At 39.1% G+C, this 57,671-nt stretch carries 56 protein-coding genes and 1 pseudogene (1 of these 57 running past the window's edge); 28 read left to right on the top strand and 29 right to left on the bottom strand.

Features of this window, described 5'->3' with window-relative positions:
• Nucleotides 1-193: the beginning of a D-alanyl-D-alanine endopeptidase PBP7/8 gene (gene pbpG / locus ABFY81_RS18180; protein ID WP_134263468.1), read on the bottom strand. 854 nt of this gene lie to the left of the window's left edge; only the first 193 of its 1,047 coding nucleotides appear in the window; it begins with the start codon at nucleotides 191-193; its stop codon lies beyond the left edge, outside the window.
• 211 nt (nucleotides 194-404) lie between these two features.
• Between pbpG and ABFY81_RS18175 the strand changes: the two genes are divergently transcribed.
• Genes ABFY81_RS18175 through ABFY81_RS18165 form a run of 3 tightly spaced genes read left to right on the top strand, consistent with a single transcriptional unit; the run spans nucleotide 405 to nucleotide 4,065 of the window.
• On the top strand, nucleotides 405-1,040 hold the full coding sequence (locus ABFY81_RS18175; RefSeq protein ID WP_019457005.1) for a response regulator: 636 nt from the start codon (nucleotides 405-407) through the stop codon (nucleotides 1,038-1,040).
• A gap of 10 nt (nucleotides 1,041-1,050) precedes the next feature.
• Nucleotides 1,051-2,619 (top strand): PAS domain-containing sensor histidine kinase, encoded by a 1,569-nt coding sequence (locus ABFY81_RS18170; RefSeq protein ID WP_347914344.1) that lies wholly within the window; start codon nucleotides 1,051-1,053, stop codon nucleotides 2,617-2,619.
• Nucleotides 2,620-2,643: 24 nt separating this feature from the next.
• Nucleotides 2,644-4,065 carry a sigma-54 dependent transcriptional regulator gene (locus ABFY81_RS18165; RefSeq protein ID WP_347914343.1) on the top strand — a complete coding sequence of 474 codons (1,422 nt, stop codon included), beginning with the start codon at nucleotides 2,644-2,646 and terminating at the stop codon, nucleotides 4,063-4,065.
• A 3-nt stretch (nucleotides 4,066-4,068) separates the two neighbouring features.
• Here ABFY81_RS18165 and ABFY81_RS18160 read toward each other — a convergent pair whose 3' ends face one another.
• The 4 genes from ABFY81_RS18160 to lptF form a co-directional block, all read right to left on the bottom strand.
• Complete coding sequence (locus ABFY81_RS18160; RefSeq protein WP_347914342.1) at nucleotides 4,069-5,253, bottom strand: S41 family peptidase; 1,185 nt, start codon at nucleotides 5,251-5,253, stop codon at nucleotides 4,069-4,071.
• Nucleotides 5,254-5,268: 15 nt separating this feature from the next.
• Entirely contained in the window at nucleotides 5,269-6,816 is a 1,548-nt protein-coding gene (gene gpmI / locus ABFY81_RS18155; protein WP_107973115.1) for a 2,3-bisphosphoglycerate-independent phosphoglycerate mutase, read from the bottom strand.
• A 125-nt stretch (nucleotides 6,817-6,941) separates the two neighbouring features.
• The gene (gene lptG / locus ABFY81_RS18150; protein ID WP_039254238.1) at nucleotides 6,942-8,012 is read right to left on the bottom strand and encodes an LPS export ABC transporter permease LptG; all 1,071 of its coding nucleotides are present in this window, start codon (nucleotides 8,010-8,012) and stop codon (nucleotides 6,942-6,944) included.
• Nucleotides 8,012-9,112 carry an LPS export ABC transporter permease LptF gene (gene lptF, locus ABFY81_RS18145; RefSeq protein ID WP_004699267.1) on the bottom strand — a complete coding sequence of 367 codons (1,101 nt, stop codon included), beginning with the start codon at nucleotides 9,110-9,112 and terminating at the stop codon, nucleotides 8,012-8,014. Before lptF ends, lptG begins: the two co-directional genes overlap by 1 nt.
• A 143-nt stretch (nucleotides 9,113-9,255) precedes the next feature.
• Between lptF and ABFY81_RS18140 the strand changes: the two genes are divergently transcribed.
• The 4 genes from ABFY81_RS18140 (at nucleotide 9,256) to ABFY81_RS18125 (ending at nucleotide 12,130) form a co-directional block, all read left to right on the top strand.
• Complete coding sequence (locus tag ABFY81_RS18140; RefSeq protein ID WP_347914341.1) at nucleotides 9,256-10,704, top strand: leucyl aminopeptidase; 1,449 nt, start codon at nucleotides 9,256-9,258, stop codon at nucleotides 10,702-10,704.
• On the top strand, nucleotides 10,697-11,104 hold the full coding sequence (locus ABFY81_RS18135; protein ID WP_004699269.1) for a DNA polymerase III subunit chi: 408 nt from the start codon (nucleotides 10,697-10,699) through the stop codon (nucleotides 11,102-11,104). Before ABFY81_RS18140 ends, ABFY81_RS18135 begins: the two co-directional genes overlap by 8 nt.
• Before the next feature lie 38 nt (nucleotides 11,105-11,142).
• Nucleotides 11,143-11,781 (top strand): hypothetical protein, encoded by a 639-nt coding sequence (locus ABFY81_RS18130; RefSeq protein ID WP_077164310.1) that lies wholly within the window; start codon nucleotides 11,143-11,145, stop codon nucleotides 11,779-11,781.
• Nucleotides 11,782-11,911: 130 nt separating this feature from the next.
• Complete coding sequence (locus ABFY81_RS18125; RefSeq protein WP_347914340.1) at nucleotides 11,912-12,130, top strand: hypothetical protein; 219 nt, start codon at nucleotides 11,912-11,914, stop codon at nucleotides 12,128-12,130.
• Nucleotides 12,131-12,188: 58 nt separating this feature from the next.
• On the opposite strand, the gene ABFY81_RS18120 is transcribed toward ABFY81_RS18125, so the two are convergent.
• The 6 genes from ABFY81_RS18120 to glnK form a co-directional block, all read right to left on the bottom strand.
• A complete protein-coding gene (locus ABFY81_RS18120; RefSeq protein ID WP_004699272.1) occupies nucleotides 12,189-12,848 on the bottom strand; it encodes a riboflavin synthase in 660 nt (219 codons plus the stop codon).
• Between the two features lie 42 nt (nucleotides 12,849-12,890).
• On the bottom strand, nucleotides 12,891-14,183 hold the full coding sequence (locus ABFY81_RS18115) for a DNA adenine methylase (protein ID WP_347914339.1): 1,293 nt from the start codon (nucleotides 14,181-14,183) through the stop codon (nucleotides 12,891-12,893).
• On the bottom strand, nucleotides 14,180-15,265 hold the full coding sequence (gene ribD / locus ABFY81_RS18110; RefSeq protein WP_347914338.1) for a bifunctional diaminohydroxyphosphoribosylaminopyrimidine deaminase/5-amino-6-(5-phosphoribosylamino)uracil reductase RibD: 1,086 nt from the start codon (nucleotides 15,263-15,265) through the stop codon (nucleotides 14,180-14,182). Before ribD ends, ABFY81_RS18115 begins: the two co-directional genes overlap by 4 nt.
• 15 nt (nucleotides 15,266-15,280) lie before the next feature.
• Entirely contained in the window at nucleotides 15,281-15,739 is a 459-nt protein-coding gene (gene nrdR / locus ABFY81_RS18105; protein ID WP_004699275.1) for a transcriptional regulator NrdR, read from the bottom strand.
• Nucleotides 15,740-15,899: 160 nt separating this feature from the next.
• Complete coding sequence (locus ABFY81_RS18100; protein WP_100192221.1) at nucleotides 15,900-17,297, bottom strand: ammonium transporter; 1,398 nt, start codon at nucleotides 17,295-17,297, stop codon at nucleotides 15,900-15,902.
• A 57-nt stretch (nucleotides 17,298-17,354) separates the two neighbouring features.
• Nucleotides 17,355-17,693 carry a P-II family nitrogen regulator gene (gene glnK / locus ABFY81_RS18095; RefSeq protein ID WP_000780326.1) on the bottom strand — a complete coding sequence of 113 codons (339 nt, stop codon included), beginning with the start codon at nucleotides 17,691-17,693 and terminating at the stop codon, nucleotides 17,355-17,357.
• A 278-nt stretch (nucleotides 17,694-17,971) separates the two neighbouring features.
• Here glnK and ABFY81_RS18090 point away from each other — a divergent pair, with 278 nt between their 5' ends.
• The 4 genes from ABFY81_RS18090 (at nucleotide 17,972) to ABFY81_RS18075 (ending at nucleotide 21,913) form a co-directional block, all read left to right on the top strand.
• Nucleotides 17,972-18,199 carry an accessory factor UbiK family protein gene (locus ABFY81_RS18090; protein WP_002048939.1) on the top strand — a complete coding sequence of 76 codons (228 nt, stop codon included), beginning with the start codon at nucleotides 17,972-17,974 and terminating at the stop codon, nucleotides 18,197-18,199.
• Between the two features lie 65 nt (nucleotides 18,200-18,264).
• Nucleotides 18,265-19,752, top strand: coding sequence for a YifB family Mg chelatase-like AAA ATPase (locus ABFY81_RS18085; protein ID WP_347914337.1), 1,488 nt, complete (start codon nucleotides 18,265-18,267; stop codon nucleotides 19,750-19,752).
• 101 nt (nucleotides 19,753-19,853) lie between these two features.
• Nucleotides 19,854-20,399 carry an NADPH-dependent FMN reductase gene (locus ABFY81_RS18080; protein WP_347914336.1) on the top strand — a complete coding sequence of 182 codons (546 nt, stop codon included), beginning with the start codon at nucleotides 19,854-19,856 and terminating at the stop codon, nucleotides 20,397-20,399.
• 158 nt (nucleotides 20,400-20,557) lie between these two features.
• Nucleotides 20,558-21,913: a hypothetical protein gene (locus tag ABFY81_RS18075; protein ID WP_347914335.1), complete on the top strand. Its 1,356-nt coding sequence runs from the start codon at nucleotides 20,558-20,560 to the stop codon at nucleotides 21,911-21,913.
• Between the two features lie 307 nt (nucleotides 21,914-22,220).
• Here ABFY81_RS18075 and ABFY81_RS18070 read toward each other — a convergent pair whose 3' ends face one another.
• Entirely contained in the window at nucleotides 22,221-23,651 is a 1,431-nt protein-coding gene (locus ABFY81_RS18070; RefSeq protein WP_347914334.1) for a PLP-dependent aminotransferase family protein, read from the bottom strand.
• Nucleotides 23,652-23,762: 111 nt separating this feature from the next.
• Here ABFY81_RS18070 and ABFY81_RS18065 point away from each other — a divergent pair, with 111 nt between their 5' ends.
• Entirely contained in the window at nucleotides 23,763-24,539 is a 777-nt protein-coding gene (locus tag ABFY81_RS18065; protein WP_347914333.1) for an aldolase, read from the top strand.
• Between the two features lie 15 nt (nucleotides 24,540-24,554).
• Nucleotides 24,555-25,433, top strand: coding sequence for a dihydrodipicolinate synthase family protein (locus ABFY81_RS18060; protein ID WP_347914332.1), 879 nt, complete (start codon nucleotides 24,555-24,557; stop codon nucleotides 25,431-25,433).
• Between the two features lie 42 nt (nucleotides 25,434-25,475).
• Here the strand turns inward: ABFY81_RS18060 and ABFY81_RS18055 are convergent, their stop codons facing one another.
• Nucleotides 25,476-26,300, bottom strand: a complete 825-nt coding sequence (locus tag ABFY81_RS18055) for a TorF family putative porin (protein WP_004699283.1) — start codon at nucleotides 26,298-26,300, stop codon at nucleotides 25,476-25,478.
• A gap of 56 nt (nucleotides 26,301-26,356) precedes the next feature.
• A complete protein-coding gene (locus ABFY81_RS18050) occupies nucleotides 26,357-26,527 on the bottom strand; it encodes a hypothetical protein (protein ID WP_347914331.1) in 171 nt (56 codons plus the stop codon).
• 734 nt (nucleotides 26,528-27,261) lie between these two features.
• Between ABFY81_RS18050 and ABFY81_RS18045 the strand changes: the two genes are divergently transcribed.
• Nucleotides 27,262-28,578: an OprD family outer membrane porin gene (locus ABFY81_RS18045; protein ID WP_347914330.1), complete on the top strand. Its 1,317-nt coding sequence runs from the start codon at nucleotides 27,262-27,264 to the stop codon at nucleotides 28,576-28,578.
• 107 nt (nucleotides 28,579-28,685) lie between these two features.
• Here ABFY81_RS18045 and ppa read toward each other — a convergent pair whose 3' ends face one another.
• Both ppa and ABFY81_RS18035 read right to left on the bottom strand, forming a co-directional pair.
• A complete protein-coding gene (ppa, locus tag ABFY81_RS18040; protein ID WP_002121243.1) occupies nucleotides 28,686-29,210 on the bottom strand; it encodes an inorganic diphosphatase in 525 nt (174 codons plus the stop codon).
• Nucleotides 29,211-29,337: 127 nt separating this feature from the next.
• Nucleotides 29,338-29,736: an MAPEG family protein gene (locus ABFY81_RS18035; RefSeq protein WP_004699287.1), complete on the bottom strand. Its 399-nt coding sequence runs from the start codon at nucleotides 29,734-29,736 to the stop codon at nucleotides 29,338-29,340.
• A gap of 106 nt (nucleotides 29,737-29,842) precedes the next feature.
• Here ABFY81_RS18035 and ABFY81_RS18030 point away from each other — a divergent pair, with 106 nt between their 5' ends.
• The gene (locus tag ABFY81_RS18030) at nucleotides 29,843-30,226 is read left to right on the top strand and encodes a hypothetical protein (protein WP_288420919.1); all 384 of its coding nucleotides are present in this window, start codon (nucleotides 29,843-29,845) and stop codon (nucleotides 30,224-30,226) included.
• 42 nt (nucleotides 30,227-30,268) lie between these two features.
• Here ABFY81_RS18030 and ABFY81_RS18025 read toward each other — a convergent pair whose 3' ends face one another.
• From ABFY81_RS18025 to ABFY81_RS18000, 6 genes are all read right to left on the bottom strand, one after another.
• Nucleotides 30,269-31,948 (bottom strand): long-chain-fatty-acid--CoA ligase, encoded by a 1,680-nt coding sequence (locus tag ABFY81_RS18025; protein WP_004699291.1) that lies wholly within the window; start codon nucleotides 31,946-31,948, stop codon nucleotides 30,269-30,271.
• 297 nt (nucleotides 31,949-32,245) lie between these two features.
• Nucleotides 32,246-34,465 carry a DNA topoisomerase IV subunit A gene (parC, locus tag ABFY81_RS18020; protein WP_049066816.1) on the bottom strand — a complete coding sequence of 740 codons (2,220 nt, stop codon included), beginning with the start codon at nucleotides 34,463-34,465 and terminating at the stop codon, nucleotides 32,246-32,248.
• A 152-nt stretch (nucleotides 34,466-34,617) separates the two neighbouring features.
• Nucleotides 34,618-35,937 (bottom strand): MFS transporter, encoded by a 1,320-nt coding sequence (locus tag ABFY81_RS18015; protein ID WP_347914329.1) that lies wholly within the window; start codon nucleotides 35,935-35,937, stop codon nucleotides 34,618-34,620.
• Nucleotides 35,938-36,019: 82 nt separating this feature from the next.
• A complete protein-coding gene (locus ABFY81_RS18010) occupies nucleotides 36,020-36,664 on the bottom strand; it encodes a trimeric intracellular cation channel family protein (protein WP_004699296.1) in 645 nt (214 codons plus the stop codon).
• Between the two features lie 45 nt (nucleotides 36,665-36,709).
• Nucleotides 36,710-37,177 (bottom strand): YchJ family protein, encoded by a 468-nt coding sequence (locus ABFY81_RS18005; protein WP_347914328.1) that lies wholly within the window; start codon nucleotides 37,175-37,177, stop codon nucleotides 36,710-36,712.
• 221 nt (nucleotides 37,178-37,398) lie between these two features.
• On the bottom strand, nucleotides 37,399-38,991 hold the full coding sequence (locus ABFY81_RS18000) for a TerC family protein (protein ID WP_039254279.1): 1,593 nt from the start codon (nucleotides 38,989-38,991) through the stop codon (nucleotides 37,399-37,401).
• A gap of 326 nt (nucleotides 38,992-39,317) precedes the next feature.
• On the opposite strand from ABFY81_RS18000, the gene ABFY81_RS17995 reads away from it, so the two are divergent.
• The 4 genes from ABFY81_RS17995 to dinB all read left to right on the top strand — a co-directional run bounded on the left by ABFY81_RS17995 (nucleotide 39,318) and on the right by dinB (nucleotide 43,394).
• On the top strand, nucleotides 39,318-39,941 hold the full coding sequence (locus tag ABFY81_RS17995) for a TIGR00730 family Rossman fold protein (protein ID WP_068932707.1): 624 nt from the start codon (nucleotides 39,318-39,320) through the stop codon (nucleotides 39,939-39,941).
• Between the two features lie 168 nt (nucleotides 39,942-40,109).
• Nucleotides 40,110-41,501, top strand: coding sequence for a multidrug transporter subunit MdtD (gene mdtD / locus ABFY81_RS17990; protein WP_347914327.1), 1,392 nt, complete (start codon nucleotides 40,110-40,112; stop codon nucleotides 41,499-41,501).
• 77 nt (nucleotides 41,502-41,578) lie between these two features.
• Nucleotides 41,579-42,337: a GH25 family lysozyme gene (locus tag ABFY81_RS17985; protein ID WP_347914326.1), complete on the top strand. Its 759-nt coding sequence runs from the start codon at nucleotides 41,579-41,581 to the stop codon at nucleotides 42,335-42,337.
• 1 nt (nucleotide 42,338) lies between these two features.
• Nucleotides 42,339-43,394: a DNA polymerase IV gene (gene dinB, locus ABFY81_RS17980; protein WP_019456983.1), complete on the top strand. Its 1,056-nt coding sequence runs from the start codon at nucleotides 42,339-42,341 to the stop codon at nucleotides 43,392-43,394.
• A gap of 58 nt (nucleotides 43,395-43,452) precedes the next feature.
• On the opposite strand, the pseudogene ABFY81_RS17975 reads toward dinB, so the two are convergent.
• Nucleotides 43,453-43,515 (bottom strand): annotated as a pseudogene (locus ABFY81_RS17975) (hypothetical protein); the annotation flags it as partial.
• Between the two features lie 176 nt (nucleotides 43,516-43,691).
• Between ABFY81_RS17975 and creB the strand changes: the two are divergent.
• From creB to ABFY81_RS17950, 5 genes are all read left to right on the top strand, one after another.
• A complete protein-coding gene (gene creB / locus ABFY81_RS17970; RefSeq protein WP_134263485.1) occupies nucleotides 43,692-44,414 on the top strand; it encodes a two-component system response regulator CreB in 723 nt (240 codons plus the stop codon).
• A gap of 3 nt (nucleotides 44,415-44,417) precedes the next feature.
• On the top strand, nucleotides 44,418-45,884 hold the full coding sequence (gene creC, locus ABFY81_RS17965) for a two-component system sensor histidine kinase CreC (protein WP_134263486.1): 1,467 nt from the start codon (nucleotides 44,418-44,420) through the stop codon (nucleotides 45,882-45,884).
• 75 nt (nucleotides 45,885-45,959) lie between these two features.
• Nucleotides 45,960-47,360, top strand: a complete 1,401-nt coding sequence (creD, locus tag ABFY81_RS17960; RefSeq protein WP_134263487.1) for a cell envelope integrity protein CreD — start codon at nucleotides 45,960-45,962, stop codon at nucleotides 47,358-47,360.
• Between the two features lie 58 nt (nucleotides 47,361-47,418).
• Nucleotides 47,419-47,622 (top strand): hypothetical protein, encoded by a 204-nt coding sequence (locus tag ABFY81_RS17955; RefSeq protein WP_077165265.1) that lies wholly within the window; start codon nucleotides 47,419-47,421, stop codon nucleotides 47,620-47,622.
• A 75-nt stretch (nucleotides 47,623-47,697) separates the two neighbouring features.
• Nucleotides 47,698-48,051 carry a RidA family protein gene (locus ABFY81_RS17950; RefSeq protein ID WP_077165266.1) on the top strand — a complete coding sequence of 118 codons (354 nt, stop codon included), beginning with the start codon at nucleotides 47,698-47,700 and terminating at the stop codon, nucleotides 48,049-48,051.
• A gap of 146 nt (nucleotides 48,052-48,197) precedes the next feature.
• On the opposite strand, the gene ABFY81_RS17945 is transcribed toward ABFY81_RS17950, so the two are convergent.
• The 4 genes from ABFY81_RS17945 to ABFY81_RS17930 all read right to left on the bottom strand — a co-directional run bounded on the left by ABFY81_RS17945 (nucleotide 48,198) and on the right by ABFY81_RS17930 (nucleotide 53,419).
• Nucleotides 48,198-48,698, bottom strand: coding sequence for a DUF2726 domain-containing protein (locus ABFY81_RS17945; protein WP_004699315.1), 501 nt, complete (start codon nucleotides 48,696-48,698; stop codon nucleotides 48,198-48,200).
• A 315-nt stretch (nucleotides 48,699-49,013) separates the two neighbouring features.
• Nucleotides 49,014-51,392 carry a YgiQ family radical SAM protein gene (locus tag ABFY81_RS17940; protein WP_068932715.1) on the bottom strand — a complete coding sequence of 793 codons (2,379 nt, stop codon included), beginning with the start codon at nucleotides 51,390-51,392 and terminating at the stop codon, nucleotides 49,014-49,016.
• 216 nt (nucleotides 51,393-51,608) lie between these two features.
• The gene (locus tag ABFY81_RS17935) at nucleotides 51,609-52,868 is read right to left on the bottom strand and encodes an esterase-like activity of phytase family protein (protein WP_347914325.1); all 1,260 of its coding nucleotides are present in this window, start codon (nucleotides 52,866-52,868) and stop codon (nucleotides 51,609-51,611) included.
• A gap of 146 nt (nucleotides 52,869-53,014) precedes the next feature.
• Nucleotides 53,015-53,419 carry a helix-turn-helix domain-containing protein gene (locus ABFY81_RS17930; RefSeq protein WP_347914323.1) on the bottom strand — a complete coding sequence of 135 codons (405 nt, stop codon included), beginning with the start codon at nucleotides 53,417-53,419 and terminating at the stop codon, nucleotides 53,015-53,017.
• 81 nt (nucleotides 53,420-53,500) lie between these two features.
• On the opposite strand from ABFY81_RS17930, the gene ABFY81_RS17925 reads away from it, so the two are divergent.
• From ABFY81_RS17925 to ABFY81_RS17910, 4 genes are all read left to right on the top strand, one after another.
• Entirely contained in the window at nucleotides 53,501-53,986 is a 486-nt protein-coding gene (locus tag ABFY81_RS17925; protein ID WP_347914322.1) for a DUF2938 domain-containing protein, read from the top strand.
• Nucleotides 53,987-54,004: 18 nt separating this feature from the next.
• Nucleotides 54,005-54,571 (top strand): flavodoxin family protein, encoded by a 567-nt coding sequence (locus tag ABFY81_RS17920; protein ID WP_347914321.1) that lies wholly within the window; start codon nucleotides 54,005-54,007, stop codon nucleotides 54,569-54,571.
• 4 nt (nucleotides 54,572-54,575) lie between these two features.
• Nucleotides 54,576-54,800 carry a DUF2798 domain-containing protein gene (locus ABFY81_RS17915; protein WP_151741292.1) on the top strand — a complete coding sequence of 75 codons (225 nt, stop codon included), beginning with the start codon at nucleotides 54,576-54,578 and terminating at the stop codon, nucleotides 54,798-54,800.
• A 280-nt stretch (nucleotides 54,801-55,080) separates the two neighbouring features.
• A complete protein-coding gene (locus tag ABFY81_RS17910) occupies nucleotides 55,081-55,689 on the top strand; it encodes a transglycosylase SLT domain-containing protein (RefSeq protein WP_347914320.1) in 609 nt (202 codons plus the stop codon).
• A 76-nt stretch (nucleotides 55,690-55,765) separates the two neighbouring features.
• On the opposite strand, the gene cysK is transcribed toward ABFY81_RS17910, so the two are convergent.
• On the bottom strand, nucleotides 55,766-56,764 hold the full coding sequence (gene cysK, locus ABFY81_RS17905) for a cysteine synthase A (protein WP_347914319.1): 999 nt from the start codon (nucleotides 56,762-56,764) through the stop codon (nucleotides 55,766-55,768).
• Between the two features lie 149 nt (nucleotides 56,765-56,913).
• Complete coding sequence (locus ABFY81_RS17900; protein ID WP_347914318.1) at nucleotides 56,914-57,456, bottom strand: GNAT family N-acetyltransferase; 543 nt, start codon at nucleotides 57,454-57,456, stop codon at nucleotides 56,914-56,916.
• Nucleotides 57,457-57,671 lie beyond the last annotated feature (215 nt).

The raw sequence follows: 57,671 nt of genomic DNA, 5'->3' as shown, positions 1-57,671 counted from the left end.
AACCTTGCGGAGTTGGTTCATCATCTTCATCATTTAAAAGTTGACTAGCATCCGCTGCCGACCAATTTAAACTTGCAGTACCAGTACTCCCTGAGGACGGGTTATTGACGAGTTCTGCAAAGCTTGTTGAACTCAAACTAAGCAAAATAGACATGCTTAGCACATGCATTAAAGACTTTTTAGAATTTTTCACGGCACAATACTCGACTCAGGGTGACACACATTTGCGCTTACTATCATTATGCCTTACATTTGAGATATAAGGTATAAAGGTTTACCGACACAATTGTGCACAACTATTCGCTCACTATAGAAGAATAGGATTGCTAATTTTGTCATTCCATTGCAAGCTTATTTTGCTTTATGTAACAAAAAACTTGTTTTTTGAAAGAAAGGAGGTCTTCTTGATTACAGTTTTAGTTGTCGATGACCATGAACTGGTACGTACGGGTATTTGCCGTATGTTAGAAGATCATGCAGATGTTGAGGTAATTGGACAAGCCGAATCTGGGGAAGAAGCAATTGCTATCGTTCGCCAACAACATCCGCAAGTCGTACTACTTGATGTCAACATGCCGGGCATCGGTGGCGTAGAAACAACTCGTCGTTTATTACAAACAGCTCCAGAGACGAAAGTCATTGCTGTGAGCGGCCTTGCCGAAGAACCCTACCCGTCTTTATTGCTAAAAGCCGGTGCAAAAGGTTATATCACCAAGGGTGCACCAATTGCCGAGATGGTTCGTGCAATTAATAAAGTGATGCAAGGTGGTAAATATTTTAGTGCTGATATTGCCGAACAACTAGCAAGCTCATATTTATCCGACACCCAACAATCCCCTTTTGATTCGTTATCGGAACGTGAAATGCAAGTTGCCATGATGGTTGTCAACTGCATTAGCGCACAAGAAATTGCCGATAAACTTTTTGTGAGCGTGAAAACTGTAAATACTTACCGTTATCGTATTTTTGAAAAGTTAGCAATTGATAGCGATGTAAAACTTACACATCTTGCGATTCGCTACGGTCTGATTAAACCATAATCAGACTTACATGCACTCTCCTTTAAATTCATCCCTGTCCCATACGATTTTTCGTTTGGGCACTTGGTATGGTTTATACCGTCTTATTATTGCGGTTAGCCTGACTATTATTTTAGTTTCAACCAATGCTCAAGCCGACAATAGTTTGCAGCAACCATCTTTATATTTTTATACGCTGCTAGGCTACTCAATTGTCAGTCTTGTTCAATTGTTAGGCTTTAAATTTATCGCAACTCAGGCAACACGTCAGCTTGCTTTATTTTTTATTGTCGATGTTATTTGTTTGAGTTTACTGACTTTTTCTGTTGGTGAACCAAATTTACAGCTTAGTCTACTTTATGTAATTGCAATCTTTACCTCGGCAATTTTGCTCAGCGCAAGAATGTCTTTAATCATTACCTTGCTTGCGATCATTGCAGTTATTTACCAACGCTTCGTGGGTAGTTTGTTCGACTACAACAATCTAAACACGATCGGGAATAGTGCCCTACTCGCTTTCTTATTTTTTGTCGTTCATGGTATTGGTCAAATTGCGGTACAGCGCTTTAAATTACTTGAAGCTTTGACCTTTCACCAGTCGGTGGAGCTTTATCAACTTCAAAATATTAACCGTTATATTTTAGAACAAATTGAAGAAGGCTATTTAGTCTTAGATGAAGACTACAATATTGTGCTCAGCAATCCAGCTGCTTGCTCACTGCTCGGTATTCCACCCCAATTTGCCAACGAAAAATATCCTTTAGCCAAGTGGCATACCGACTTATATGAGATTCTTAAGTTTGGTGACTTACAAGAAGGTGACCGATTTATTTTTGAGTCTCGCCTATCGACTTATTCCATTAATATTAAAGTGCAGCACCTTTTGGTCCCACAACAAGCACTGACACTGCTCATTTTACAAGATGCTCAGCAAATTAATCAGCAAGCACAACAGCTCAAACTTGCTGCTTTAGGACAACTTTCAGCAAGTATTGCACATGAAATCCGCAATCCTTTGGCTGCAATTGTACAAGCAAATGAGCTACTTAAAGATAGCGATCCAGAACAACAAAATACTTTGCGACATATGATTGGTAAACAAGCCAAACGTATTGATAGTATTGTTCAAGATACTTTGGGGCTTGCACGTAGTGAAAGAACTCATCCTATTCAGATTGACTTAAGTCATTTTATAACAAGTTTATTCGAAGAAGATTTATCAGACGTTAAGCACTCTATCAGACTCGAAATATCTGATAATTATCTAAAATTTTTATTTGACGAAAAACAATTACGACAAGTTATGATCAATTTGGTGCGAAATGCTTTACGGCATAATGCACCTGATTCACCTAATGTCACGATCAATATTCATTCACAAGCAAATAAAATTTATATTGATGTGATCGATTACGGCGAAGGTGTCTCAAAACGTGATATATCTCAACTATTTAAACCATTTTTTAGTACCGAAATTAATGGAACTGGTTTAGGATTATACTTGTCTCATAGTTTCTGTGAGGCAAACCATGCAAAGCTCACTTATGTAGAGCAAAAACAAGGGGCATGCTTCAGAATAGAGTGCCCAATAATATATTGATTTTTTTATTAGGTTTTTGGGGAAATGGCAGAACAGCAACCACTGGTTTTGCTTGTAGACGATGAAGAAGATTTGTGCCTTTTAATGCAAATGACACTTGCACGAATGGGGATTAAAACACATCTTGCTTATCGGGTTGAACAGGCCAAACAACTCTTCACTCAGTTTCATTACGACGCATGCTTAACCGATTTAAATCTACCTGATGGTAGCGGGTTAGACTTAGTCAAACATGTCTCTCAAAACTACCCCAACACCCCAATTGCAGTTTTAACTGCATACGGCAATATGGATATTGCAATTGCTGCATTAAAAGCAGGTGCTTTTGATTTTGTGAATAAACCTATTAACCAAGTCCATTTAGATCAGTTATTGCAAAAGGCGCTCAATCGGCAACAAACAGATCAAGACTTTGCAGAAGCAGCGCTAGAAAATAAATTATTAATCGGCCGTTCTCTACCTATTCAACAATTACGCATTGCAATTAAAAAAATTGCTCGCTCTCAAGCACCTGTATTTGTTACAGGTGAGTCAGGAACAGGTAAAGAAGTAGTTGCCAACCTAGTTCATCGGTTAAGTAACCGTAGTGAAGGTCCTTTTATTGCAATTAACTGCGGTGCCATTCCAACTGAACTCATGGAAAGTGAGCTGTTTGGACATAAAAAAGGCAGTTTTACTGGGGCAACTCAAGATAAACAGGGTCTGATTTTATCGGCTCACGGCGGTAGTTTATTTTTAGATGAAATTGCCGAATTACCACTCAGTATGCAAGTCAAACTACTGCGTGCGGTACAGGAAAAAAAGATCCGTCCTCTCGGTTCCGATCAGGAAATTGATGTTGATTTCCGTGTCATTAGTGCGAGTCATCAAGACTTGGATTTATTGGTTAGACAAGGCAAATTCCGTCAGGATTTGTTTTTCCGTATCCATGTTATGGATTTGATGTTACCACCGCTACGAGAACGTGGCGAAGATGTCCTTTTACTTGCAAATCACTTTATTCAGAAAATTTGTATGGAGTGGGAAACACCACCCAAACAATTAAGCGATGCAGCCGAGACTTATCTCTTACAGCAACACTTTCCTGGCAATGTTCGTGAATTAAGAAACATGATTGAGCGAGCAATCACCCTAAGTGATGATGCTCAAATTGATGTACCACACTTACATCCAGCACCATTAAGAGCAAATATTTCTAACTCAGTATCATTGGTATCTCAGACTATACAAAATAACGTGACAGCGCCTCAAGTTGTAAAAAAATTACCAACTGAAGGATTGGAGCGTTATTTAGAGAACATTGAAAAAGATATTCTGCTCAATGCACTCAATATGACCCATTGGAACAGAACTTTAGCAGCAAAAAAACTAGGAATGACGTTTCGTTCTTTACGTTATCGTTTAAAAAAATTTGGCTTAGACACCGAGACTGAACAGGAAGTATAAAGGTTACTTGCTTTTTAGAAGTAAATCGGCAACACGCTCCAAATAAACATCTTCTTTCATTTCTGGCGGTAAGGGATAGGTCTGATTAGGTTGAATACCTTGCCCTTCAATCATATTACCATTTGGTGTGTAGTAATGTGAGACCGTCATTTGCAAGGCTGCCCCACTAGGCAGAGGGAAAAGCTTTTGTACAACACCTTTTCCATAACTTTTTTCGCCAATAACCCAAGCACGCTGATGCTCTTTCATTGCAGCAGTAAAAACTTCTGCTGCTGACGCAGATCGGTGATTAATTAAAATACCGACCTTTATATTTTGAAAATCATTGCCCGGTAAAGCCTGAAATTGCTGATTACCTTCTGAACGACTTTTTGTAGAAACAATAATGCCATGATTTAAAAATAAATCGGCTGACTCAACAGCAGCAGATAGCAACCCGCCTGGGTTATTTCGTAAATCAATTAATACCGCTTTTAAACGCGAAGAACTATTTTCTTCAATCAAACGCTTAATTTCATTAGCAGTATCTTGCTGGAACACTCTAATTTTTAGTACCAATACCTGATTGTGTAACATGACAGGTTCGATGTCAGTTTCAATCTTTTTATTACGAACTAAACTGATTGGAGTATTTGACTCCTCGGTCTGTACTTGAAGTGTTGATCCTATTGAACCATACAGCAAACCAGATATTTGATCTTGCGTCAGGTTCTTAAGTTCTTGATTATCAATTTTTAGAATTGTCTGGCCATTTCTTAAGCCTAGTTTATATGAATCTGAACCTGTCTTAAGGTCGCGAATCATCCATTTATGGATATGTGCTTCTGGACTTAATGCAAAATCAACCGAGGCTAGATCACCTTCGGTATATTGAATGAGTTGACGGTATTCTTCAGGAGACAAATAGCGTGAATAACGATCTAAACCGCTGACTAATCCTTTAATTGCTTGTAAAAATAAAGCATCGTCCGACTTTTCATCGACATAGTTATCCCGAACAATCCCATAAATTTGTACAAACTGCTGAATCGATTCAATAGGGACTTCTGCATAACTTTCTTCTGATTCTGCCGGATCAGCATGCTGCGGCGATAATTTTTCTTTTACAACAGGAGCAGCAAGAGCGAGGTAGCTGCAACACATCAATACACTACCCAAAAAAGCTTTATATATTTTGTGTTGCAGCATTTAGTCACCTATCGCTTATGCAGATAATGTAATCAGATTACGACCTTGCATTTCAGCAGGAACTGGAATCTGCATTAGATTAAGGATGGTCGGTGCAACATCTGCAAGTACACCACCTTCTGCAATTGTCGCTTGAGTTGGACCAACATAAATAAATGGTACAAGCTCTGTTGTATGTTGAGTATGAACCTGACCACTTTCATAGTCCTGCATTTGCTCGACATTGCCATGGTCAGCAGTAATCAGCATGTGGCCTTTTTTAGCCATCACAGCTTCGTATACACGACCTAAACATGTATCAACCGCTTCAACAGCTTTAACCGCAGCATCAAATACGCCTGTATGCCCTACCATATCACCATTGGCAAAGTTCACAACCAATAAATCGTACTCACCTGAGTTAATTGCCTTAACGAGCTCATCAGTTACTTCATAAGCACTCATTTCAGGCTTTAGGTCATATGTTGCAACGTTTGGTGATGGAATGAGAATACGCTTCTCACCTGGATATTCATCTTCACGGCCACCACTAAAGAAGAACGTCACATGAGCATATTTTTCAGTTTCAGCAATACGTAATTGCGTTTTACCAAGTGAAGATAAATATTCACCTAATGAGTTCTTTAGTGCTTCTGGCATATATGCCACAGGCGCATCAATGCTGGCTTGATAACGCGTCAACATGACAAATTTAGAAAGGTTCGGCACAACTTTACGCTCAAAACCAGCGAAGTCTTTTTCAACAAACGCACGAGTAATTTCACGAGCACGGTCAGCACGGAAGTTCATGAAAACAACGCTATCGCCATCTTGAACTTTAGCCACATCACCAATACGAGTTGCTTTTACAAACTCGTCATTTTCATTTGCAGCATACGCAAGCTCTAAACCTTCTACTGCCGTTTGTGCAGTACGAAGTGCTTCACCTTCAGTCAATAAACGGTAAGCCTGTTCTACACGGTCCCAACGGTTGTCACGGTCCATAGCAAAGTAGCGACCAATCATAGTTGCTATACGACCTTGACCCGGATATTGAGCAAATAGAGCATCTAATTTTTCTAATGAAGGTTGAGCACTACGTGGAGGAGTATCACGACCATCAAGGAATGCATGAAGATAAACTTTTGCACCACGTTTTAATGCAAGCTCACACATCGCCACAATATGATCTTCGTGTGAATGAACACCACCTTCAGAAAGTAAGCCCATAATATGAACTGCGCCACCAGCAGCTTTGGCTTTTTCAACAGCGTCAATCAATACTTCATGTTTGAAAAAATCGCCAGTACGAATGTCTTTAGTAATACGGGTAAAATCTTGATACAACACACGGCCAGCACCAAGGTTCATATGGCCAACTTCAGAGTTACCCATTTGTCCATCAGGCAAACCTACATCTTCACCAGAACCAGAAATGAGACTATTTGGATGCTTTGCTTTCATTGCAGTTAAATTCGGGGTTTTTGCTGCAAGAAAAGCATTATCTTCAATCGCTTCACGGTGTCCAACACCATCCATAATGACCAGAACGTGAGGGATCTTGCCAGCAGTTGCATCCGTCATAATCAATTTCTCTTTTGTCTACAATTTCATCGCAATATCTTACCGAATTTTCGGTGAAGACTCTAATTTTTCCTATAGCTTTCACCAATGCCTATCATTGAGAAAGCCATTCATATTCTTTTGAATTAACGGGCGCGGTAAAGTAAATAACTACCTGCACCGAATAACAAAGCAATAGGTACAAGTACAAACCAAGCAGGTGAAGGTGCGTATACCAAACTTGCGTAACCCAAGAAATCTTGTAAGTAATAGAAACCCAAACCAATAAAGAGTGCGATCACCAATCTGAAACCCATTGACTGTTGACGTAGTGGCCCAAAAATAAAAGAACAAGCGACTAACACCAAGGTAATGAGAGAAAATGGAGAGGCAACTTTTTGCCAAAAAGCTAATTGGTAAGTTTTAGGGACTTGGCTATATTCATCCATATAACGCATGAAGCTAACCAACTGACTTGGAGATAAGTCTTCAGGATCTAAAGTCACCATGTGTACGTATTTAGGTTGTAAAGCCAATCCTAAAGACTGCTGTTCATGATTGTTTTGTATTGAATTACCATCTGTAAGAATGTCGGTCTGGCTAGCTTTCTGTAAAGACCATTGACCATCTTTGATAAACTTACCTTGCTCTGCATTAATTAGAGATTGCAAACGGTAATCTTTGTCAAAGTCTACAACTTGAATGTCTCTTAAATTTCCTTGCGAGTTTGCATAGTCAATATAGATAAAACGCTGCCCTTCTCGTGACCAATAACCTTTCACCTCACCTAAAGCTGCTGCTGAACGGTGACTTTTGACACTTTGTGCTTGTTCATTTGTATAAGGAACAACCCACTCACTGAGCGCAAAAGATAAAACAATAAGGAGCAAAGCTGAGCGCATCACCCAACCTACAATACGCCACAAGCTAATACCAACTGACCGCATTACAATCAGCTCGCTGTTGGATGCTAAAGCCCCTAATCCAATCACAGCCCCAATTAAGGCCGAAATAGGTAAAATCTCATATAGATAGCGAGGGGCACCCCATAACACATAGATGAAAGCTTGCCACGCATTATAGTCAGGTTTTAACTCACCCAATTCACCCAAATAAGTAAACAAGACCTGTAAAACAGATAAAACAATGGTGGTACCAAACATTGCAAGCGCAGTGGTTTTCGTCACATATTTGGCGACTATTCGACGTGCTAACATTATAATTTCACCCGCTTGATCTGTTTCTTGATTTTCGGCCCTAATTTCTGTTTACGTGAAAATAAGGCAGCTGCAATTGCATAAACCAATAAAGCTGCTGGATAAGCCCAAATGTCCAGCTCTCCTCTACTGATACGAGTCTTAATCGCAATCATAAGTACAATCAGACTCGCGAAAATAAAAATAGATGGAATAAGACGATAATAACGACCCTGTCGTGGATTTACCTCAGACAATGCAACTGACATCATGAGAGCAACAATGATGGTAAACGGACCAAATAAACGCCAACCCAACTCACTTCTAATGACAGGATCATTACTTTTATCCAATAGTTTAGAGGTTGGAAGTGCTCCTACATCACTACTTTCAAACTTAACATCCTTATCATTTTCTAAGCGCAGACGATAAGACTGGAACTCTGCTTGCGTATATTTCGGTTGTCCCGGATATATTTCATAACGGCGACCTTGAACCAGATCGACAACATTGGCTGTATCATTAGCCATCTCAACACGTGTTGCCTCTTTTGCCAAAATCATGACATCTGGCTTATCTTCTTTAGTAGCGCGTTGATAAAAGAAAATATCCTTGAGGTTTTTACGGTCTTCCGACAGTGAGCCTGCATAAATCGTATAAGGCCCTGAAGAAATAAACTCTCTTGGCCGAACCAAATCAAAACCCGTCCGTACAGCTTGGGTTGTCGTTAGTTTCTCAAATTCACGCAGTCCCCACGGTGTCATCCACAACATGAGCACAGACTGACAAACCATGTAAACCAGTGTCATTGGAATGAGTAAGCGTGCTAACTGATGACGACTTACTCCACTACCATTGAGTACAGCCATTTCATGGTCAACATATAAGCGACCGAACACCAGCATTAAGCCAATAAAAAAACCTAGTGGTAAAATAAGGGTAAGGAATTCGGGTAAACGATATCCTACGATGCTAAATAAAATACTAGCATCTAAACGCCCCTGCGCCGCCACACCAAAGTATTTGATCAGACGACCACCCATCATGATTAAGGTCAATAATGCAATGACCACCAATGAGGTAGAGACAACTTGCTTGACGAGATAACGCCGAATAATCAAATTAATACTTCCAAAAGGCTAAACGGGACGAACGCTAGTTTACCCGAATGTTAAAAATATAAAACCGCACATTGCAACGCTATGCTTGAAAGTGTTTCAATGTTTTAATCCAACATAACTTTCTATAGGCAATCACGGCAGCCATGAAATTTACAACTTATACAACTTTCCCTGAACAAACATCTAATGAATCTTTGTGGGTTTTAGTTGATTCAGAACAGCTACAAACCAACCTCAACACATATCAAATCAATAACATAGAAAATATTCTTACAGCGACTCAATTTAAAGCTAACTTCAACGAAACGTTGCCATTGTTTGGTCAGCTTACTCATCAAGCTCATACCCAATTACTTGGTTTAGGAAAAGCAGCTGAACTTCAAGCAGTTAAGTTAGCAAAATTGGCACAAACCATTATCAAATCGACACAAAATAAATTTAAGCATATCGCAATTGATATTGCTGCGTTACCTGTCGAATACCATTATTTATTTGCATTAAGCTTAACTCAAGCAGCTTATGGTTATGATGAGTTTAAATCGAAAAAAAATGAATTTGTGTTACAACAAGTTGATTTAATTAGTTCACAAACCAATCTTGATGAAAACCAACTTGCCTTGGTGCATGCCGTACAATCTGGTCAGTCTTATGCTCGTGACTTAGGAAACCGACCTGGCAATATATGTTTCCCTGAATATTTAGCTGAACAGGCATTAGCTTTAGCTGCAGAATTCCCAGACTTACTTAAAGTGACTGTCTTAAATGAGCAGCAAATGGCTGATTTAGGCATGTATGCATTCCTCGCTGTAAGTAAAGGATCTGAACGTCCGGGTCGTATTGTCACTCTTGAATACCAAGCAAACCTTGAACAAGCGCCTGTGGTACTTGTAGGTAAAGGCGTCACTTTTGATACAGGTGGTATTTCTTTAAAACCAGGCCTTGGCATGGATGAAATGAAATTCGATATGTGTGGTGCAGCTTCTGTACTTGGTACAATCCGCGCGTTATGTGAAGCACGCCTTCCAATTCATGTAGTGGGCGCGATTGCTGCAGCAGAAAATATGCCTTCAGGTAAAGCAACTCGTCCGGGCGATATCGTAACGACCATGAGTGGTCAAACGGTTGAAATTTTAAATACTGATGCAGAAGGCCGTTTGGTTCTTTGCGATACGTTAACGTATATCAAACGCTTCAATCCGGCAGTAGTCATTGATATCGCAACTTTAACCGGTGCCTGTGTAGTTGCACTAGGTAAAGTGTTAAGTGGCTTATTCTCTCCTGACGATGCTTTAGCAACTGAGCTTCAACAAGCGGGTGAGCAGTCATTCGACCGAGTATGGCGTATGCCAGTGATTGATGACTATCAAGAACTACTAGACTCACCTTTTGCAGATATCGCTAACATTGGTGGTCCACATGGCGGTGCGATTACAGCGGCCTGCTTCCTTGAACGTTTCACACGTGATTATCGCTGGGCTCACCTAGATGTAGCCGGTACAGCTTGGTTATCAGGTGCAGCAAAAGGTGCAACTGGTCGTCCAGTACCGTTACTTATGCAATTCTTAGCCAACCGTGTAAATACGAATGGCTAAAGTTAGCTTTTATTTGTTTGAAACGAGTGAAGAACGGCAAGTCGATAGTGCTTGCCGTTTGTGCCGAAAGATTCTACTGAAGCACTCACAGATCTGGTGGTACTGCACAGATGTGCAGCTACAACAAACACTTGATGAAAAACTTTGGAGCTTTGATCCGACCAGCTTCATTGCTCATGGTATTGATCAGGCAGACGCAGCAGTGTGTATTTCGGCTAAACAACCTACTGAACAGGGTTGGTTGGCATTTAATTTTAACAATCATGCACTTGAACAAGTGAATCATTTTAGCCACATTATAGAAATTGTTGAAAATAATGAAGCAGCCAAGCAAATTGGCCGAGAAAAATTTAAAATGTATCGTCGTTTGGGTATAGAACCTCGAACCTTTAAATTATAACGCGCTAAAATGTTGAGACTGTTGAGTAAAGGAGAACTGTGGTGGCATTAAATGTCGGGCAAGATTTTAAAAAAAGATGGTTAAATGCGCCTGAAGCTGTCCGTCATGCCTATCAACAGGATTTGGCACGTATTTGCGATTTATTAGAGCCTCAGACGCCTATTCAACTTTGGGTACTCAATGACGAGAAAGCCCAACTAGAGTCGCAGAAAAACATTGAACAAGCTTATGCAGACCTCAAAGCAGAGTTAATCGAACAAGCACGCATTCGCCGTCAGCTTGCTTTAGAAAAATCTCTTGCAGATAAGCGTGCAGTTGAAGCAGCCTATGCTGCTGAATTGCAAGCCGATGAAGTTCGTAAGTTTGATGAACAAACCCAAGCTCTACAAGCTTTCTGTATTCATTTAGAACAGGAAGTTGCTGAACAAACTGCGCGTTATCAAAAAAACCCTGAAACACCTGCTGTAGACTATTCTTCTGGTGTAAAACTTAGCATTACCGATGATCAAATCTTATCGGAGCTTGAAAGTTTACGAATTCGTTTAGAACTTGAAGCTGAAAACTTAATTGAACATTCTGTAACGGCTTTCCGTGCCAAACTAGAGGCGGCAGCTCAAGAAGAAATTGAATACATATTAAATAATTCTAAGTTTTCTGATGAAAAAATAGAAAAGTAAAATTTTAAAAACGCTCTTTGTCATGAAAATGACATTTAATTGTCACAAAATAGTCATGCATAATATTCTTTTAGTTCAAATAATTATTAGAATAATGCATGGTTATTTATCAAAATTAAAGAGAGTAAAAATGGACATTCCACATCAGATTTCAACGCAACTTGAGCAGCTTAATCAGGGTGAGCAATGGACATTTTCAGCACAAGAACTTTATATGAGTCATAACGACTTTAATTCACTTTCTATTTTGCTGACACGAGCGTCAGAAAAAGGTCAATTTTCAATTACACGCACCCAGCATAATAAACCATGGGTTGGCACATATTCGGTTACTCTCACCAAGCATTAATTTTTTAAAATAAAAAACCGGACATATGTTCCGGTTTTTTATTTTGGCGATTTAAAATTTATTTTAAAAAACCATTTTCAGCTAAAAAAGCCATACTAATATTTGACTCAGTTTTCTGTTCAGCAGCTTTATCACCTAGTAATAAACGTTCGATATAACGCGCTAACACATCGACCTCAAGGTTAACTTTGCTACCTACTTGCCATGTCCCAATGTTGGTACGTTCTGCGGTATGCGGAATCAAATTCAAACTTAAAATATTACCGCGCAAATGGTTAATGGTTAAACTAATACCATCTACAGTTACAGAGCCTTTCTCTGCTAAATATTTAGCAAGTTCTACAGGTGCTGTCACTTCATAATAGACGGAACGAGCATCTTCACGCACTACGGTAATTTCACCTACACCATCAACGTGACCACTTACAATATGACCACCAAAACGAGTTGTTGGTAGCATCGCTTTTTCAACATTGACACGCTGACCAACTTTCCAGTTACCTAAAGTGGTACGGTTTAAACTTTCGCGAGACACATCAGCCGCATACCAGTTATCACCCCACTCAATGACGGTGAGACAGATTCCATTGGTTGCAATTGAGTCACCCAAATGTACATCCGACATATCCAAATCAGTTTGAATACGTAAACGCACATCGCCACCTACACTTTGCAGGCTTTCTACTTTACCTAAACTTTCAATAATGCCTGTAAACATGGCTCAATCTCCAAATCTTTCACACTGCTTAAGTTGCAGCGCTTACCAAAGTGCAAGTTGCGTACTATTACCTGAAGTATCTACACCACCTAGCTCGGCAAAGTGGTAAAGCTGGCCTAACAATTGACGTAACGGTGGTCCTGGTTTGGCATGTGTATCTGTAATCACAATAAACTCAAGCACACGTGCGCGCTCTGACTGACGTTGTTTACTTACGCGATAACGTGGAACATCTTGAGTCAGTAAAGTGACTTTTCCGCGCTCCAGATTGGCCATCAGTAAATCTTTTGGCTCAATGTTACCATCGGTCGAATAGCTGGTCAGAATATAACGTGCATTGATGGTTGAAAGTAATTTTTCATACGCATCTTTTGCATGTTTAGAAGAGTTATATGGACTTGGACGCTCTTTACGCCATGCACGATCAATACCGCTCTTATAACCTTTAGTATCTGGTGAAGGTAAATCAACCTGATCCCATAAAGTTAATGCATTTAAAACGTGATAATTACTACTGTAAGCATGCTGGTTATATGGTGGGTCAAGATAAGCAACATCTACTTCAAAACCACTCATCTGATTTGCTAAATGTTGTGAATCTACACACCACATTTCAGCGGCTGGACGTTTACGATCACCAATCTCACAGAAACGGCTCGGTGTTAACCAAAGTAATGATTCAATACGCTCTAAAGCCGTTTGTGTACGTCCGCCCCACCCTTGGTGAAAGCTTTTAAATACGCCACTTGTATTGCTCACAAAGCTAGCTGAATAGAGCAATGGTGCAAGTAAAGCACTCATCTCTACATCATTAATTGCACCTTGTGACTGCCATGTTGCAATTTGCTGGCGAATCGCATCGATGCGCATGCCATTACGGCGTTTAAAGAACAAACGGTCACGGGTTGGATCGTATACATCATCGTTACGAGGACAAAGGTTATGTGTAACCCAACCCTTAACCTCAGGCAATCTATTTAAATAATCGATGGCTTTTTGATATCCGCCAAGCTCTTTAAAAGCAGGCGCATCGACACAGGCTAAAATCGCATGATTTAGGGCATGGCTATAAGGTTCCCAGTCATTCGCAATGACACGGTAACCATTTTGACGTGCCAAACGAGATACCACACCACTACCCGCAAAAAAGTCGGCAAAAATCGGAGGATTCTTTTTCTTGCTGTTCAGCGTCCCTGTAATTTCTAGGGCTTCTAAAATCAAGTGGAGCAATCGGCGCTTGTTGCCCAAGTAGGGTACAAGCTGATGAAAAAGATATTCGTCGGTCGTGCGGGCTGCATGGCGACGTTTGTGGTAAACCGAAGGCTCTGAATTCATACTTTCTCTTGCGTAGGGATTAACCTTAAGCGTATATCTTGATCAAGTTGTACTACATCAAGAAGTTTAAAACGAAGTTGCTGCACCATATATTCAAATTCTGCATTGAACATGGCTCTGGCACTTTTCCCCAATAAAGTCGGGGCAACATAACTGATCATTTCATCCACCAAACCTTCTTGTAAAAAGGCGGTAGATAAAGTTGCGCCAGCTTCAACCAACACATCATAAATTTGGTATTGCTTAGATAAGGTCTGTAGTAGTGTTTTTAAAGGCTGAATTTCTAATTGTATCACGCCTAAGTCAGCGAGTTCCTGACGATATGGCCCCATCACCATGACAGTTTCAGGATTTTCTAAAATTTTAGCGGTGAGCGGTAAGCGCCCTCTCCGATCTAGAATTACCCGTTTTGGTTGGGCAACTGTCTCGATATCAATATTATTGAGCGAGCGTACATTAAGCTGACAGTCATCAGCAATCACAGTATCAATACCTGTAATCACGGCACCTGAAATCGCGCGCCAATGCTGCACATCTTGCCGAGCAGCAGAACCCGTAATCCACTTTGACTCACCAGATGCCATTGCAGTACGCCCATCTAAGCTAGAGGCAACTTTTAAACGTATATATGGCATGCCCGTAGACATCGCTTTTAAAAAGCCTTGATTAAGTTTGGCTGCTGAATCTTCACAAATACCGATTTCTACTTCAATACCAGCATTTTTTAAAATCTGAACCCCTTTACCCGCAACAAGCGGGTTTGGATCGGGACATGCCACAACCACTTTTTTAACCTGCGCCTTCACGAGTGCCTCAGCACACGGAGGTGTTCGTCCATAATGAGCACATGGTTCAAGTGTTACATAAGCGGTTGCACCTTGTGCTTGCTCACCAGCTTCACGTAATGCAAAAACTTCAGCATGGGGTTGACCAGCTTTTGGATGAAAGCCTTCACCAATGACCTGATTATCTTTGACAATCACGCACCCAACATTTGGATTTGGTTTTGTCGAATAAAGTCCTCGTTTAGCAAGTTCAATCGCTTGCTGCATCCAGTACTGATCTTGTTTCAACTCAGACATATACATCTCAAATGATTATTGCTCACGTTGTTGCATTTGCTCAATTTGACGACGAAATGCTTCAACATCCTGAAAGTCCTGATAAACCGAAGCAAAACGAACATAGGCAACGTGATCAAGTGCAAATAAAGATTGCATGACAATTTCACCAATTGTTCTAGACTTAACATCACGCTCACCTAAACGGCGAATCTGCAATTGAATATCGCTTAGAACCGTTTCGATCTGCTCTTGTGTCACTGGACGCTTTTGTAAAGCATGCATAAGCGAACGGCGTAGCTTCGCTTCATCGAACGGTTCATTTTTTCCATTCGATTTGATCACACGGGGCATCACCACTTCATAGCTTTCAAAAGTGGTAAAACGTTCACCGCAAACTACACACTCACGACGTCGACGAATCTGACAACCTTCTGCGGCTAGCCGAGAATCGATGACTTTACTATCTGCGGCGTTGCAAAATGGACAATGCATAGCGGACTTAATAGGGTCAATTACTTTGACCTAGTGTAGCAAAATTTCTACGCTTACTGAACCAGCATTCTATGAGACAAAAAAACAGCCTTGAGCCAGATCAAAGCATCGCTTTGATCACAGCTCAAGACTGTTTTTAATACAGCAGATATATTATGTATTATTCAATACGTTCGCCATGTTGGCTTAAATCCAGACCCATACGTTCATCATCGGCATTAACACGCAGACCAATCACCACATCAATCACTTTAAGAATAATGAAGGTTACAACACCGCTATAAACCATAGTTGCAAGTACACCTTCAACTTGTACCCACAATTGACCAGCAAATGTTGGAGCTAAAGTCACACTAGCCGCTTTGATGATTTCATCACTGTAGAACACACCAGTTAAAATCGCGCCGACAATACCACCTACTGCATGTAAACCAAAGGCATCCAATGCATCATCTGCTTTAAGTAAGCGTTTAAGTGCTGTAATACCCCAGAAGCAAACAACACCACCGATTAAGCCCATCACTAGAGCTCCGCCTACACCGACGAAACCTGCTGCTGGTGTAATCACAACCAAACCAGCCACAGCACCAGATGCACCACCTAATACAGAAGCTTTACCACGAATCATACGTTCTACAACTAACCAAGAGAACGCAGCAGCAGCGGCAGCAACTTGAGTTACTAAAATTGCCATACTTGCACGAGCACCAGCGCCTAACGCACTACCACCGTTGAAGCCAAACCAACCCACCCAAAGTAAGCTTGCACCGATTACAGTTAAAGTTAGGTTATGCGGTGCCATAGATTCACGGCCAAGGCCAATACGTTTACCAAGCATGTAAGCTGCGACTAAACCTGCAACACCAGAGTTGATATGTACAACTGTACCACCAGCAAAATCTAACGCGCCTGCTTTAAATAACCAACCATCTGTTGCCCACACCCAGTGAGTAATTGGCGCATAAACTACAAGTACCCAAATAGTAATAAAGGCCATGAAAGCTGAATATTTCATACGGTCAGCAATCGAACCACTCAAAATTGCGACAGTAATGATGGCAAAAGTCATTTGGAAAATAACAAACAAGCTTTCAGGAATTGTTCCACTTAGTGCATTAAAGCCTACGCCGTTGAGCATCGCTTTAGACAAGTCACCAAAGTATGCACCTGTGCCAGAGAACGCGAGTGAATAACCAGCAATCACCCAAATTAAACTTACCAAAATTGCAGCAGAAAGGCTGAACATCATGGTGCTTAAGACGTTTTTCTTACGGACCATACCGCCGTAGAACAATGCCAAGCCAGGAATCGTCATCAACAGTACTAAAGCTGTTGAAACTAAAATCCAAGATGTATCGCCTGTATCGAGTTTTGGTGTAGGTGCTGGAGCTGCCGGAGTTGCTGCGGCGGCTGGTGCTGCTGCAGTTGTTGCAGGAGCTGCAGATGTTGATGTTGCTGTAACCTCAGATGTCGGTGTTGTTACAGTCTCTTCTGCCCAAGCGGCAGTACCACCCAAAAGTGCGCCTGTTAGACTCAGCGCCATAAGCATTTTTTTCATTCGTGTCCCCCAACCTCATTTGCGAGCTATTTATTGCTCAGCAAGCTTTGTGCCAATTTAGACAGCATCTGGTCCTGTTTCACCCGTACGGATACGGATGACTTGTTCCAGATTAGTCACAAAAATCTTACCGTCGCCGATTTTCCCAGTACTTGCCACACGAGTAATTGACTCAATTACTGCGTCGACCATTTCATCGCTAATCGCAATTTCGATTTTTACTTTAGGTAAGAAATCAACCACATACTCCGCGCCGCGGTAAAGTTCTGTATGCCCTTTTTGACGACCAAAACCTTTAACTTCAGTTACGGTAATCCCTTGTACACCAATGTCAGAGAGTGCTTCTCGCACATCATCCAATTTAAACGGTTTTACAATTGCAGTTACAAGCTTCATGTTTGTTTCCTTCGGCTTCTTTTCACCAGTAAGGTTTTATGTTCAATTTTCATGCCAATATTTCAAAGGTTGGAGGAGATGAATCTTTTGCATGAGCTTTCTTTATAACCTATTTAGTTATCAAGATGTAGATGAGCTACTAAAAATAAAATGAATTTGCAGTCCTGTTTTTATTTCAATTTATTGTTATGCAATATCGGAAAGCCAAGAAGCCTATATCCGAGCTTCAAGCAGTGTTAAACTGACAAGTAAAGTGAATACAACAGTTTGGATATCTCATGTTAGAAACTCTATTACAGGCCATTTTGGAACAAATTGACGAGCCTAAAAAAGATTTAGAAAAAAATTTACGTGCATTATTAAATGAAACTGTCGAGAAATTAGACCTCGTATCTAAACAAGAAATCGAAAGACAGAAAACCGCCCTGCATTTAGCCAACCAACGTTTAGAAGAGCTACAAAAACAAGTAAGTCTATTAGAAGAAACTTTAAAGAATAAAAAATAAGCACCAACGTAGCGCACTTATACTTTACAACGATTAAAAATGAAGCACCATAATGGAACAATAAGATGTCTTTTTCTAAAATTTATACTCGGGGACTTTTAGGATTGCATGCACCTCTCATAGAAGTAGAGGTGCACGTGAGTCAAGGCTTACCTTCTCTAACGATTGTAGGGCTTGCTGAAGCAGCAGTGAGGGAGAGTAAGGACAGGGTTCGCTCAGCCATTATTAATAGTGGATTTCAGTTTCCGACTAAACGACTGACCATTAATCTTGCTCCCGCAGATTTGCCCAAAGATGGTTCACGTTTAGATTTACCGATTGCATTAGGGATATTAATTGCCTCAGGTCAGCTTCCAGAGAACTGCACTGAAGACTTTGAATTTATTGGAGAGTTAGCACTAGATGGTCATGTAAGACCAGTTTCAGGCGCTTTAACTTTGGCAATGGCATGCCAGCAAGCCCAGCATAAAATTGTTTTACCCCAAGATAATAGTCAGGATATTAGTCATTTACCAAATCTTGAGTGTTATCCGGTGAGTCATTTAAAAGAAGTTTGTGAACACTTTTTAGGAAATACTAAGCTATCTCAGGTGCAATCATCTTCCCGCTCAAATGACATGCCGTATAAATTTGACCTTGCAGATGTAAAAGGTCAGCTACGCCCGCGTCGTGCACTGGAAATTGCAGCCGCTGGAGGGCACTCCTTGCTCTTTAAGGGACCACCGGGTACAGGTAAGACTTTACTCGCCTCACGCCTTCCTTCAATTTTACCGCCACTATCTACTCAAGAAACGCTTGAAGTTGCTAGTATTTATTCTATTTCAAATACGCCACATACTTTTGGACAGCGTCCTTTTCGTGCACCACATCATACTGCATCCGCAATTGCACTAGTTGGGGGCGGCTCACATCCTAAACCGGGTGAAATTACCTTATCTCATTTAGGTGTTCTATTCTTAGATGAATTGCCCGAGTTTGATCGTAAAGTATTAGAAGTTTTACGCCAGCCACTTGAGTCAAAAGAAATTATTATTTCACGAGCAGCGCGGCAAATTACCTATCCTGCCAACTTCCAACTGATTGCAGCCATGAACCCCTGCCCATGTGGTTATGCATTTAATCAAGACAGTCGTTGTCAGTGCTCACCCGAGAGTATTAAACGTTATCAGAACCGTATATCGGGCCCGTTACTTGACCGTATCGATTTGCATATTGATGTGCCACCTTTAAAAGCTCAGGAACTGCAAGACCCAACGCCTGCTGAAGATTCTACAACTGTGCGACAACGTGTGATTTATGCTTATGAACAACAAATACAAAGACAAAATTGTTTAAATCAAGCGCTTTCACCGAAACAACTTGAGCAATATGCTGTCCTTGATAGTACTTCACAGCGAATGATTGAAATGGCACAGCAACGTTTAAATTTATCGGCTCGTGCTTATCATCGTGTTTTACGAGTCGCGCGGACCATTGCCGATTTGGCTCAAAGTGAGATGATTCAAAGTCCTCATCTTACAGAAGCGCTCTCTTATCGAGGCAATCATTCTTAAGGTAAAACAGCGGATCGTGTATCCGCTTTTTTAATATGTATATAAGTTGTTCATTAGAGAATTTGTTAAAGCCTATATAAAAAGGCAAAAAAGAGGACGCTATGAAAATTTTGGCTATCTCGGGTAGTGCAAGAAAAGTATCTACCAATACGGCGCTATTAAAAGCAATGAGGGATATAGCACCGTCCAGTATTGAGTTTACAGTTTTTGATCAAATTAATAATCTGCCTATCTTTTCTCCAGATAATGAAGGAGAAAAAACGCCTACTGTAGTGGAAGATTTCATCAAATCTGTTTCTGATGCAGATGGAATTATTATTTCAAGTCCTGAATATATTCGTTGTATTCCGGGCGGTCTTAAAAATGCAATTGATTGGATGGTTTCCCGTACCGAAATCATAGACAAGCCGATTGTTCTAGTTCATGCATCTAGTCGTGGCGACGATATGCTAGTTTCTTTAAGAAGAGTACTGTCGACAGTGAGTAGCAACTTTTTTGAAGATTTATTTTTACGCTTCTCTCTTCTCAGTAAATCTCCCGAACAAATTTTTGAAATGCTACATATTGAAGAATATAAGTCACAAATCACACCGTTTCTGCTTAGCTTTGTCTCAGAAATTCAAAAGTATAAAGACCAATTAGAGTGAGATGATCCAAAGTCCTCATCTCACAGAAGCACTCTCTTATCGAGGCAATCATTCTTAAAATGAAACAGCAGATGATGAGTCCGCTATTTCTTAATATTTATATAAGTTGTTAACCAAAGAATTTATTACTGCCTATATAAAAAGGCACAGGGGACACTATGAAAACAAATAAGAAACCTTATATCTGGTCTCGGGAGCATTCTCCTGAGCGTCTACGCCTTATCCAAAAAGCTCAAAAGGTATGGAGGGATATTTTCTTTGAGCCTGAACATGTTGGGCATTACATACCAATCCAATATGTACCACGTGAATTAGGATGGAAAAATCGAGAGTTCAAAGCAAAGATTAATGGGGTGAATCTGCATGTTCATCTTGACGTGATTACTGCGAAGTGTTGGTTTGCCAGAACTACTTATAAGCAGGCACTTGAGTTGACCAAATTACGTTTCCCACTTTATGACCAGCATCACTTTGAAGATGGGGATCGCATAGGTGAGCGTCGAATAGTTTTCCACTCAGAACAACACAGCTTAAGTGGTTCTTACTTATGGACATCTATTTGGGAACTATCGAACGAGGAGACATCCTCTTTCACTGAAAGTTGGTTCAGCGAACCCTGTACAAATTGGGGATTATCTGAATCCCAGTTGGATATTAATAAAAGCTATAATCATACCATTGACCCTCAGCATATACGTTTTGTTGTTATTCATGATGTAGATAGCATAACTGATCAGGTACTGGATACTCTTGAACGAGATATCATACAAAATGGACAGCCAGAATTATCTACGCACCCTATTCGTTTTGAGTTTAAAGACATAAAAGATGATTTTACGGAGTTATCTAATCCTGAGTTGGTTATTTTAAATTGGAAAAATGCGCGTGCAAAGCCAACAGAAGTTGATCAGAAGTTATTAAAAGCAGCTTATTCTTGTGATATTGAAGGGATCACACTGGCTTTAGCTAATGGTGCTAATCCCAACATTATTGATGATAATGGCGATACTCCAATGAATAGCCTCATAGATAATTGGCGCAATGGCCATTCACCTCTAGATTCATTTGAATCTATTGAAGAATATAAAGAATGTTATGGAAACAGCAAGCCTAGCCATGAAATATCATTGAATCAAATTCTAGGTGTATTAAGACAATTAATAAATGCTGGTGCCCACCCCGATGTTTTTGCAGGAGATGGTACGCCTACGCTGGTGAACGCTGTTTTGATACATTCACCTCAAATCGTTGAACTCCTTCTCCAACATGGTGCAGATGCTTCTATAGATCCATTTTCTGAGGATTTTGGATCAGGTCCTGCGGCTTGGTTTTATGCAAATACTGATGGTTTTATGCTTGATCAGCGTGGCGCCAGAGAGGCGTATTACATGATGATTCGTTATCGTCATTCCCCATACAATCAGGTCGATGAAGACCAAGACCGTATTGATGCGTATTTACCCGATGCAGAACGATCTTGGCATAGAGAATATCCTGATGAGCAGGAAGGCTAATCAGAAGTTATTAACTATAAATCAACTGATGCAGCTACACGTTATTCTAACGATATTATGAATAGCGCTATACCGATTAATGCTTTCAATGTACAGAAGATTAAGGATTATACAAAAGCTAATCCTGATAATCGATAAATAGCGGAAATACCTCCTTCAACAATGAACGCTTTTTAACCCAACCCGATGTGGTAGGGCGATGGTGATAGGAGGTATATCTTCTGATAATCCTGAGCAAATTCGTAATATCTTGATTTGTCTTTCATAATCCGTTGGTCCACCCAGATTTGAACTGGGGAACAACGGATTATGAGTCCGCTGTTTCTTTAATAACCTTATCCAATGTCTCGATTAGAGAAGTAATTTCTTTCTCTGATAAAGCTGCAAATCCCAAGCGAATACAATAATTAGAAGACCCTATTTGTTTAAACTTATGCTCTGTATCAATGTTAAGTTCTTTTATCTTTATAAGCTGATCTTGAGTAAATGGTTTCTGGAATTTCACCCATAATGCCATTCCCCCCGCGGGTCGTTGTATCTGAACACGCTCTGCAAAAATTCGCTGAAACTCACCTAAGGCATGGTCTCGACGTAGCTGATATATTTTTTTCATTTTGCGAATGTGCCGTTTTATTTCACCTCGCTGCATTAAATCTGCTAAAGCAAGTTCCGTAATGTTATTGCCTTGCCGATCAATCAATAAAATATCTTCAGTAATCGATTGAATGACTGATGAAGATGCCACGATGTAACCCAAACGAATACCCGGTGCAAAAACTTTAGACAATGAACCCACATGAATGACTAATTCAGAATGAGGCAAACTCGCCAAGGGTGGCATAGGCCGACTGTCATAGTGAAATTCGTGGTCATAGTCATCTTCAATAATATAAAAGTCCCGTTTTTTTGAAAGCTCTAAGAGTTGAAGACGACGACTCATTGGCATGGTAACGGTTGTAGGGTACTGATGATGTGGCGTTGTATAAATGGCAGCAACCGAGTGTTCTTTTAAAATTCGTTCTAGATCTTCAATAACAATACCTTGTTCATCTAGTTTGACAGAAACTACTTGAAAGCCATTTGATTGGAATGCTTTAACAGCAGATGGGTAGTAAAGCTCTTCAACGACAATAACACCCTGCCGATTAGGTAATGCCCGAGAGGCAAGAAAAATTCCCATCTGGCTACCACGTACAATACAAATCTCATCTGCGGCAACATTCATAAAGCGTTCCATCGAGAGCATTTGTTGTAAGGCTTGTCTTAGCTCGATCATTCCCCGCGGGTCGCCATAGCCCATGTACTGGTTTTGCGTAATTTTAATCAGTGCATGCCGGTAGGCCCTCGAAAATAATTCGTATGGAATAAGTCGTGGATCTGGCACACCATCGTTATGGGGATAGACAGCAGTGCTTTGAATTAGAGATTTCTCTTGTTCTATTTGCTCAAAGGCTGGCTCTATCTCAATTGAACTTTCAGGCAAAACATCTGCCACAAATGTGCCTTTTCGGGGACGAGTCACCAACCATCCTTGTGCCTCTAGTTCTTCATAAACTGCCTGCACGGTTTTCCGATTAATTCCTAGTTCTTTTGACAAGCTACGAGACCCTGGCAACATAGTCCCCTGCCCTAAACGGCCACTTAAAATTTCCTGACTAATCAAGTTAGTCAGTTTTAGGAAAACCGTTTTTTCTTCTCTTTCATCGATACGAAAATGTACTTGCCAAGGTCTTAGCATATTCGCTCCATCTGGACCATACAACTTATTAAAACTGGATGTATTGATTAATCCAGTTGTTTTCTATTCTGCCCTCACCTACTTAATTTGGTCAACCGGACTGGAGAAGAGATGAAGACGGCTTCTGTAAACAAACAAGAGCTGATGCAACACGCACAGCAAGACATGCAAAAGTGGATAAGCGACTCAGATTTAACTGATCATCAAAAGCTTGCACTCACTTGTCGTATTTTATTTGACCATGGCCATGATGCTGGTTTGGCAGGTCAAATTACATGCCGTAGTGAAAATAAAGAAACCTTTATTACCCAACGTTTCGGTTTAGGTTTTGATGAAATTACTGCTTCAAACTTACTTGAAGTGAACCAAGATTTAGAACCCATCCATCAAGAAGGAATGGCAAACCCAGCCAACCGTTTTCACACATGGATTTATAAAGAACACCCAGAGGTGAACTGCATTATCCATACACATCCTACGCATGTCGCGGCTCTTTCCATGCTTCAAATTCCGCTCATGATTTCTCAAATGGATGTCTGTGCACTTTACGAAGATTGCTCATTTGTAGGCCACTGGCCGGGTGTTCCTGTGGGCAATGAAGAAGGTATTTTGATTTCTTCTGCTCTTGGTAAAAACCGCGCTGTTTTGTTATCTCACCATGGTCAACTGGTTACAGGAAAAACCATTGAAGAAGCCTGCAACTTGGCTCTTTTAATTGAACGCGCAGCTCAACTGCAACTACTAGCCATGTCTGCTGGGCAAATCCAGCCGATCCCACACAATTTAGCCACAGAAGCTCATGACTGGGTATCTACCGATAAACGTAACAAAGTGAACTTTGCTTACTACGCACGTAAAGCTTTGAAAAAACATTCTGACTGTATTTAAAAAGAGATTTCGACCATGAAACTACACGGCATTATTGGCTACCCTGTTACGCCATTTTCTGATGACAACACCATTAACATTTCTGTTTTAAAACAAATGCTGGATTTGCTTATTGAAAATGGCTGCGATGCGATTGCACCTCTAGGCAGTACAGGTGAAAGCGCTTATCTTGAATGGGATGAGTGGTGTTTAGTCGCGAAAACTTCTATTGAAAGCATTAATAAACGCTTGCCCGTCATTATTGGAATTTCAGAACTCACCACTGATCAAGCCATCAAAAAAGCGCAAGTCGCACAAAGCTATGGTGCAGATGCACTTATGATCATTCCTGTATCTTATTGGAAGCTAACAGACCAAGAGATTTTTGAATATTATCAAGCAATTGCTCAAGCGACCACACTACCAATTATGATTTATAACAACCCAGCAACCAGTGGTGTTGATATGTCTCCAGAGTTAATTGTGCGTATGTTTAATAACATTGCAAATATTACGATGGTGAAAGAAAGTAGCGGTGATATTCAGCGCATGCATAAAATTCAGGAACTCTCAAAAGGTGAACTTCCATTTTATAACGGCTGTAACCCTCTAGCTTTAGAAGCTTTATGTGCAGGAGCAAGCGGTTGGTGTACAGCAGCACCGAACTTATTAGGCCAACGACCTCAACAGCTCATTGAATATGTAAAAAATAGTGATTTAAGTCAGGCACAAAAGTCATTTTACCAACAACTTCCTTTACTACGTTTTATTGTAAGTGGTGGTTTACCCAAAACGATTAAAGCAGGCTTAGAACTAAAAGGTGTCTCTGCAGGCTCACCACGAAAACCTTTATCGAAGGCCACGGATGTTGAGCTTAACCAGTTAAAACGATTACTTTCTGAAATAGAAAACTAATGAAAAAAGCGGGTAAATAACCCGCTTTTTTACAGCATAAACTTAGAAAGTTTTAGTTAAACTAAATACTAAGCCAGCGTCGTAAAGTTTTTTCTGAGCATCAGTCATACCAGAAGTACTGACATCAGTACCCACTACGTCTAACTCAGCCAAAACACCTAAAATATTGCGGTTGATACCAACTTTGTAATCGATATAGCTGTCGTCTGTTCCAGGACCACCCGCAACTACAGCTAAAGCTTCTTTATTTTTAAATTTGTTATAGCCAACTGATGCAAGTCCAGTAAATCCAGTGTTTGCAATTGGTGCAGAATAACCAACGTTAAAATACCAGAACTGTTTAGAGTTTGCCCAATAGTCATTTGAATAGTTGACGCCTACACTGAGTGCATCACCTTTAAGTAAAGAATCAGCAAACGTTAATTTACCGTAAACCTCATTAAAATCTAATCCGTTTTTACCATCATAACCCACACCATTACGGTCAAAACTATGACCCGAACCAATGTAACCATAATGAATTACACCAACATCATAAGTGGGTGCAAGCTTATCGGATAACTTTAAAGTATTGGTATAACCCAAAGCCACATCTGTTTCAGTTGAGTTACCTGTCACGCCAAAATCAACACTTGAACCCCAAAGCGATAAATAAGCCCCTGATTTATGAGAAAAAGTGAAACCGCCTTGAATGGCAGGGTTATTTGAAGATTGGGTAACACCACGGAAACGATAGTCTGTAGTCGCTGCTACACTGCCCGTTGTCGTGATGCCGTAAAAAGATGATGGAGCATTTTCAGCCATAACCATGGTTGAACCTGCCGTAAGTACGCCGAATGCTACTGCTTTAAGTGCAAATTTCATCATTTTGATCTCCCCCACAATGAACGCACGATTTAATTGAATTAAACAAATTTTGTTACTTAAGCTTTAGCAATTGCTGTGCCAAGTCCATATTTGATATCGCTGCGCTGCATCAGTTTTGAAATCAAATTCTTTTTAAAATTAAAATATCGCCTAACGCTCATAGAAATATATTTATAAAAAACAATAAAATAAAATAAAATAATTACAAAGCTAAAAATATTCAACATAGAAAACCCCCTTATCGGAAATTATTACCGAGGTTGGAAGTATTCATTTTATGCACGTAAATTTTCTATTTAGATTTAAAGACCAGATATAAAAAGTATGTAAATTATTGGAGGCGATCCTAGTAATGTTCTGTGAGTGAGCATTTTTACTTACTTCATTTCTTTATTTATTTCTGAGTTAAAAGTGGTGAACTATTTTGGGTCTTTTTTAAGCAATAATATAAACAAAAAGAGTACTGCACAGAATTTATGCAAAATATCGCACTAATTTTGATCAGCTTAATTAAATTGTATTGGCTTTTTATAACAATCCACTCTTATACATTGCGCTTTAAAAATAATGTTATATTGTAACAATTTAAAGGATGTTTAAAATGAATCGTCAAAAAAATCAACTTAAAGCAAGGTTAAAAAGCAAACATATCCAGCAAAAAAGAGCAAAAAACGAACACAAGAATCAACTATTTTTTAAAGTTTGAATATAAAATAAATGGTAAAAATCAACTAAAAAATAAATTACTTTTTTTATTTTAAACAATACATTAAGTATAAAACACTATGAGTAAATTTACTAAACATCCAGTACCACATTAATCAATTTCTGCATAGCATATATAAAATAAAATCAACAAAAATATATCTTTTTTATAGATTACTTATACAATTGATGGAAATCCTAGGCCCTGAATTATAACAAGGCTCAGGATTTATCGTTTTTATGAGGTTCTTTAAATATGCTAAATGCACAAAAACTTACATTAGCAGTTCTCATTTCTGCGGCAATAATTTCCTCAGCTCAGGCAAGCGAGCAAAGTGAGGCAAAAGGATTTGTTGAAGATGCGAACGGTTCTATTCTCTTCCGTACAGGTTATCTAACTCGCGACAAAAAACAGGGCGCGAAAGATACTAGCTCATTTGCTCAATCGGCAATTGTAAATCTTGAATCTGGCTTTACCCCTGGTATTGTTGGTTTCGGTATAGGCGTTGTTGGTGACGGCTCATTTAAAATCGGTGAAAATAAAAATGCCGGTAACCAAATGATTCCTAAAAACAATGATGGTTCAGCTTATGACCATTGGGGTCGTGGTGGCGGTAGTGTTAAAGCTCGTTTCTCAAATACGACTGTACGCTACGGTACTCAAGTGCTTGATTTACCAGTTTTAGCAAGTAACACCGGCCGTATGGTTCCTGAATATTTTACAGGTACTTTATTAACAAGCCATGAAATCAAGAATCTTGAGTTAGTTGCTGGTAAATTCACAAAAGACCAAATGTCTAACCAAATTAATACCGATGCTGATGTAAACGGCAATGGGCTTGATCGTGCAATCGTTTGGGGCGGTAAATATAAGTTCAATGATAACTTAAATGCCTCTTACTATGGTTTAGATAGCAAAAATAAACTTGAACGTCATTATGCTAATGTGAACTTTAAACAGCCTTTAACAAATGACAGTTCATTAACTTATGACTTTAGTGGTTATCACACTAAGTTTGATAAAGATGCTATTACTTACTCAGCAACTGGCTTTGTAGCACCAGATTATGCTGATAATGGTAAAGCAGGCGAAGAAAAGACCAACAACATTTGGGCAATTTCAGGAACTTATGCTACTGGTCCACACAGTGTGATGCTTGCTTACCAACAAAACACTGGTAATGTTGGTTATGACTATGGTCAAAACGCTGACGGTTTCCAAAGTATTTATTTACCAAACTCTTATATGTCTGATTTCATTGGTAACCACGAGAAATCTGCACAAATTCAATACAACGTTGATTTCGGTAAATTAGGCGTATTACCTGGTTTGAACTGGACAACTGCATTTGTATACGGTTGGGACATCAAAGTTCGTGATGTAACTGACAATGCTCAAGAGCGCGAATTCTTCAACCAAGTAAAATACACAGTTCAAAGTGGTTTTGCTAAAGATGCAAGTCTTCGTGTCCGTAACTCTTATTACCGTGCAAGTGATTCTTACCAAGGTGCGTACATCGGTGATACAAACGAATGGCGTATCTTCCTTGATATTCCTGTGAAATTATTCTAATTCATAGATCTATCAAGCATAAAAAAACCTACCTCTGGTAACACAGGTAGGTTTTTTATTGAGCCTAGAATATCAATTGAGACACTCTAGGCTCATAAAATCAGAGCTTATTTAGCAGCTTCGATTGCTTTCAATACTTCAGCTTTAGCAACGTCAGCACCTTCCCAACCGCTGATTTTCACCCATTTGCCTGGTTCTAAATCTTTGTAGTGGCTGAAGAAATGCTCAACTTGGCTAATCAACAATGGAGGAAGATCTGTATATTCCTTCACGTCTTTGTAAAGTGGAGATAATTTCTCGTGTGGAACTGCGATCAATTTCGCGTCGATACCACCATCATCTTCCATGTTTAATTTACCAACTGGGCGGCAACGAATTACAGAACCAGCAGCAACAGGGTGTGGAGTTACAACAAGTACGTCTAATGGGTCACCATCTTCAGACAAAGTATTTGGTACATAACCATAGTTTGCTGGATAGAACATTGCTGTACCCATGAAACGGTCTACAAACAATGCATCAGAATCTTTGTCAATTTCATATTTAATTGGCGCTGCATTTGCAGGAATTTCAATGATGACATAGATGTCATTTGGTGCATCTTTACCTGCTGGGATATTGCTGTAACTCATATCAATACTCTTTCGTTATGAAGTCAGATGTAAAATCCACTCGATTATAACGTGGATATCATCAAAATGATGCCGATTATACAATGCGCACACGCGAAAGTTGATATGAATGGTGACAGAATGACACTCAAGTCAGCTTAATTGTCACGATCAATAAAAATATTGGACATAACAATGATAAAAACCAGACAATCGAACGTAAAGTTGCCCAATTACATAAATAACAGATGCCATAAATGACACGTAAAATAATATATGCCCAACCCAATCTCAAAATAAAGTATTCAGGCACCACCATATATTCCGCCATCAAAATAGCTGTTAAAAATAAAGGTAAACTTTCAAAACTGTTTTGTTGTACTGCATTTGCCCGAGCAGCGATACCCTTTGTATTAGCAAGAAAATCTCTTGGGTTCTGATTATCGACGGGTTGAAAACCGCCTTTAAATTTTGCAATTACGGTAAATGCGTATGGCAGCAAACATGCCACTAAAATAATATAGATAATGCTGCTGATGCCGTGCATAGTGCCATCCATCACTGAAAATACTGTTGATCATGCTATCATAACTGATCGTTTTTACCTGAAATTTTATGCAATCGCATGTCATCACTGATTTATAGGGCTATGTATGCAACAACCTGATCAAAAAGAATTGTTTGATGTCTTAGAAAAGCAAAAGAAGAATCAGCTTCAGGTAGACCTCATATTTAAAATTGTATTACCTATCGTCGCTTTTTTACTGAGTGTAATTTGTGCAAATTTAAATTGGCAATCGACACTGGGTACCTTTGTGATTTTAACGATTGCCTTTATTGCTGTAGGTATTAAAAGGCTTACCTTATGGCATTGGCTGATTGTAATTAGCTTATATTGCCTCGCAGATAATTACCTGAGTTATGGTCAGCTTGATTTAACTCACCTACGTTTACAACTTGGTACTATGCTTGTTTTTGTAGGTATGGTTGGAGTCGGCCGCCCTTATGTAGACCGCTGGTTTATGAAAAACCGTTAATAATAAAAAAGCGCCCTATGGCGCTTTTTTATTATTCAAGAATTATGCAGGCTTACGTAAATCTTTACGTAAAATTTTACCTACATTTGATTTTGGTAGTTCATCCATAAACTCAACATAACGCGGACGCTTATAACCTGTTAAGTTTTCTTTAGCAAAGTTCAAAATTTCTTCAGTTGTTAAACTTGGATCTTTTTTCACAATAAAAAGTTTTGGCACTTCACCTGATTTTTCATCTGGAACGCCAATTGCCGCAACTTCCAATACTTTTGGATGTTTAGCAATAACTTCTTCAATTTCACTCGGATAAACGTTAAAGCCAGAAACCAAAATCATATCTTTTTTACGGTCTACAATTTTTGTATATCCACGGCTGTCCATAATACCAATATCACCAGTACGGAAGAAGCCATCGGCTGTCATCACTTTAGCGGTCTCATCTGGACGGTTCCAATATCCTTTCATGACCTGAGGACCACGGATTGAGATTTCACCTTGTTCACCTAAAGGTACTTCTTTTCCATCATCATCCAAAATTGCAACATCGGTTAATGGTAATGGAATACCAATCGTACCGCTAAATTCAGTCGATGTCGGTGGATTCGCAGTTGCTACTGGCGAAGTTTCTGATAAACCATAACCTTCGATAATGGTTGTACCCGTAATTTTCTTCCAAGCTTCTGCTGTAGAAGGTAAAACTGCCATACCACCGCCCATCGCCATTTTTAAATTGCTATGGTCGAGTTGTTTAAACTCTTCATTATTTACTAAAGCATTAAATAATGTATTTACTGCTGGGAAAAATGATGGTTGATATTTGCGCAATTCATTAATTACAGCAGGTAAATCACGAGGGTTTGGAATTAAGATATTTGCCTGTCCTTTGTACATACCGTACATCGCACAAACCATGAATGCAAAAATATGGTAAAGCGGTAATGCACAAACAATACGGTCGCCTTTCGCCCCATCATTTGCACCAAATTTACTTTGGAAAATACCATCACACTGTAAAAGGTTAGCAACCAAATTACGGTGAGTCAGCTCAGCACCCTTTGAAACGCCCGTTGTACCACCCGTATATTGAAGCACGGCTGTATCGCTTAAAGTTAAATTCGGACGTTTGTAATTGCTTGGATTTTCTTTATTTAATGCGCTATTAAATTTAACATGGCCCGGAATGTTCCAAGCTGGAATTTGTTTGCGCACTTTACGCAAAACAAAATTGACTAAAGTACCCTTAAGTGTACCTAACATGTCTCCAACAGAAGCAACTACAACATGCTTGACTGGAGTTTTACCTAAAATACTTTGGTAAACGCTTGCAAAGTTCTCGATAATGACAAGAACTTCAGCACCTGAGTCATTTAACTGATGCTCAAGCTCACGTGCAGTATATAGTGGGTTAACATTCACTAAAATTAAACCAGCACGGAAAACCGCCAAAGCCACTACAGGATACTGCAATACGTTTGGCATCATCACTGCCACGCGAGTTCCTTTTGCTAACCCCAAATTTTGCAAATAGGTCGCGAATTTACGGCTTGCAAGCTCCAACTCGTTAAATGACATGGCTTTATCCATAAAGATAAAGGCATCACGAGAACCAAATTTCTGGAAATTACGCTCAAAAATATCAACAATTGAGGTATTTTCTGCAGGCAATGCTACTGTTTCTGGTATCCCTGTCTTTTGGTATTCTGCAAACCAAATCTTTTCCATAATGCCATTATCTCCGATTCGTAATCCTTAGTAATAACTGTTATTCAATGCCCCAGCTATTCTTTAGCTTCTTGGTGCCAGAACATATTTAAAACTTATTGGCACATTCATGACACTTTCGAACAAGATTATGAGACAGAAGTTTTGACAATTTGTCCCTGTCAAATTTTTTGCATGGAGTACAAATTACGTACTCCAAATTGCTGCCCTTTTAATCATTATTCAATACCAACAAGTTCAGTTCATTGCTTGAACTTGTTGCCATATATAGCGTATTTATGTTGCCAGACGCTAGCTTTATCTCTGAATCAACAGTTTATTTGCTTTTTGATATCCACGTGGTAAGAGCTGACCTTTCGAAGCACGTTTACCCATGTATTTTTGTAGATCATCACCTTTTAATTTCAGATGTTGTTGACCTGCAACCACCTGAATTATTTCATCTAGGTTCAAGGTTGTCATGGATAAAATCTGCTCTTTCGCTTCAAGTTGTATCAACTTATTACCTTTACCTTTATTTAAATTTGGTAATTCTGCCAAATCTAAAATTAACAAACGTCCTGCTGAGCTAAGCACAGCCAAATGTGTCATGTTTTGTGCAGAGATAAGCGGTAAAGCTTTTGCCTTATCAGGCACTGTTAAAAATGTCTTACCAGCTTTGGCATTTGTATCTAACTGTTTAACTTGAGTTTTAAAACCATAACCCGCTGAACTTGCAGCAATTAGTTCAGATTCATCATCATCTAAATAAGCCTGAATAAACGCTACCCCACTTGCTGGAGATAGTTTCGAACTTAATGGATCACCTAAGCCTCTGGCTGAAGGTAAGCTACTAATTGGTAAGGCATAACTACGCCCTGTTTCATCAAGGAAGTAAACTCGTTGATTGGTTTTACCTACAGCATGGCTTAAATATTGATCCCCTGCACGGTAATTTAGGTTTTCAGCATCAACATCTGCGCCTTTTGCTGCACGAACCCAACCCGCTTCTGATAAAACGACTGTTACTGCTTCAGCTGGCATTAAATCTTGTTCTTTAATTTGAACAGCTTCAGCACGCGCAACAATTGGAGAACGGCGTTCGTCACCAAACTTTTTCGCGTCTTCTTTTAGTTCGCCAATAATCAGATTTTTCAAAGATTCAGGATTTTCCAATTGTTCACGAATAATGGCAGCTTTTTCAGCAAGCTCATCTTGTTCGTGACGGATTTCCATCTCTTCAAGTTTTGCCAAATGGCGTAATTTCAGCTCTAAAATCGCTTCTGCTTGTATTTCATCAATATTGAAATGTTCCATCAATACTGGCTTAGGCTGATCTTCTTCACGAATAATACGAATAACAGTATCAATATCAAGATAAGCAATTAACAAACCCGCCAAAATATGTAGGCGCTTTTCAATACGATTTAAATGATATTGCAAACGGCGAGTTACCGTTTTTTTACGGATTTCGATCCATTCAAGCAAGATACGGCGAATCGATTTAACTTGAGGACGACCATCTTCACCAATCATGTTCAAATTGACACGATAGCTTGACTCTAAATCGGTGGTCGCAAATAAATGGCTCATCACTGCTTCCGCATCAATACGGTTAGAACGCAGCACAATCACCAGTCGTGTTGGGTTCTCATGATCAGACTCATCACGTATGTCCACCACCAATGGTAGCTTTTTAGCCTGCATCTGATCGGCAATTTGAGTAATCACTTTAGAGCCAGATACTTGATACGGTAACTCGGTAATCACGATTTCATGCTTTTCAACGGTATAAACCGCACGCATGCGATAACTACCACGACCAGTTGTCTGGATTTTGAGCAACTCTTCTGGCGGAGTAATAATTTCAGCTTTGGTTGGTAAGTCTGGAGCCGGAATATATTCAGCTAATTTCTCATCTGAAGTTTGTGGGTTACGAATTAAGGCAATCGTTCCTTTAATCACTTCACGTAAATTATGCGGTGGAATATCGGTTGCCATACCAACAGCAATACCAGTTGTACCATTGAGTAGAATATTCGGAATACGCGCTGGCAACGTAATGGGTTCTTTTAATGAACCATCAAAGTTATCTTGCCATTCAGTTGTGCCCTGACCTAACTCATTTAACAACAACTCACTGTAAGCCGAAAGTTTGGCTTCTGTATAACGCATTGCAGCAAATGACTTAGGATCATCTGGTGCTCCCCAGTTACCTTGACCTTCAATTAAGGGATAACGATAACTAAAAGGCTGAGCCATTAATACCATGGCTTCATAACAAGCCGAGTCACCATGTGGATGGTATTTACCAAGTACATCACCCACTGTACGCGCTGATTTTTTAGGCTTACCACTATTTTTTAAGCCTAGTTCGCTCATCGCATAGACAATACGGCGCTGTACAGGCTTTAAGCCATCACTGATATGCGGCAATGCACGGTCCATAATGACGTACATGGCATAATTCAAGTAAGCCTGTTCAGTAAATTCGGCTACAGAGCGGTTTTCTGTCGCATGATGCGCAAGGCTGGTCATAGTCAGCTTATCTTCCAAATCAGTCGTTATTTTAAGTGTGTATTATGCTAAGTGGGCTATGTTACAGACACAAGAGGGACTCTGTCACCTGAGCGTCAAATTATGTCTTATCTCTCTATATTTTTAGTTACTTGCTATAAAGTTAGGCAAAACTATAGCCCGATCGACTCTAGTCTTTTACCTTGAGTCTCTTCACCTAATATCAAAATAACCAATGCCACAGCAAGTAAAACAACAGTAAACATCATAAAAACGTGATTAAACCCGTTTTTAGCAACCATCATATGAGTCACGACCATTGGCGCTACAATGCCACCAATACGCCCCATTGCCGATGCCCAACCCGAACCAAAAGCACGAATATTGGCCGGATATTGTTCTGGCGTATAGGTATATAACACTCCCCATGCACCCAAATTAAAGAATGACATGAGACAACCCCAAAACATAATGCTATTTACGCTGTCGGCTTGTCCAAAGAAATATGCAGATAAGGCACAAAAACCGATAAATGCCGCGAGTGTAATTTTTCGACCTAAGCGTTCAACAAACCAAGCAGCAGCTAAGTAGCCCGGTAGCTGCGCCAAAATCATAAGCAATACATATTCAAATGATTTAACAACATCGTAGCCTTGTTTCACCAATAGACTTGGTAACCAAGTAAAGATCCCGTAATAGGAATAAACAATTCCAAACCAGATCAGCCAGAGCATTAAACTTCTACGAGCAAATTGACCACTCCAGAGCTGTTTAAATGAAACTTTTTGTCGCATCGCCACAGGTACGACTTCAATATGGTGAACTATTTGCACGCATGCTTCGGCTTCTAGTTTTTGTACCAGTGCATGCGCCTCTTCAATACGACCACGGTTAATCAGGTAAGGTATCGACTCAGGGACTTTTTTCCAAATCACTAAAATATAAAGAAGTGGTAGGCCGCCCATAAGAAAAGCAATATACCAGCCAAATTTAGGAATAATAAAATAAGAAATGAGCGCTGCAACCAGCCAACCTAGTCCCCAAAAACTTTCAAGCAGAACAATAAATCGGCCACGAACATGAGCAGGAACATATTCACTGACCAGTGTGACTGCTACAGGTAACTGACCACCTAGTCCAAGCCCCACAATAAACCGAAAAATTAATAGCCACTTTAGATCAGGAGCAAAAGCACATAAAGCTGTAGCAATACTATAAATGGCCATCGTAATCGCAAATACCGTTTTACGGCCAAAACGATCTGCTAAGGCACCAGAACAAACTGCACCGATAGCCATGCCCACAAAGCCGATACTGACAATCCAACCGCTTTCAGCCGGTGTTAATGACCAGTCTTTAACAAGGGTTGTCATAATAAAAGCAATAATGCCGGTATCCATCGCATCAAACATCCATCCCAACCCTACTACCCATAAAAGCGTGTAGTGAAATTTGCCGATTGGGAGATTTTGTATACGTGAAACCAGATCCATAGGATTAACTCTACTGGAAAGATTAAGTGAGCAAGACCATATATAGAATTGTTATATCATGCCCACATCAAGTTCTGAATGATTAATGTTCGTCGGTAGAAGAAGCCGACTCTGCATCATCATCTTTATAAATAAATTTAGGCATTTCCAAACCAAAATAAATGGCAATCAAACGTAAGGTAAAGCCGAAAATTAGGGTCGAAATAACAGTTAACTCTAGACTTAATCCTATATCCTGACAGACCCAATAACAGATCACTGCCACAAAAGAAATACTCGCGTAGAGTTCACGGCGGAAAACAAATGGCACATCGTTACATAAAATATCACGTAAAATACCACCCGAAACCCCAGTCAAAACACCTGCTACGGCTGAAACGACAAAACCATGCCCCATTTGTAAGGCAATCTGACAACCAATAATGGTAAAGCCAATCAAACCTAAAGCATCAAGTACCAAGAAAATGTTATGTAAATGGCGCATCCATTTAGCAATAATGATGGTAACAAAGGCAGCGCAACACGTTAAAACTAAATATTCAGGATGCTTCACCCACGTTAAAGGATAGTGCCCAAGTAGTACATCACGTACAGAACCACCACCCAAAGCTGTTACACAGGCAATCAGTACAACACCGAACCAGTCCATACTCCGTCGCCCAGCAGACAATGCTCCAGTCATAGCTTCGGCAGTAATCGCAATAATATAAATAACGGTGAGTAACATTGCCCTTTCCTTCAGGCCAAACGGTGGGCGTATTTTAAGATAAACTTATAGGAATTGTGCACAGCATTGTTTAAATTTTTTTCCTGAACCGCAGATACAAGGCTGTTTCATAGTGACTTGCATATCGACCGTTGGATCAAGGAAAAACCATTGCTGCTGTTGATACACAAAATGTGAAACTTCATGGTGGATTTGAGCACTTTTTCCATCATGATAATGAGCCTTGAACTCCACCTGTGCATGAGTCTTATCCAACTTTTCTTTGGCTTGGATGACGTCCAAACTCAACCATTGATTTTGTTTGCTCCAGTCACGGATTGCCTCTTTATCAAGCGCAGCTTGCTGTCCTAATGCTGTGGTTTGAACAATATAATCAATTTGTTGTAATGCAAAAGCACTATAGCGGGAACGCATAAGCTGCTCCGCTGTCAGGGCTTTTGCTGTACCTAAATGTAAAGGCTCACAACATTCTGCATAACTGCCCTTTCCGCATGGACAAATTTGTTCTGTCATTAAGTTTCTCAGAAAAAAGATTTACCAAATTTTGGCTAGATGGACGGCGACATGGATGTCGCCTGTTGGTCAGGGGTTACAGGAATGTACCCTCTGACCAACAAAGATTTTTGTTACTTTTCATCTTTGAAAAGTAAGGAGGTTTGCCTAATCAAACTTAATCGAGTCTAAATCACCTTATGAGGCTGTATGGCAAAATAACTCTTTAATTGTATTAAAAATTAATCTTTTGATTCATCTTGCTCGATAGAAACAATATGAACTTTCTCGATCTTGTGACCTTCCATAGTTACAACTTCAAAGCGATAACCATCCGCTTCCACAGTTTCACCATTTTCAGGTAAACGACCTAAATGGAATAACAAATAACCCGACAAAGTAGAATATTGTTCACTTTCATCTACCAAGTCACGACCAAGTAAAAGAGATACGTGGCGAATATCGGTTGAACCTTCAAGTATTAAAGAACCATCTTCTAAGCTTTCAGCTGCTGCATCTAGTTCGTCTTCATCAGGGAACTCACCTGCAATAGCTTCTAAAATATCAATTGGTGTCGCAATACCTTCAATTGAACCATATTCATTTAGAACAATGGCCATTTGTAAAGGAGCCTGACGTAATTGCTCCATCACCATAAGCACTTGAGCATTTTCATGCACAATAACTGGTTCACGTAAGTGCTTTTGGAAATCGACAACACCCGTTTCAATAAAGTTATTTAAAACTTTATGCGTAAGCGCGATACCTTCAATATTATCAAGTTCACCACGAGCAACAATTAAACGTGAATGTGTCATCGACATTAAACGTTCTTTCAAAACTTCCGGTTCGTCGTCTAAATCAATCCATTCAAGTTCAGGTCGTGGAGTCATCACCGACTTTACTGGACGTTCAGATAACCCAAGTACACCTTGTACAAGCACACTGTGGTAAACACCGTTTTCTTCGTCAAAAACTTCATCGGCAAAAGCTTGTGTAGCTAATACATCTTCGTTATCAGCCGTTTGAGCATCGGAAGTAGAACTGCTATTTTTACTGCCTAACATGCGTAAAACTGCAGATGCTGTGCGATAACGTAAATCTGTAGTAGTGACTAGCTTTTCTTGATTGCGGCGCATGGTTTGGTTGATCATTTCGACTAAAATCGAGAAACCAATCGCAGCATATAAGTAACCCTTCGGAATATGGAAACCAAAACCTTCCACCACCAAAGAGAAACCAATCATCATTAAGAAGCCAAGACACAGAATAACGACTGTTGGGTGCTTATTTACAAAGTCCATGAGTGGTCTCGAAGCCCACAACATGATACCCACAGCAATCACAACAGCAACCATCATCACTGACAGCTCTTTGACCATACCCACCGCAGTAATTACGCTGTCTAATGAGAATACGGCATCAAGCACAACAATCTGGACAATAACCATCCAGAACGCGGCATGGACTGGATTATCTTCTTTATGAAGCTGTTTACCTTCCATTCGCTCATGCAATTCCATGGTGCCTTTAAATAACAAAAACACACCACCGAATAATAAAATCAAATCACGACCAGAGAATGGATGATCAAAAATATGGAAAAGCGGTTGGGTGAGTGTCACAACCCAAGCAATTGAAGCCAAGAGGACAAGACGCATTCCCAAAGCGAGTATTAAACCCACTATACGTGCCTTAGTACGTTGTTCTGGCGGTAATTTTTCAGCCAAAATAGCAATAAAGACGAGGTTATCGATCCCTAGTACGATTTCAAGAACAATTAATGTAGCTAAGCCTACCCAAGCAGACGGATCAGACATCCATTCAAAGATCATTGATCCTGCTCCTGTGCTGGGTGAATTTTATCTTTATTGGGCAACGCAACAGGCGTACCTAGACAAAGGGGGAATAATGTTTTTTTAGGACAAGAAATTAAAACGGAGCGACTACAACCACTACCCATATTTGTTCATATGTTGTTAAACGAATTTTCAGTATAGGCAAGATTTAACATAAATTCATCATTTTTATTTGATCATTATATGTATTCACCAAACCCATACAAAACATGGGTCTTTCCTATAAAACTGCTTATAAAGTTGTCATATTTTTTGCTTAGTGTAGACAAGAAATATGAACGTGATAAGGTGAAAATAAAGCAATGAATAGCGTATTAACAATGGCAGTAAACGATTCACCAATAACATCTGTAAAAACAACACAACCTCTTATTGCATTATATTGTGGCTCACGAGCAGGAAATAAGTCGATTTATCGAGAAAAGGCAATTGAATTAGCCAGCGGAATAGCGGAACAAGGTTTTGGTTTAGTCTACGGCGGTGCCAGCATTGGTTTAATGGGCCAAGTTGCAGAAAGTGTGCTTGCACATGGTGGAGAAGCTGTAGGTGTCATTCCTGAATTTATGCTTGATTATGAAGTCGCACATGCAGGACTAACCGAATTGCATGTGGTCGAAACCATGCATGAGCGTAAAGCCATGATGGCAGAGCGTGCAAGTGCATTCATTGCATTACCTGGTGGTTTAGGAACATTCGAAGAAATTTTGGAAATTGCGACTTGGGGCCAACTCAATCAGCACCAAAAACCCATGATTTTATATAACGTAAATGGTTTTTATAATCCATTAATTGCCCAGCTAGATCATGCGGTTCAAGAAGGTTTTCTTCCCCTTCAACACCGAGCAAAATTAATTGTATGTGAAGAAATCGATCAAATTTACAACGTCATCCGAAACTTAAAAATGCCAAAAAGATTTGTTGTGTAAACTCTCCTCTCCCAATAAAAAAGCGGTTCTTCCGCTTTTTTTGTTTTCACTATTTTCACCGTTGCCTTCAAGAGCAATTAGATTTAGTAAAGGGGTACTCAACATTGTCTTACTTTTTTTACTTTCAATTTGTTTTAAACTAGACCAAAACGTTAACTTTCAAATGTTATGAATGCCACGCCGACTCACCAAGCCTTGCAACCTGAATATCGCTTACTCGTACTTTTGGTGTCTATTGGCTTTTTTATGCAGGCATTAGATACCACAATTGTAAATACTGCTATTCCTGCAATGGCACACCATTTAAATGAAGACCCATTACGTATGCATAGCGTGGTGGTGGCTTATGTTTTGTCGGTTGCTGCCTGCATTCCTTTAAGTGGATGGTTAGCCGATCGGTTTGGCGTTAGAAATACATTTTTATCAGCAATTATTATTTTTACTTTAGCTTCTTTGGGGTGTGGGCTGTCTCAAAATCTGAATGAACTTTTATTTTTCCGTGTCATTCAGGGTGTGGGAGGAGCACTATTACTTCCAGTTGGTCGTTTATCACTGTTAAAAATTATTCCCCGAACCCAATTTCTAGCTGCTATGAGCCTCATGAGTCTGGCGGGTTTACTTGGCCCTCTCGCAGGCCCAACATTAGGGGGCTGGTTAGTTGAAGTGGCAACTTGGCACTGGATTTTTCTTATTAATATTCCAATGGGTGTACTCGGTATATTAATGACATTAAAGGTCATGCCAAATGTAAAAGAACCTACGGTTAAAACCTTTGATCTTATGGGGTTTGTGCTCTTGGTGATTGCAATGATTGGCTGGTCTTTAGGTATTGAACATCTTGCCTCTCCTGAATATTCCAAATGGTTCAGTATTTCTTTATTAATAGTTGGAATAATTGCAACGCTTTGGTATGCCTATCATTCCCATACTCATCAAAATGCATTATTCCGTAGTCGATTATTTAAAAATAAAATTTTCGCAATTGGGATTTTAGGTAATTTCTTCGCTCGCTTTGGTGGTAACGCTTTACCTTTCGTCATACCACTCATGTTGCAAGTGGCTTTTGGGTTTGAACCATTTATTGCAGGTTTAATGATGATTCCACTAGTGCTAGGTTCACTTTTTTCTAAGCCGATTGTTAGACCTATTATTCAGAAAATGGGTTATCGCCGCTTTCTATTAATTAACACCACATTAGTGGGACTATGTATTGCGTCTTTTGCGATTATGACGGTCGACACGCCTACTTGGTTTAGGACCCTACACTTTTTCTTGTTTGGTACATTAAACTCATTACAATTTGTTGGAATGAATACGCTGACTTTAAAAGACTTGCCTCAACAAGATGCAAGTAGTGGGAATAGTTTCCTATCAATGATTATGATGCTTTCTATGAGTATCGGTGTTGCATTGGCAGGTACACTCATTAATGTATTTACCAATTACTATGGTACAGCCCATGTGACAACAGCGTTTCATGTCACTCTGGTCTGTTTAGGCTGTATTAACGTCATTACTGCGCTTATATTTTGGCAAATTCCAAAAAATACACCTGTGTAAGCAGTTGCATTTTTAGCATGGTTTCTCGCTCGTAAATCACGGTATCATGTGAGCTTCATCTTGATACTGAGTTTTGCATGACCAAGCTGGCAAAAACCTTTTCTGCACCACGCTACAACACCATAATCGGTATTGTTTTAGCTTGTGTCATGGGGGTTCTCACTTACTTCGGTCTGTTCTATCAACAAAAAGCAATTGCTCAAGATTATCCAGTTCAAGGCTTTGATATTTCTCATCATCAAGAAGAGATTAACTGGAAAAAAATATCACCCCAAAAATTCCAGTTCGTCTATTTAAAAGCGACTGAAGGTGGTGATTATAAAGATCCAAAATTTCAAGAAAACTGGTTAAAAGCACGCGAACATGGATTTCATGTAGGGGCTTATCATTTTTATCGTCTATGTCGTGATGGCAAAACACAAGCTGAAAATTTTATTGCAACCGTACCCAACAAAGCTGATGCCCTTCCTCCTGTTATCGATCTGGAATATGACGGCAACTGTATTAATGCGCACACCAAAGAACAATTACTTAAAGAAATAGGCATTATGCATGACCGCTTAAAACAGCATTATGGCAAACAACCTATCTTTTATATCTCCAAAACTTTTTACCATATTGTGTTAATAGGAAATTTCCCTAATACGCCGCTTTGGGTTAGAGATTATGAAGGAAAACCTGAACTGAAAGACAAAAGAAAATGGCTCTTTTGGCAGCATAGTAATCAAGGTAAAATTGAAGGTATGAAAAAGCCAGTAGACTTAAATGTTTATGAGGGTTCAGTCAAAGAGTGGCATCAATTTTTACAGCAACAAGGCGTCGTGAAAGCACAATAATATGCGCAAAATCATTCATATCGATATGGATGCCTTTTATGCATCGGTCGAATTGCGAGAGCGTCCTGATCTAAAGCATCTTCCTGTCGTTATCTCTTCACATCATCCGCGCGCTGTAATTGCGGCAGCTTCTTATCCTGCCCGTGAATTCGGTTTACGCTCTGCCATGTCTATGAGCCAAGCAAGAAAACTATGCCCTCAAGTTGTTATTATCGAACCTAATTTTGAAAAATATCGTACAGTCTCGGCTCAAATCCATTCAATCTTTCAGCAGTATACTCTTCTGATTGAACCTTTATCGCTTGATGAAGCATATTTAGATGTCACTGAGAATTTAAAACAAATCGCGAGTGCAACCGAAGTGGCTATGCATATTCGGGAAGATATTTTTAGACTAACAGGACTGACTGCCTCGGCTGGTGTAGCACCAAATAAATTTTTGGCAAAAGTCGCGTCTGACTGGAATAAACCGAATGGTTTATGTGTAATAAAACCATCTCAAGTTGCTACTTTTATTCAAGACCTTCCGCTAAAAAAGATTCCTGGCGTGGGCAAAGTTACCCAAGAAAAACTCCAACAGCTTGAATTGCACACACTAGGCGACTTGCAAAAAATTGAAGAAGCGGTTTTAGTTCATCACTTTGGGAAATATGGGCAACAGCTTTATTTATACGCCCAAGGTATTGATAACCGCCCTGTTCAAGCTGAACGTGCTCGTCAACAAATTTCGAAAGAAACTACATTTGATAGTGATTTAACCCTAACTCAGTGCCAACCTTATTGGCATGGCTTAGCCGAAAAAGTCTGGCAAAGTTTAGAGAAAAAACAACTCCATGCGCGTGGTGTAAATATTAAACTCAAACTTAAAAATTTTCAGACTTTACAACACAGTAAAAGTTTTAAAACTCCAATCCATTCTCAACAAGATTTGATTCAAGTTTTATTCTTACTTTTAAATGAAATGCATATTCCCGAAAATTTTCAATTTCGTCTTATTGGGATTGGTGTTTATCAGTTACAGACCAAAGCTGACGACTTCCAACTTTCATTATTATAATTGATGTTTTTTTATTCAAAAGAACAAGTTTTAGACAAAAACAGTTACCTTTTGATCAAAAATTACAGTAATCTAATTAGCGCATATTCATTACCCATGTATTTGCAACATGCCAAAGCAACCTTTACTTTAGGCATATCGTCCTGTGATTGGCGTGACGACCAAATCCGAATATTACAGGGCACAAATGTGCCCTCTGTCTTATAAAAAATTATAAAAATTAATATAATGGCTTTTCTCTACAGCATCTTCCGTTAAACTAACTCAATAAAATTAGAATATATTAATTAGTTAATCATGATGAGTCCAAAACAAATTCTATGTATTGAAGATGAAGCGGCTATTGTCCTTCCTCTACGTTATGCACTTGAACGTGAAGGCTGGAGAGTCAGTTGGGCAAATACGGGGACTCAAGCATTACAATATCTTTCAGAACAAGTTTTTGATTTTATTATTTTGGATGTAGGTTTACCTGATCTCAATGGTTTCGAAGTCTGCAAACAACTACGCCAAAAATCTCAAACACCTTTATTATTTCTTACTGCACGAGATGATGAAATTGACCGAGTTGTCGGTCTAGAAATTGGCGCAGATGATTATTGTACAAAACCTTTTAGTGCGCGGGAAATTGTGGCTAGAATTAAAGCCATTTGGCGTAGAATGGAAGTGCCTATAGCAAGTAATTCAAATCAAAATCCAGTCTCTCAGGCGGAAATAATTACTTCCTCCTCGATATGGTCGTGCAATCCACAATCTCTGCAAATCCAATACCATGGAAAATTACTACAACTGACACGTTATGAATATCGATTGTTATTTTTACTAATTCAGCATCCTGAACAAGTCTTTAGCCGTCAACAATTAATGGATCATATTTGGGAACATCCTGAACATAGTTTAGAACGCACAGTCGATACGCATATCAAAAGTTTAAGGCAAAAACTAAAACAAATTACCCAAAATGATGATCCCATTCGGACTCATCGAGGATTTGGATATAGTCTAGTGAAGTTGGATTAATCAATGTCCATCTTCATCCGTATTTGGTTTTTCTTTAGCTTAGTGGTGGTACTGAGTCTGAGTTTTATTGCCTATACGTTGAATCAACAGGTCAAACCAAATGTCCGTCAAGTAGTTGAAGATACGCTTGCTGAAAATGCCAATATTATTGCCCAACTGATTGCCGAAGATGTAGCGCAAAAACAAGTTAGTACGCCCGAATTTGATCAAAAAATTCAAGCAGCATTATCTCGCCAACTGAATGCCACAATTTGGCAGCATAAAAAAGATGAAATTAATCAACAACTTTATATAACAGATCAGCATGGCATAGTAATCTATGACTCAGAAGGTCAAGCCATTGGACAAGATTATTCAAAATGGAATGATGTTTATTTAACCCTACAAGGTAAGTACGGTGCACGTTCTACTTCAACTACTCCTTATGACCGAAACAGCAGTGTGATGTATATTGCTGCGCCGATTATCTACAATCAGCAATTAATAGGTGTAGTCAGCATTGGTAAACCAAATCAATCCGTGCAACCGTATATCACACGTGCAGAACGTCAACTGATTCATCAAGCATTATGGATCGCTACACTGAGTTTATTACTCGCAAGCATTGTGGCGTATTGGTTAAGACACAGTATTGATAAAGTGCGTCGTTATGCTCAAGCACTAGCACCTGTCAATCAAGCTCCTTTTTTCTATTCTGCCAAAGAGCTCAACCAAGTAACACAGGCATTAAGTGAAATGCGCGAGCAACTTGAAGATCGTGCTTATGTCGAAAATTATGTCAACACTTTAACCCATGAGTTGAAAAGTCCACTCACGGCGATTCAAGCCAGTGCAGAACTATTACAAGATGATCTGCCCTTAGAAGATCAACAACAATTTGCTATACATATTGTTGAGCAAAGTCACCGCTTACAATCTTTAATTGAACGTATGCTGCTGCTCACACGTTTAGAGAAGAATCAGCATGTTTTAGAGTTTCAAAATATTGATTTATCAAAATTGATTCGAGATTGTTTGATACAACAACACAGTACTTTTCAAATTAAACAAATCCAAATAAAGCTGAATCTCCCTGAAGATTGCACAATTTATGCTGATCCCTTTTGGCTTAAACAAGCCATCAATAATCTCTTAGATAATGCAAGAGACTTTTGTTCTGAGTATGGCCTTATCGCCATCCAACTTCGGAAAAACAGCATCACGAATTGTCTTGAAATTCTGCTATTCAATGAAGGTGAAGCTATTCCTGAATATGCTTTAAATCGTATCTACGAAACCTATTTTTCATTGCCACGTCCGCATAACCAGCAACGAAGTACAGGTATCGGTCTAAGTATTGTGCAGCAAATTATTCAACAGCACCAAGGTCACATCACGATTCAAAATATCCCTGAAAATTATCTGGATTTTTTAGAACAGCACAGATCAGGAGTATTGGTAAAAATTTTACTTCATCAAAACTTCACATAAGCTTCAACTACAACTCATTTAGAACGCATATCCATTCGACAGACTTGTCATATCAGAATGACAATGGAATCCATCATGCGTAGAAACTCTATTAATCTTAAAATAGGAGCGATCTTATTCTTAATTTTAATTTTTTATATTGGCCTCTTTTTTATTTCAAATTTGGTAGATGAACGCCAAAGCTATCAACAACAAGTAATTCAAGACATTGCAAAAGAACAAATTCGCCCACAACAAGTGGTCGCACCATATTTAAAACTACCTTATCAAGTTCAAACCATATGTACCGATGAGCAAAAGAAAACTTACGCATGTATACAAACATTATTTGTCACCATAGGTGCGGAAACAACTGACTGGAAAGCTCAATTTAAAGTTTCTGATAGCACCTACAAACGCAATATGTATAAAGCAATTAGCTATCAAAATCACATGTTAGGTAAAGGTGTATTTAAAGGCACAATGCTTGAATCACAACGCAACTATCTTTGGGATCAAGCTGAAATCATTTTTCCTATTCAAGATGCACGCGGTCTAAATGCTAAACCAATATTTAATATTGATGGAAAAAATTATAAATTTGACTTTTCTACTCAAAGCCAAGGTCAACATGGCTTTGATCTTCTTCATATCACAAGCAAGCAATATCCAGATCTAATCCCAAAATTACAACAAGGTTTTAGTTTTAGTCTGCAATTTGATTTAGAAGGTTTAAGCGAATTTTCCTTTGTTCCAACTAGTTACGAGATGACCTATCAAGCTAAAGGCAATTGGGGGGATGTTAAATACGATGGTCAAAGTTTGCCTTTTAAGAAACTGAATAAAAAACAATTTTTTGAAGCTGACTGGAAAAATATTGCTTTAGGTAAACGCAATCTAGATCGACTTTCGACTTGTGAAAACAGTCAATGCTTTTATCAAGCTTTAAATACTCAAAACAATCCGATAAGTGCTGAAGCTGCCTATGCTGTTTCAAATGCAACTTCAAACAACATTTCAGGTATTTCTACGCAATTTTTAGAACCTGTAAATATTTATACTCAAACGGATCGTGCCATCAAATATGGCATCATGGTGATCATTATTACCTTTGGTTGCTTCTTCTTATTTGAGGTTTTGAAAAATCTTAAAATTCATCCTGTTCAGTACGCTCTGGTAGCTATGGCACAAGGTATATTCTTTGTTTTGCTCCTATCTATAAGTGAATATTATGCTTTTGTACTAGCCTATCTCGCTGCAGCAGTTGCCTGTATTGGTTTAATTACTTGGTATTTATACTTCGTTGTTCAGGGTTTTAAAGCTGCTCTGCTATTTGGTGTTTTACTAAGCATCCTTTATGGAATGATGTATTTACTACTACAATCCAGCGGCAAGACCTTCCTTTTTGGCTCTATTCTTTCGTTCATACTAATTGCATGTGTCATGTACATCACACGCCATGTTAATTGGTATCAGTCCGAACAACAGCGCATCTAAATCTATCGGGCGAGATCAAATCCTCGCTCAATTTTTATAGTAAAATGAGGATTGTACTATGCACCAACAGACCAAATCAGCTTTAAGCCAACTCAAAAAATTGTGTCCAAACCAGAGTTCAATTGCAACTTGCTTGAATCAGCTTCGACAAACCCAAATCCAATTTTTAAATCTAGGTAATATTATTATTTGCCCACAATATCACTCTATTCTTATTTTTAAACAGCGTAAATTAATGGAAATAGAATCTTTTTCTGCCTAATTTAACCAAATTTATACTGCGTTAGAATTGTATCAAGTACAATCATTTCTATTGTTTCTAAATAAGGTAAAGGTTATGTCTGTAAAGCGTTTACACGTGACTTCACGCTACTGTGAAGTTGCGATTTCAGGTAATTTAGTCCATTTAGCAGGCCAACTCGCTGATGACACCAGTGTAGACATTACGGCACAGACTCAACAAACTTTAGACAATATTGATCGCTTACTTGCTGAAGCTGGTACAGACAAAAGTCATATTCTTTCAGTCATGATTTTTCTAAAAGATATTGAAACAGACTATGCAGCCATGAATGCTGTATGGGATGCATGGATTAGCAAAGAAAATCCACCTGCTCGTACTTGTGTGGAGTCTAAACTTTACGCACCTGACGTACTAGTAGAAATGACTGTCGTTGCGGTACTTCCATAGTTCTTATTGGTTTTAATCAATAAAAAAATGAGCAATATTTACAGTAATATTGCTCATTTTTTATAGTTCAAAAAATTCTAATATCAGCATTTTATTCATATCGTCTTTAATAAACCCTAAAATCAAAATTTTATAATGTCTACTTGTTAAGACTTCACAAAAGCATTTGAGATTCGCTCTAACTGCGGCGTGGCATGTAAAGTTGCCATCTCTGATTCAGGGGTCAATAAATCTCTTCTTAAATCATTATAATCAGGTACACTGCTGTAGCGTAGTACACGGTAACCAGCAAGTTGTAATAAACGGCGTTCATACTGCTGATGTGCACGGCGTAAACCATTTTCTTCAAGCATAACCACCACAAAAACTTGGTAATTTTGATCAAGTACCACAAAGTCAGCCGTCATATTTTGATATTTTCGACGGGTGTGAGCATATTTAGTTGTTAATAAAGCATCAAATGAGACATGAGCTAATACAGTAAATTTAGGAAATACCGTTTGTAAACGAGTAAGAGTCATTTGCTCATGACTACTTAATACAGCACGGCGCTTTAAAGCACTGTCTTGTTGGTGTTTTCTTGAGAGGCTTTTCGCCGCCATAATGACAGTCAAAAAGAGTAGTAAGATCGTAATTAAATAGTACATGGGTCTAATCCTTTAAGTTTTTTATAATGATTTTGCTAGATCACGCTTTGTTTTAATTGATAACGACACAGCCGTTTTTTAAAAGGTTCACTTAGTAATTTCACTTGTAGTTATCAAGCTTGGCTTAAATTTAGCCACCCTCAACATTATTTATAATCATAGAGTCAACAACAATCAAGTGCAGCTCGTCAGATTTTGGATATTTATCATTATTCGTTACGTTTTTTGTACTTTAAATCTGCAAAAATCTCACTATACGATTTAAATAACCTCATGAAAAACAAAAAAGGCTCTATTTAAGAGCCTTTTTTATCATTATCCACGTGCTTTTGACTTTGGTTTACTTTTCCCACCAAATGGTCTCTTCTCACCTGTTTCACGAGGAGGCAAACCCGTATGTTGCGTTAGTACCTGACCTTTTTGTGGACGCTTCTGATTTGAATGACTACTCGTTTGCTGGTTATTTCGTTTAACCGAATCCCCTGCCGTAGACGAGTTTTTCTTACGGGCAGATTTATATTCCCCTTCAGTACCTTTTGGCTGATAAGTCGGAATTAAATGCTGCTTTGAATTACCAATCAAATCGGCACGGCCCATTTCTTTTAAGGCTTCACGAAGTAATGGCCAGTTGTTTGGATCATGGTAACGCAAGAATGCTTTATGCAGACGACGGCGTTTCTCACCTTTTACAATATCAACTTTTTCAGTATAACGAGCAACTTTAGCAAGTGGGTTCTTGCCCGAATAATACATGGTGGTTGCAGTTGCCATTGGTGATGGATAGAACGTCTGTACCTGATCGGCACGGAAACCATTCTTTTTCAACCAAATAGCAAGGTGCATCATGTCATAATCTGAAGTACCCGGATGCGCAGCAATAAAGTAAGGAATTAGATACTGCTCTTTTCCTGCTTCTTTACTGAAACGGTCAAACATTTGTTTGAAACGATCATATGTACCAATACCCGGTTTCATCATCTTAGATAACGGGCCTTGCTCGGTATGTTCAGGCGCAATTTTTAAATAACCACCCACGTGGTGTTGCACCAGCTCTTTGACATATTCAGGGTTCAATACTGCAAGGTCATAACGTAAACCTGAACCAATCAGAATCTTCTTCACACCTTTAATTGCACGTGCTTTACGGTAAAGCTGCACTAACGGCGCGTGATCGGTATGTAAGTTTTGACAAACGCCCGGATAAACACAAGAAGGTTTACGACAGTTCTTCTCAATTTCTGGGTCTTTACAGTGCAAACGGTACATGTTTGCTGTTGGGCCACCTAAGTCTGAAATAATGCCGGTGAAGTTTGGTGCCGTATCACGAATTTTTTCAATCTCACGTAAGATCGAATCTTCCGAACGGTTTTGAATAATACGACCTTCATGTTCTGTAATTGAACAGAATGTACAACCACCAAAACAGCCACGCATAATATTGACCGAGAATTTGATCATATCAAATGCAGGGAAGCGCGCATCACCATAAGTAGGATGTGGCAAACGTGCATAAGGTAAATCAAACACATAGTCCATTTCCTCAGTAGTCAGAGGAATGGGAGGTGGATTAATCCACACATCACGCTCACCATGGCGTTGAACCAAAGCACGGGCATTACCAGGGTTGGTTTCAAGGTGCAAAATACGGTTTGCATGTGCGTAAAGCACTTGATCATTTGCCACTTCTTCAAAAGAAGGCAAGCGAATTACTGCCAACTCTCGTGGTGGTAATTTGTGTTTAATTGCTTTTGACGGTGCTGGCTTTAATTGAACAATTTGAGTATCGTCATCGAGTTTGTCGCCTTCACGTACAATCGGATTTGCAACAATCTCTTTTTGGAAATTTTGGTACTGAGCTAAAGAGTTACCCTTTTCTTTTTCAACCTCACAGCCATCAATATCTTCTGTCATGACATATGGATTAATAATTGGGTCAACACGCCCAACTGTATCTACATCATTACTCGCAACTTCAACAAACTTCGCTTTTGATGCTTTGTTGTGTTTATTAATAATAAATGCCGTACCACGAACATCTGTAATCTCGTGGATTTTTTCACCTTTAGCCAAACGATGCATCACATCAATAATGGCACGCTCACCATTACCATACATCAGCAAATCGGCTTTTGAGTCCATCAGAATCGAACGACGGACTTTATCTGACCAATAATCATAGTGTGCAATACGACGTAAACTTCCTTCAATACCACCTAATAACACTGGTACATCTGGGAAAGCTTCACGACAACGCTGGCAATATACTGTTGCAGCACGGTCAGGACGTTTATTTGGCTCATTGTTTGGAGAATATGCATCATCTGAACGGATTTTACGATCTGCCGTATAACGGTTAATCATCGAATCCATATTACCTGCGGTTACACCCCAAGCAATCGTTGGCTTACCTAAAACGCGGAAGCTTTCAACATTGGTCCAGTCTGGCTGTGCAATAATACCAACACGGAAACCTTGTGCTTCAAGTACACGGCCAATCACACCCGAAACAAATGATGGGTGGTCAATATAAGCATCGCCACAGACTAAAATAAAGTCACATGCATCCCAGCCGAGTTGGTCCATTTCTTCTCGTGACATCGGCAAAAATGGCGCTGGTTCAAAACACGACGCCCAATATTTGTCGTAATCAAACAGCGCTTTTGGCGCAGTTTGCATAGTATAAGCGGTAGACATGGCTTGCGAATCTCGGCTAGCAGATGAAGGAGAGACATCTAAAGATGAAAGCCGATCATTTTAACATGAATTTCATTCATTTTCCTTGTTTATAAAACATACGAAAACAATAATATAGAAATTAATTTGATTAAAGTTTATCCAATATTTTTATTCTCAGAATAAATACGACGGAATAAAATCCGCCGTAGTCTTAACATAATTTATTTATAGGTACTAGAACAAAGCTTTTGGTAAACGAATTTGAATAATCTCGTTATCATCAGCCAGTTTTGCGTTGCGTCCTGTTGAACCAGGGAAGTTATTGTCATTTAGTACCGTGAGCGTTGTGCCATTTTCAATAATCACATCTTCAATGGTTTCAAACGGGAAGGCAAAAACTTGTCCCGTACCAATATCCCCTGCTCTAGCTGTTCCATACAACATATTCGGGTTAGCAATTTTAATTAAATCGACTAAATCTTCACGGCTTACTAGCTGACCTGACTCATTCAATTTAATACGGATTAATTTTTTATATCCGCCTAAATTATTCTGAGTCGCATCACGCTCAATAATAATGCCTCCTTTATCATTAAAGAGTTGGAAGTCACCAATATTGGTTGCCTTGCTGTCTAATTGGAACCAATAATATTTCCCTGTATACGCTTTTTTCTTAATGTCGAATTGAGAAATCAGCAACTGTCTTTCCGTTTCCCGAATTGATTTAATTGGCTTTTCTATAAGCGGGTAAAGATACTGCCCATCTGGTGAAATTGCCATTCCTTCAAAACCACCACTTTGCTGAACCAAAGGCTCCACAAAATTAATTTGTGCTTTATTAAACTGATTTTGTGGTGAACGTAATTCTTGGGTCGGATTTAATGGATTTGGTAAAGCGATAGGTGCATCTAGTAACACACCATCGGCTGAAAAATGAAGTAAATAAGGTCCAAACTCATCCCCAATCCAATAAGTGCCATCGCTAGTACGTTGCATTGACTCTGGGTCAAAATCAGCACCCGTTAATAGACGCTCAGGCGTGTTACCATTCACAATATTAAAAGGAATTAACTTGTTTGGATCACGCAATTGAATAAAGCTTTGTACAGTAACCTGCCCTGTACCTTTGGTTTTAGTTTTGAAATCAGGTTTTAATTTATAAATACGAAGCAAAAAGTCTGCTGAATTATCTTGTGTACCAAAGCCATTATCGGCCATTGCCATATAGCTACCATCTTCATTTTTTAATGCAGCCGAAAAACCTTGTACAGGCTGGCCTTTAAATGGAGGATAAATTCCGTTTGCACCTTTTACATATGCACCAGAGTCTGGGCCAGCAGCATAGGTTTCTACAGGCAATTTGGCAAAAGAAATTAAAGTTGGTTCGGTAACGTTTTCTGTAGGTGAGGTTTGTTCTTGGTCGTTGTCATCGTTACATGCCGACAATCCTAAACTGGCGCAGCATAATAATGCGACTAAAGTTTTTTTGCTCATGATTTTATACATTTGGTAAAAAATTAAGCAAATTTAATCAAGCTTATATGAAGTTTTTGCTTCAAAAAGATGAAATCTTTATGGCGAAAATATGACAAACTCAACTGTTCAATACAAACACAAACTAAATGATTTCATCAAAAGAATTAAAGTTTCGTTGGCTGATATTCTCCAGCAATTGCTGCTTTTAAAAAGTTCTGAAAAGTTGTGCATTCCATATGATTTTCAGCAGGACATACAGCAGCATGTTGTAATCCTTGACTAATAAAATGTAATCGCTTTGCCATTTGCTCTAGTTGTTCAGCTTTATCTTTTAGTTTCTGACGATCAAGATCAGGCTCACCATCTTGCCCAAACATTGTAGCGATCTCATTTAAAGAAAAACCCGCAGCACGTCCTAAAGCAATGAGTGCCAGTTGATCAAGCACCTGCTTACCATATTGCCGACGTAAACCTTGCCGCCCAATCGACTTAATTAACCCCTTTTCTTCATAAAAACGTAGTGTAGCCGTTGTGACTTTTGCCTTCTTAGAAACTTCACCAATATCCATAACATCCTCTTGACTTCAAGTGAACTTGAACTTGCACAATAAATTTATCACGTTTCATACGTATAAAAGCAAGGTGTAAAAATGAATACCTCCACATTGTTCTTTCAAGCTTTATGTCTTGGTATTGGTGCAACATTCATTATGGATATATGGCTGTTAATACTAAAAATATTTAAGATTCCGACCTTAAATTTTGCCTTTCTCGGACGCTGGGTAGGCTGGATATTTCAAGGAAAACTCATCCATCAATCTATTGCAAAAAGCCCTCAAATTAAGGGTGAATTTTTTTTAGGTTGGGTTGCTCACTATAGTGTCGGGCTAATCTTTTCATTTAGCTTTCTTTTCATTGTTGGCTCAACTTGGCTTAGTCATCCTCAGTTTTTCTCAGCACTAGTATTTGGTGTAGTCACCGTTCTCATCCCTTTTTTTATTATGCAACCCGCCATAGGTAGTGGTTTTGCTTCATCAAAAACACCTCATCCTTTTTTGAACTGTCTAAAAAGTTTGATGAATCATAGTGTTTTTGGTTGTGGCTTATATCTCACTGCAAAACTATTTCAAATTTAGATAAGAAGGAAACTATCCATGAAAACTGTTGCCATTATTTACTATAGTCACCAAGGGCATACCCAATTTATCGCTCAGCAAATTCAAACTGGCATTTTGAGTCATCAAGATATTGAAGTAGATTTGCTTAATGCTGAAGATCTTATCAACACTCCAGAAATTCTTTTCAAATATGATGGTTTAATTTGGGGATCTCCTACATATTTAGGTGGTGTGTCTTCCAAGTTAAAACAACTCATGGATGCAACGGGTCCATTATGGAAGAAGCAAAACTTTAAAGGAAAACTGGCAGCTGGTTTTACCGTATCTTCCCTTCCCGCTGGTGATAAACAATCGACACTAATTTCAATTTTTACCTTTTGTATGCAACACGGCATGCTCTGGATCGGTAACCCAATTATGCCTGAGCAACACCAAGGTATTCCTTATACTCAAGCAGCCAACCGTCTCGGTTCATGGTCAGGCTTAATGGCTCAGGCTGAACATGGCAGTAATGCCAATAGGTTTGATGAAGGAGATATTAAAACTGCTCAACAATTTGGAGAAAATTTTGCATTGACCTTAAGTGCTTATCAAGGAATATAAAACCATGAAAGCACAGAAACTTTTATTCCTCTTCATTTTATCGGGAATGATGTCTTTTATCGTTTCAGGTGTTTCAACTTTTAAAGTAGTAGGACTAAATCATCACTTCGTTTCATTGTGGGTATCGGCTTGGATTATTGCATGGATATTAGCTTTTCCAAGTGTATTGATTTGTGCTCCTATCGCCCAGAAACTAGTCGACATCGTATTTAAGAAAGTTGATCTGTAAGTTAAAACGTACAAAAATTGCGGTGATTTGCGGATATTCAGCTTTAGTATTATTTCATAATATATGAATCATAGAGAGACAGGATGTCTCATTGAAGAAGAATAAGAACGCAGGAAGCGGTAGTTGACAGGAGTTAGCTACATAAAGCTGAATACGAAGGAGCCTCGACAGGATGTCGGGGTTTTTTCATTTCACTTATACAAAATTCTTACTTTTTAGATGTGCTGAGCAACAGAACTAATATTGATCCGATAAGTACGGCTAAATACGATTATTTCATTTGAAACTTCATGATTGGTTTTGTATTTTGCTTACCTCATCTTTAACCCAAAATCGTTTTGAACCATCACAATTACACATCCTTACTCTCAAATTTTTCATAATTTTCTTGATGATCATAATGACAGGATGTACAAGCTTAGGCCCTAATAGTGGCTCATTTACTTGGCGTTCAAATAAGCTATCATCTGGTTTACAAAAAGCTTATTCCGTTCCACCGAGTACAGCGAATCGATTGTCTCCTATGATTATTCAAAGTGCTGACAAATATAATGTTCCTCCCCTTTTACTCGCGGCAGTCATCAGACAAGAGTCGAACTACAATAGTAATGCCCGTTCTCCAACAGGGGCTGTTGGTTTAACTCAAATTATTCCAAGCTATTGGCAACAAACTTGTGCTGGTAATTTGTATGATGAATCTACAAATATCCAATGTGGTGCTTATATTTTAAATCATTACTATCAAACCGCAGATAGCTGGTTCAAAGCTACAGCCTATTATAATGTTGGGCCAACAGGATATGAGCGAAGCTTCTGGACCCGTCACAAAGCGAAAAAATATGCCCGATCTATTAAGCATCATCAAAAAAATTTAAAAAGTGCTCTATAAAAAAACTTAAAAAGTGCTCTATAAAAAAACTTAAACAAAAGCCCATCAATGGATGGGCTTTTTTATGCGGTTAATTTTATTCGTCAAATAAACCTTCAAATAACACAGAAGATAGATAACGTTCGCCACTATCTGGCAGAATAACAACAATGGTTTTACCAGCATTTTCAGGACGCTCTGCAATTTTAGCAGCGGCTGCCAATGCAGCTCCACTTGAAATACCCACTAAAATACCTTCTTGGGTTGCACAGTTTCTCGCCCATTGAATTGCTTCTTCGCTAGTCACTGGTAAGACTTCATCCACAAGGTCCAAATCAAGATTCTTTGGAATAAAGTTCGCACCAATTCCCTGAATTTTATGCGGTGCAGGTGTAATGTTCTCACCATTTTTAGTTTGAGTAATAATTGGAGACTCAGCAGGTTCAACTGCTACTGAGTACAATGGCTTATTTTGAACCTGTTCAAAATAACGAGAAATACCTGTAATCGTACCGCCAGTACCGACGCCCGCAACTAAAATATCGACTTGCCCACCTGTAGCTTGCCAAATTTCAGGACCAGTTGTGTCTACATGAATTTGTGGATTCGCTGGGTTTTCAAATTGTTGTGGCAAGAAATAAAGATCTGGCTGTTCAGTTGCTAATCGTACAGCCTCATCAACTGCACCTTTCATTCCTTTTGCGGGTTCAGTTAATACCAAATTAGCACCTAAAGCTTTTAGTACTTTTCTGCGCTCAAGGCTCATACTTGCAGGCATAGTTAGAGTAATTGGATAACCTTTTGCCGCAGCAACAAATGCCAATGCAATACCAGTGTTACCACTGGTTGGCTCAACAATGTGCATACCTTCTTTTAATACACCGCGTTTCTCTGCATCTGCAATAAGTGCCGCTCCGATGCGGCATTTCACAGAAAATGCAGGGTTACGGCTTTCCACTTTTGCTAATACGGTTGCGCCCGTTTTAATCAAACGGTTAATACGTACTAAAGGTGTATTACCAATAGCTTCGGCATTATTGGAATATACCGCGATACCTAAATTGTTGGGAATTGGAAATTGCTGGTCAGTAGACATGTTATATCCTTATTAGAGTTGGAATGATTCTGAATCATTATAGGCTTGTCTAATAAACAGGAAAGTAGAAAAAGTTAAGTAATATAAAAAAAGACAACTACACCTAGTTTAGACAGAATAAAAAAAATGAATTTATCAGATCATAAGAACTACCAAACCTCACCCTCTCGCCATTCTGCGCAAATACTATCGTCCTCTGAACGGTGTGATAGTAGATCTTTCATATGGATACTCAAAGGATATAGCATAATTTCATAGTCATCGGTTAGATAAGTAGATGTATCTTGTTTGATGTATAAATCCCCCCACCAAGTAGTCCAACCTAATTTTTTATAAAATGCTTCATCTTCCGGTTGTAATGCAGCAAGTTCATATTCCAAGTCCGTTAATGCTTCAACTAAATATTTTAATAATTGTGATGCAAGCCCCTGACCTCTCATCGTGTAATCAGTGGTCACATACTCTACATAAGCTGTTTTTACATCGGAACTACCATTTATGGTAAAAGCTCTGTCCGTCCATAAAGCATGTGAGACAATTTGATTGTCCAATATACCAACAACATGAATCGCTTTTTGCATGAAAGCATATTGGCTCCATGGATCTTCATCAAAAGCAGAAAAACATAACTCAGCAATCTGATGACGTTGATTTTTATCTAGATCTTGGGCTGCGATAATTTTGAACTGCATAGATGAAAACTCAAGTTTAACTATTTATAGATTAAGCAAATATTGGAATATTATGAAATGTTTTTTTATTACAAGGCAATTTAATTGAATTAAGACACTATATCTCTGAAGCAGGGCAACCGTACAAATGTTCTTTTAGAGATGTTTTTTATCTTTATTTTTTTATCACGCATATAAAGCAACACCCCGGTTTCTTTCGAGACCGGGGTGTTTGG

The organism is Acinetobacter sp. WA-87, assembly GCF_039938935.1.
Classification (GTDB): domain Bacteria; phylum Pseudomonadota; class Gammaproteobacteria; order Pseudomonadales; family Moraxellaceae; genus Acinetobacter; species Acinetobacter seifertii.
Note: the sequence above shows the minus strand (reverse complement) of the source record. Positions and strands in the feature narration are given on the sequence as shown.

What these genes read in the sequence shown, in the direction of transcription:
- dinB (WP_019456983.1), top strand. Translation starts at nt 42,339, where the DNA reads ATGCGCAAAATCATTCATATCGATATGGATGCCTTTTATGCATCGGTC.
- ABFY81_RS17940 (WP_068932715.1), bottom strand. Translation starts at nt 51,392, where the DNA reads ATGTCTACCGCTTATACTATGCAAACTGCGCCAAAAGCGCTGTTTGAT.
- ABFY81_RS18070 (WP_347914334.1), bottom strand. Translation starts at nt 23,651, where the DNA reads ATGCTAAGACCTTGGCAAGTACATTTTCGTATCGATGAAAGAGAAGAA.
- ABFY81_RS18140 (WP_347914341.1), top strand. Translation starts at nt 9,256, where the DNA reads ATGAAATTTACAACTTATACAACTTTCCCTGAACAAACATCTAATGAA.
- ABFY81_RS18075 (WP_347914335.1), top strand. Translation starts at nt 20,558, where the DNA reads ATGAAAACAAATAAGAAACCTTATATCTGGTCTCGGGAGCATTCTCCT.
- ppa (WP_002121243.1), bottom strand. Translation starts at nt 29,210, where the DNA reads ATGAGTTACAGCAATATCCCAGCAGGTAAAGATGCACCAAATGACATC.
- ABFY81_RS18030 (WP_288420919.1), top strand. Translation starts at nt 29,843, where the DNA reads ATGCAACAACCTGATCAAAAAGAATTGTTTGATGTCTTAGAAAAGCAA.
- ABFY81_RS18170 (WP_347914344.1), top strand. Translation starts at nt 1,051, where the DNA reads ATGCACTCTCCTTTAAATTCATCCCTGTCCCATACGATTTTTCGTTTG.
- cysK (WP_347914319.1), bottom strand. Translation starts at nt 56,764, where the DNA reads ATGTCTACTGACCAGCAATTTCCAATTCCCAACAATTTAGGTATCGCG.
- creB (WP_134263485.1), top strand. Translation starts at nt 43,692, where the DNA reads ATGATGAGTCCAAAACAAATTCTATGTATTGAAGATGAAGCGGCTATT.
- glnK (WP_000780326.1), bottom strand. Translation starts at nt 17,693, where the DNA reads ATGAAGCTTGTAACTGCAATTGTAAAACCGTTTAAATTGGATGATGTG.
- ABFY81_RS18005 (WP_347914328.1), bottom strand. Translation starts at nt 37,177, where the DNA reads ATGACAGAACAAATTTGTCCATGCGGAAAGGGCAGTTATGCAGAATGT.
- ABFY81_RS18090 (WP_002048939.1), top strand. Translation starts at nt 17,972, where the DNA reads ATGTTAGAAACTCTATTACAGGCCATTTTGGAACAAATTGACGAGCCT.
- gpmI (WP_107973115.1), bottom strand. Translation starts at nt 6,816, where the DNA reads ATGACGGATGCAACTGCTGGCAAGATCCCTCACGTTCTGGTCATTATG.
- ABFY81_RS18050 (WP_347914331.1), bottom strand. Translation starts at nt 26,527, where the DNA reads ATGTTGAATATTTTTAGCTTTGTAATTATTTTATTTTATTTTATTGTT.
- ABFY81_RS18080 (WP_347914336.1), top strand. Translation starts at nt 19,854, where the DNA reads ATGAAAATTTTGGCTATCTCGGGTAGTGCAAGAAAAGTATCTACCAAT.
- ABFY81_RS18165 (WP_347914343.1), top strand. Translation starts at nt 2,644, where the DNA reads ATGGCAGAACAGCAACCACTGGTTTTGCTTGTAGACGATGAAGAAGAT.
- creC (WP_134263486.1), top strand. Translation starts at nt 44,418, where the DNA reads ATGTCCATCTTCATCCGTATTTGGTTTTTCTTTAGCTTAGTGGTGGTA.
- parC (WP_049066816.1), bottom strand. Translation starts at nt 34,465, where the DNA reads ATGACCAGCCTTGCGCATCATGCGACAGAAAACCGCTCTGTAGCCGAA.
- ABFY81_RS18010 (WP_004699296.1), bottom strand. Translation starts at nt 36,664, where the DNA reads ATGTTACTCACCGTTATTTATATTATTGCGATTACTGCCGAAGCTATG.
- nrdR (WP_004699275.1), bottom strand. Translation starts at nt 15,739, where the DNA reads ATGCATTGTCCATTTTGCAACGCCGCAGATAGTAAAGTCATCGATTCT.
- ABFY81_RS17900 (WP_347914318.1), bottom strand. Translation starts at nt 57,456, where the DNA reads ATGCAGTTCAAAATTATCGCAGCCCAAGATCTAGATAAAAATCAACGT.
- ABFY81_RS18060 (WP_347914332.1), top strand. Translation starts at nt 24,555, where the DNA reads ATGAAACTACACGGCATTATTGGCTACCCTGTTACGCCATTTTCTGAT.
- creD (WP_134263487.1), top strand. Translation starts at nt 45,960, where the DNA reads ATGCGTAGAAACTCTATTAATCTTAAAATAGGAGCGATCTTATTCTTA.
- ABFY81_RS17945 (WP_004699315.1), bottom strand. Translation starts at nt 48,698, where the DNA reads ATGTACTATTTAATTACGATCTTACTACTCTTTTTGACTGTCATTATG.
- ABFY81_RS18135 (WP_004699269.1), top strand. Translation starts at nt 10,697, where the DNA reads ATGGCTAAAGTTAGCTTTTATTTGTTTGAAACGAGTGAAGAACGGCAA.
- mdtD (WP_347914327.1), top strand. Translation starts at nt 40,110, where the DNA reads ATGAATGCCACGCCGACTCACCAAGCCTTGCAACCTGAATATCGCTTA.
- ABFY81_RS17950 (WP_077165266.1), top strand. Translation starts at nt 47,698, where the DNA reads ATGTCTGTAAAGCGTTTACACGTGACTTCACGCTACTGTGAAGTTGCG.
- ABFY81_RS17920 (WP_347914321.1), top strand. Translation starts at nt 54,005, where the DNA reads ATGAAAACTGTTGCCATTATTTACTATAGTCACCAAGGGCATACCCAA.
- ribD (WP_347914338.1), bottom strand. Translation starts at nt 15,265, where the DNA reads ATGTCTGAGTTGAAACAAGATCAGTACTGGATGCAGCAAGCGATTGAA.
- lptG (WP_039254238.1), bottom strand. Translation starts at nt 8,012, where the DNA reads ATGTTAGCACGTCGAATAGTCGCCAAATATGTGACGAAAACCACTGCG.
- ABFY81_RS18055 (WP_004699283.1), bottom strand. Translation starts at nt 26,300, where the DNA reads ATGATGAAATTTGCACTTAAAGCAGTAGCATTCGGCGTACTTACGGCA.
- ABFY81_RS18065 (WP_347914333.1), top strand. Translation starts at nt 23,763, where the DNA reads ATGAAGACGGCTTCTGTAAACAAACAAGAGCTGATGCAACACGCACAG.
- ABFY81_RS17925 (WP_347914322.1), top strand. Translation starts at nt 53,501, where the DNA reads ATGAATACCTCCACATTGTTCTTTCAAGCTTTATGTCTTGGTATTGGT.
- ABFY81_RS18045 (WP_347914330.1), top strand. Translation starts at nt 27,262, where the DNA reads ATGCTAAATGCACAAAAACTTACATTAGCAGTTCTCATTTCTGCGGCA.
- ABFY81_RS18025 (WP_004699291.1), bottom strand. Translation starts at nt 31,948, where the DNA reads ATGGAAAAGATTTGGTTTGCAGAATACCAAAAGACAGGGATACCAGAA.
- ABFY81_RS18100 (WP_100192221.1), bottom strand. Translation starts at nt 17,297, where the DNA reads ATGAAAAAAATGCTTATGGCGCTGAGTCTAACAGGCGCACTTTTGGGT.
- ABFY81_RS17915 (WP_151741292.1), top strand. Translation starts at nt 54,576, where the DNA reads ATGAAAGCACAGAAACTTTTATTCCTCTTCATTTTATCGGGAATGATG.
- ABFY81_RS17985 (WP_347914326.1), top strand. Translation starts at nt 41,579, where the DNA reads ATGACCAAGCTGGCAAAAACCTTTTCTGCACCACGCTACAACACCATA.
- ABFY81_RS17995 (WP_068932707.1), top strand. Translation starts at nt 39,318, where the DNA reads ATGAATAGCGTATTAACAATGGCAGTAAACGATTCACCAATAACATCT.
- ABFY81_RS18035 (WP_004699287.1), bottom strand. Translation starts at nt 29,736, where the DNA reads ATGCACGGCATCAGCAGCATTATCTATATTATTTTAGTGGCATGTTTG.
- ABFY81_RS18015 (WP_347914329.1), bottom strand. Translation starts at nt 35,937, where the DNA reads ATGGATCTGGTTTCACGTATACAAAATCTCCCAATCGGCAAATTTCAC.
- ABFY81_RS18000 (WP_039254279.1), bottom strand. Translation starts at nt 38,991, where the DNA reads ATGATCTTTGAATGGATGTCTGATCCGTCTGCTTGGGTAGGCTTAGCT.
- ABFY81_RS17930 (WP_347914323.1), bottom strand. Translation starts at nt 53,419, where the DNA reads ATGGATATTGGTGAAGTTTCTAAGAAGGCAAAAGTCACAACGGCTACA.
- ABFY81_RS18115 (WP_347914339.1), bottom strand. Translation starts at nt 14,183, where the DNA reads ATGAATTCAGAGCCTTCGGTTTACCACAAACGTCGCCATGCAGCCCGC.
- ABFY81_RS17955 (WP_077165265.1), top strand. Translation starts at nt 47,419, where the DNA reads ATGCACCAACAGACCAAATCAGCTTTAAGCCAACTCAAAAAATTGTGT.
- ABFY81_RS18120 (WP_004699272.1), bottom strand. Translation starts at nt 12,848, where the DNA reads ATGTTTACAGGCATTATTGAAAGTTTAGGTAAAGTAGAAAGCCTGCAA.
- ABFY81_RS17935 (WP_347914325.1), bottom strand. Translation starts at nt 52,868, where the DNA reads ATGAGCAAAAAAACTTTAGTCGCATTATTATGCTGCGCCAGTTTAGGA.
- ABFY81_RS18160 (WP_347914342.1), bottom strand. Translation starts at nt 5,253, where the DNA reads ATGCTGCAACACAAAATATATAAAGCTTTTTTGGGTAGTGTATTGATG.
- ABFY81_RS18125 (WP_347914340.1), top strand. Translation starts at nt 11,912, where the DNA reads ATGGACATTCCACATCAGATTTCAACGCAACTTGAGCAGCTTAATCAG.
- ABFY81_RS18085 (WP_347914337.1), top strand. Translation starts at nt 18,265, where the DNA reads ATGTCTTTTTCTAAAATTTATACTCGGGGACTTTTAGGATTGCATGCA.